This window comes from Propionivibrio sp., assembly GCF_049316945.1.
GTDB lineage: Bacteria > Pseudomonadota > Gammaproteobacteria > Burkholderiales > Rhodocyclaceae > Propionivibrio.
This window is the reverse complement of sequence record NZ_JBMOJE010000004.1, coordinates 1-54,466: the sequence shown is the minus strand read 5'-3', so window position 1 is coordinate 54,466 and position 54,466 is coordinate 1. Positions and strand designations below refer to the sequence as shown.

The window sequence follows — 54,466 nt, the reverse complement described above, 5'->3', positions numbered from 1 at the left end:
AACCACGCCGCGAATGGCACCGCCGGTGTCCTGCGCCAGCATCAGCCGGCGCAAGGGTGCGGTGGAATTGGGCTGTGTCGTCGAAAGGAAAACCGGTGCGCCGAGTGGCACATGGCGCGGGTCGACGGCGATGCTGCGCTCGCTGGTCAGCGGCACCCCGAGGGCGCCCGGCGGACCGTCACTGTCGTTACCCTTGGCCGGCATTTCACGGAAGAAGACGTAACTCGGATTGGCGTTGAGCAATTCGTCCAGCTTGGCCGGGTTGGCACGCGCCCAGGCCTGTATGCCCTGCATCGAAGCCTGTTCAAGCTTGAGTTCGCCGCGTTCGACGAGCAGGCGGCCGACCGACTGATAGGGGTGGCCGTTCTGGTCGGCATAACCGATGCGCACCAGGCGGCCATCGGGCAGTTTGACGCGACCAGAGCCCTGAATCTGCAGGAAAAAGAGTTCGACGGCATCATCCACCCAGAGCAGCACGCGGTCGGCGTAGTTCTTCTCATGCGAAATGATTTCGGCGCGCGAGTAGTACGGTACGACCTTGTTGCCCTGCAGGCGGCCGCGCAAGCGCAGGTTCTTCAACTCGGGCAGCACCTCGCTCAAATCGATGGTCAGCAAATCGCCCGGCACGCCAAGCACCGCTTGCGCGTAGGTCGCGCTACGACTGCGCGAGCCACGCAGGAGCGGCTCGTAATAGCCGGTAATCATGCCGCTCGTCGTGCCATCCGGATTGGTCAGCAGATACGGCTCGAAACGGGATTCGAAGAAGCGGCGCAAGGTCGGCGAGTTACTGGCGGCCAGCCCCTTCGCCTCTTCGCAGGCGGCTCGCCAGAGCAGCCATTGCGGCTTGCTGGCCAATGCCCGGCAGGAGTGCAGGAAGGCCGGCCAGGCGGCCGTGAGATCGTCCTCTGCCCAGCCCGGCAGATCGCTCCAGCGCGCCGCCTGCATCGGCTTGGCCGGCGGTTGAGCCGCAGGAAGTGCGGTTGGTGCCGGGCATTGCTGGCAAACGGCACAGGCCGGGCAGGCCGCAATCGGCGGCTCCTTGACCGTGGCACAGGCGGCAAGCAGCGCGCCGAAAAGAATGGCAGCAATCAGGGAAAGTCGTCTTGTTTGGCTTTTGGGCATGGTTTGGCTACAGTGCAGGGGTTTTGAATTTTGCGAAGTATACCGTCCGATGAACGACCCAGCCCTGCAACTTGCCCGTTTTCTTGTCCGCGCCGAAAAGTTGCTCGAACGTATCGAGCCGCTGTTACCGCCCGCCTCCCCCGCGCCGGACTGGAACGCCGCCATTGCCTTTCGCTGGCGCAAGCGCGGAAATGTGGGGTACCTGCAGCCGATTACCCGGCCGTCGATGATCCGCCTCAAGGATTTGCACGACATCGACGATCAGAAAGCGCGCATCGACGCCAACACGCGGCAGTTTGTCTCCGCACAGCCGGCCAACAACGCCCTGCTCACCGGCACTCGCGGCTCGGGCAAGTCGTCCTTGATCAAGGCGCTGCTCAACGAATATGCGCCCAAGGGCTTGCGTGTCATCGAGGTAGAGAAAGGCGACCTGATCGACCTGCCCGACATCGTCGAACTGATCGATGACAGACCGGAGCGTTTCATCATCTTTTGCGACGACCTTTCATTCGACGCCGGGGATGCCACCTTCAAGGCGCTGAAGGTGGTTCTGGACGGCTCGATTTCCTCGGCGCCGGACAATGTGCTGATCTACGCCACCTCGAACCGCCGCCACCTGATGCCCGAGTATTTCGAGGAAAACCTCGAAGGCAAGCGCGTCGGAGAGGAAATCCATCCCGGCGAAGCGGTCGAGGAAAAAATCTCGCTTTCCGAGCGCTTCGGCCTCTGGCTTTCCTTCTACCCCTTCGACCAGGAGGCCTACCTCAACATCGTTGCGCATTGGCTGAAATCCTTCGGCTGTGGGGCGACGGAAATCGCCGGAGCCGAACGCGATGCGCTCAACTGGGCGCTGATGCGCGGCTCGCGTAGCGGGCGCGTGGCCTGGCAGTTCGCCAAGGACTGGGCCGGGACGCACCATCGGCCTGTGACAAAGGCAAAGCGCGGCAGATGACTAAAGTGGTCGATGTGGTCGATGTGGTCGATGTGGTCGATGTGGTCGATGTAGTCGATGTCTCCGCCGCAGTTTTATTGCGCGATGGTGAAGAAGGCGTTGAATTCCTGCTCGCCCAGCGCCCTGAGGGCAAGGTCTATTCCGGCTACTGGGAGTTTCCCGGCGGCAAGGTGGAGCCGGGCGAAACCCTGCGCGAGGCACTGGTGCGCGAGTTGCAGGAAGAACTTGGCATCACCGTCGACCGCGCCTGGCCGTGGTTGTCCCGCCGATTCATCTACCCGCACGCCACCGTCCGCCTGAAGTTCTTTCGCGTTGCTTCATGGCACGGCGATATCTCGCCGATCGAGCACAGCGGACTGGTGTGGACGAAGATCGGCGATCCGGCTTCTGTATCGCCCATCCTGCCAGCCAACGGCCCGATCCTGCGCGCCCTCGAACTGCCTTCGCTCTACGCACTGACCAACGCCGCCGGCAACGGCATCGTTGCTGAATTGGCGAAACTGGAAAAAGCGCTGGCCGGCGGACTGCGACTGATCCAGATTCGCGACAAGACGCTGGCGCCTGCTGAACGGCTGCGCTTTGCCCGTGGTGTGATGGCGCTGGCCAAAGCCCATGCCGACGCTCGCGTGCTGGTTAATGATGATGAACAATTGGCGCACAAAGTGGGCGCCCACGGCCTGCATCTTTCCTCTGGCCGGATCAAGGAGCTCACTCAACGTCCAGCATTTGACCGGGTTGCCGTCTCGTGCCACAACGCCGGGGAACTCTCGCGGGCAGCCACGCTTGGTCTTGACTTTGCCCTGCTCAGCCCGGTTTTGCCGACGCTGACTCACCCTGAAGCCAAAGGCATCGGCTGGGATGAGTTTGAGCGCTTGATCGAGCAATCTCCGTTGCCGGTCTTTGCTCTCGGCGGAATGCAGCCGGAGATGTTCGAAACTGCCTGGAAAAGAGGCGCACACGGGATTGCCCTGATGCGCGGGTGGGGCTAACGGGCATGGCTTTGAAAGTCGCCCAATATTATGAAAGCGCTGCCCGTTTCCCTCACCCCCGGCCCTCCCAGAGGGCGAGGGGAGGTTCAAGCGTCGCTAGCGCGACATTCACGTTAAAAGCCACGAACCGCTATTCTTCTGTCGGAAGTTCGGAGAGCGGATCTTTCGTTTCCTGTACCGGCACCCGGTACGATTCGGACGCCCAGGCACCCAGATCGATCAGCTTGCAGCGCTCGCAACAGAAGGGACGGAATTTGTTGGCGGCATTCCACTCTGATTCGCCGCCGCATTGCGGGCAGCGTACCTTCGCAAGCGGCTTGGGCATCAGAGGTTGCAGAAGATCATGTCAAACTCGACATTGCTCTCGGCACTGCGTGGTCGATGATCATAGTCGGGACAGGTAAAACGGATATTCAGCGCGTACTTGTTGGCGCTGATTTCCGGGACATAGGCCACTTGTGGCTTGAGCGAGACTCGCACCATCTGGGCACCGCTACCGCCCAGCATCAACTGGAAAGTGCCGCCTTCTGCCACCTGATGCTCTGCACGTCCGCTGGCACGCAACAGCCGGAGCACTATATTCAGCCCGCCACGCAGCGGCATCAGGGGCCGGAGCCAGGTGAGCAGCGCCTCGCGGCGCGCATCGGCCGTCTGGTGCTGCCAGTAGTGATAGGAGGGCAAATCAAATTCGCAAACACCACCCGGAATGACCGCCCGACTCTTGATGCCCATCAACCAATCGTTCTCGCGCAAATATTGGCCGATCTTGCCGGTCATGCCGAGCAGTGCGGCAGACGATTGTTCAATTTCGTAGAGCGCGCCGGAAAGCGCCTCTTCTGAAATGTCCGGATTGTTACGGAAGGAGAGCAGGGACTGGCGTTGACGTTCGAGTTCCTGAATCAGATCCATTTTGAGGTCGGCACGACTCGCCACCTCAAGAATCTCGAACAGCGTCAACAGTACAACGTGATGTTCCCGGTGCCCCTGCTGCTCGACAAAGTAGGCCGCCTTGTCGAATAAATCCTCCAGGCGCAACAGTGTGCGTATGCGCTCATTGAAGGGATATTCGTATGTGATCACATCGCCGCCAGATCAAAAAACGGAAAATATGTTTTATTCTGAGGCATTTGCATCAAAACCTCAACAGTTTGCATTAACTGTATCTGCATTTGTTATTGCAGACGCCAGTTCAAGATAACGCTGATTCAGGGCAGCAACCCGGGCACTCAATCCCTCTCGCCCTTCAGCATTCGAAACTACGTCGTCAGCCACCGCCAGCCGTTCGGCACGCGAAGCCTGAGTCGCCATGATAGCCCGAATCTCTCCAGCGGCGAGGCCGCTGCGGGCCATGACGCGGGAAATCTGCACGGCCTCGTCACAATCGACGACCAGGATCCGGTCCACCAGTTCGCGATAAGCCCCGGACTCAAGGAGCAGCGGTACCACCAGCAGCACATAAGGCGCACCACTCGTACCACTCGCAGAGCGGCAGCGAGCCACGCTCTCACGGCGGATCATGGAATGCAGAATGGCTTCCAGCCGGCTCTTGACCGAGGGATCAGAAAAAACAAGGTGACGCATCGCCACACGATCCAGACCGCCCTCGGCGAGCAGTACGGATGAGCCAAACGCCGCCGCGATTTCCGGCATGGCGGCACCCTGCGGCCCGGTGAGTTCATGCGCGATGGCGTCGGTATCGACGACCGCAGCACCGAGAGACGCAAAAAGATCGGCGACCGTGCTCTTGCCGCTGCCAATGCCGCCGGTCAGGCCAACGACAAAACTCACTGTGCCGCCACCGGTGGCTTGCAGACTTCCGGCTTGATCTCCGGCATCGCCTCGGCAACGGTCTGGCGCAGCAAATCGGCCTGCGCTTCCGGCCCGTAAATCTCAAGCGAGGCCGATATCGTTTTGAACGCGCGCTCGGCAACCTTGGCCGTCTTGACGCCTTTGGTCCGCAGCATGTCGAGACGCGCGTTGGCGGCTTCCTTGCTCGAGAACAAGCCCAGCGAAATGGTCAGGTTGTTCGGGCCGGTCTCCTGCACGACAAAAAACTCGGGAACGCCGAGCTTTTTCAACTCGGCGGCTTTACTGTCGGCCTCCTGCTTGTTAGCCAGTGGCGGCATGAAGACCCAATAGCTCGCGCTGCCGGCGATCATCGTGCGCTCGGCCTTGAAAGCCGCCAGCTTCTTCTCGGCCAGCAGGCTTTCAACCCGTACAAGCTCTGCGTTAGGCAAATCGCGCAACAGGATGCAGATGTCCACGGCCTTCTTTTCTGCCACCACTCCGGCTTTATCCGTCTTGATCAATTCCGTTGGCGGATCGTCGCGCGATATCACCTTCACCTGATCGGCCAACAGTTGTTGCTGCACACGCAGCGCATCGGGATCGGACGACGAGCCAAAGTAGCCATGCGTCCACGCCAGAAACAGCAGGTTGGCCAGTATCAACAGGAAAACAAAGGCGCGCATCGGATCGTTATTCCCCGGCCTCAGAGGCTGTGAATTAATTGGTACAAGAATCCAAGACCGTCATTCCGGCGAAGGCCGGAATCTGACCGAAGGAAATGTGCCCCGCAGGAAATACCCTTGGGGTGCAGAGCCAGTGCGTACCTCTGATATTCATGAAAACAATCAGATAGACGAACTGGACCCCGGCCTTCGCCGGGGTGACGGGTGAGGAGATTAGGCTGAAATGAATTCTTCACTGGCCTCAGCCGACCTTCGGCAGATGCTTCAAGGATTCCCTGATCGCCTCTTCCGGGTAGTCGAAGTCTTCCAGTTCGCCGGCGAAATAACGGTCATAGGAAGCCATGTCGAAGTGGCCGTGGCCGGTCAGGTTGAAGAGGATGGTCTTGGCCTCGCCGGTTTCCTTGCAGCGCAACGCTTCGTCGATGGCGCCACGGATGGCATGGTTCGATTCCGGCGCCGGAATGATCCCCTCGGCGTGGGCAAACATCACGCCAGCATCAAAGGTCGCCAGTTGCGGCACGGCAATCGCTTCGATCAGACCTTCGTGATAAAGCTGCGAGACGAGCGGCGAAGCGCCGTGATAGCGCAATCCGCCGGCATGAATGCCCGGTGGCATGAAATCGTGACCCAGCGTATACATCTTCATCAGCGGTGTGAAGCCGGAGGCATCCCCGAAGTCGTAGGCGTAATCGCCCTTGGTCAGCGATGGACAGGACGACGGCTCAACAGCCACCAGTCGCACCGGTTTGCCGTTGCGCCCGCCGGCCGCATTGTCGGCAATGAACGGGAAGGCAATACCGGCGAACGAGGAGCCGCCGCCACAGGGGGCGAATATGACGTCCGGCCAGTCACCGGCCAGTTCGAACTGCTTCCTGGCTTCCAGCCCGATGATGGTCTGATGCAGGGCGACGTGATTGAGCACCGAGCCGAGCGCGTAGTTGGTATCGGCACGCGAGGCCGCCTCTTCGACCGCTTCGGAAATAGCCAGACCGAGCGAACCCAAGTTTTCCGGGTCTTTGGCCAGCGCCTCGCGGCCGGTCTGCGTCATGTTCGACGGGCTGGCGAACACCTCGGCGCCCCAGGTCTGCATCATCGAACGGCGGTAAGGCTTCTGGCCGTAGCTGACCTTGACCATGTAAACACGGACCTCAAGCCCGAACATCTGGCCAGCCAGCGCCATCGAACAGCCCCACTGACCGGCACCGGTTTCGGTGGTGATGCGCTTGATTCCGGCCTGCTTGTTGTAATAAGCCTGCGCCACGGCAGTGTTCGGCTTGTGCGAACCGACCGGCGAAACGCTTTCATTCTTGTAGTAAATCCTGGCCGGGGTACCGAGCATTTCTTCGAGCCGCGCGGCACGCACCAGCGGCGACGGGCGCCACAAGCGATAAATTTCACGCACCGGCTGCGGAATCGGAATCCAGCGCTCGCTCGACATTTCCTGCTCAAGAATGGCCATCGGGAAAATGGCGCCCATCTGCTCCGGCGTCGCCGGCTGGCCATCCGGCCCGAGCGGCGGCAGCGGCGGATTGGGCATGTCGGCCGCCACGTTGTACCAGTGCGTCGGAATTTCTGATTGGGGCAACACGAAGCGAAGCGATTCCATTAAAGCTCCCTGAAACTGGTTATTGGTCGAAAGGGTGCAAGTATAACTGTGGGCGCGAAGTCGTGCAGCAGGCGGTGAGGGTGGTGGGTGCTGTTGAAAGAGTTTGAAGTTCCACTCCCGACCGGCCTGCAAGGCAATAAATACAACGACCTTCGAAATCAGTTCCAACACAAGCCTGTGTTTATTCGGGTCTCGCGACATGAAGTGACACGCAGGCCTCGTAGGTAGGCTGACTGGCAGTTTTGTACGCGCTAGAGTTGTAAAAAATATGCTGCGGTTGCCATCGAAATAGCACCGATTTTCATCGGTTAACCTTTGCACTTTATATTAGAAGCATGGAACGTAAGCAACCCCGTTTGGTAGAAATCTCACTGTCAAAAAACTCTCGAAAACTGATCACATTTGACTTGCCAGCGTAACAGGCTTCTTTTGAATTCTTGAGCGATTCTGGAACTACGAGTTGAATGCCTTGTTTATTCATATCTGAAATAGCTTCGTCTGAAACGCGATCATCAACAGTGGCAAAAAACAGAGCGCAGTTGAATTTTTCCATTACCAGTTGTTTCCATCGTTCTCGAAGCGTCGTCTTTGCTGAAAGAATTAGAGCCTCGTTAAAGGTGCGTTTGTTAGATTTCAGCGTTATCAGGTTTGGAAGAACAAAATCGGGACGTCTGCCGCCCATTACTGCTTGCTCCTGAAAGGAAATGCATCCATCTCGAAAGAGCCTCGCTATGTGTTGTTCGAACGAACGCCCTGCGCGAGATTTTCGCTGCTGGCTGGCACTCAGGAATGTGGCATCAAGTTCGGGATATCCTAGAACTACCGAAGTAACAAGATCGGAACCTCTATTATTGATGATTCTGATCACCTCGGCTGCCCTATAGCGCCTTTCGGCTCGTTTATAGAGTGCATACTCAATATCTCTGCTTATCGTCATCAGCGCGTCACCTGGGCAAGTTATCGCGTATGGGTCGAGCAACTCTAGGCCGTTTAGACAAAGAAACCTCCTTTGTGCTTCAAGTGCAAAATACTCAGGGGTGGGCATCCGAGATAGCAAAGCAACAAACCTTTCAAGTATTCCAGTTCTTATAGCTTCGTTGAGTTCATTGATGAGTTCCTCGGTTTCATCTATCTGGATTTTAAAGACCTCTTTCGGTTCGAACAGGGCGCAATGGAATTCAACGCCCAAATCGAACTGAGTCTCTAATAGTTCTGCCTCCTCTGAAGCGGAGTCAATGGTCATAAACCAATACTTGCTGTCGCCAATTGGCTCCTGAAGCAACCCACCTACCAATAGCGATGCAGGGGTAAGTCCGGCAAACTCATCCTTTGGCACTACGGTGAAGTGCATCTCTGTGCCTTTATTTGAGAAATGCCTCAAACACGACTCCTTGATTTCTCCTGTTGCCGGCCAGAAAGTTTTAATTTTGGATATGTAAATGTGCGGTTTTTTCGGATTTTCATTTCTCAGCGTGGGGAAAAATCCTGCCTCCCTGATTTCTCGTGGAATATACACACCGTTCTGGTGACCGTTGAGTCGGTCATCAGCCCAACTGCAATCATTCCGTGAAAGCTTTTTTATGAGCAATCGAGAGCTTTTCGTTATCCATTCATGAATACCAAGCCACGGGGTAGAAACCATAATCAATTGCCCTCGATAATATCCAGATAAAGGGACTGTAGCCGCGAGTCGTTATGTCGCAATTCACACTCCCACACTACCAGTACTTTCCAGTTCATCTCTTGAAGTACTGCAATTTGATACTGATCCCGAGCTACGTTTTCTGAAAGCTTGTTTTCCCAAAATTCCACACGACTAGCTGGCATAGTTGCGTACTTGCAACCGTCGTGACGGTGCCAAAAACAACCATGAATGAATACAACTTTGCGATATCTTGGAAAAACAATATCTGGCTTACCAGGAAGTGATTGCACATGTAGGCGGTAGCGCAGACCACGCTGATGCAAATATCGACGGACAATTAATTCGGGCTTTGTGTTTTTCCCCCTAATACTGGCCATCATCCTGCTACGGGTTGCTTTGTCGACTACGTCTGCCATTAAGCGTCTAGGTGCATTCCGACGGCACGCATGAAAAAAGGGTAGGCAGCTTCAACGAAAATTTCATGCCCCAAACCACTATCGAGTTCTTCCAGCAGAAAGCGAAGTTCAACAGCCTCCGATGAAGAAAATACGACATTGCCGTCAGCGATGGAAATAATTTCACCAGGATCATCTTCGGGATGGAAAAGCAGCCCTTTGGTTTGTAATTCAGAAAACCAAAGCAATGCACCATCAAAGGAAACTTCTTGCAGTTTTGGAATGCGGGAAATGGTTTGCATGGTTTCTCCTTAAGCATTTGCATAACGAAATGGCAATTCAGGTTCCAGGATATCAGCATCCAGACAAGGATGCATCAATTTTGCGACATGTCGCATAACATCGACCACGACCGAATTTCCGAACTGTCTGTAGGCCCGCATATCCGAAACCGGAATCCTGAACGAGTCCGGGAAACCCATCAGCCGTGCGCATTCGCGCGGTGTCAGCCGGCGTGGATTCACACCTTCGCCTTGGTAAACGAGGATTTCCGAACCGTCCTTGTAGTAGCGTGCCGAGAGGGTGCGCGTCACGCTGTCCGGGTAGGCCAGCCCGAAGCCGAAACCGTTGCCGGCGGCGCGGTGCTTGGCAGCGTAGGCTTGCAGGTAGGCCCAGAGCTTGTCGGTCAGGGTGTATTTCTGATCGATACGGTTCGCGGTGTGGTTGAAGAAACGTTCGCCGTCCCATGGCAGTTGCGGCTCGCTGCCATCCGTTTTATGCAGTATCTCCGCCAGTTTGCGCTGGCCTTTGGCGGGCAACGGCAGGGCGTCGAAGTCGAAGTCGACCGCTTCGCGAAAGCCGACGATGAGAATGCGCTCACGGTGCTGCGGTACGAAGTGGGCGCCGTCGATGACGCGATAGTGGATGTGGTAGCCGAGTTCGTCGCGCAGGGTGCGGCAGATGACGTCGAAGGTGCGGCCTTTATCGTGCGAGACGAGGTTTTTGACGTTTTCCAGCAGGAAGGCGCGCGGGCGCTTGGTCTGGATGATGCGGGCGACGTCGAAAAAGAGCGTGCCTTGCGTTTCGCAGGCAAAGCCGTGGGCGCGGCCAAGCGCGTTTTTCTTGGAGACGCCGGCAATCGAGAAGGGCTGGCAGGGAAAGCCGGCGAGCAACAGGTCGTGATCGGGAATTTCGGCGGCGTCGATCTGCGTAATGTCGCCATTGATGGCGTGACCGCCGGGGAAATTTTCGGCATAGGTCTTCTGCGCGTAGCTATCCCACTCGCTGGTGAACACGCAACGCCCGCCCAGCCCCTCGAATGCCATTCGTATACCACCGATGCCGGCGAAGAGGTCAATATAGTTGAAGCCGGCTTCGCCTTCGAAGGGCGTATCCAGCGGCAGCAGGCGTTGCAGGCCAAAAATGTAGTGCTGGGGCACCGATTGGTTGATTACCCAGCGGCGAACGGTACGCGCGTCAATGCCGAGGTGGCGGGCGATATCCGCCTGTTTGTGATGTTTAAGCGCTGCCGTGAGGTAACTTGTGGCGAGATCGCGATCGGGGCCGGTATGGAGAACAGTTACCATGACATTTTCTTTCTCTGGGAGCAAATGCGGACATTACGCCCGTTTATAACCCGGAGCAAGCTCGATTTTTCGCCCGCACCGATTCCGCCTGATCCAACCGGATAGCCGATTTTTCTGGTTCCGGGTGAGACATCGCAGTGCCAGGAATTCGGTGACGGATCGCCGTTAAAAAATGCGTCGGACAGAGAGGCTCGTCGAATGGTCATCTACGAGCCACATACCTGAAGATCGTTTATTTACGCCACTCTTCAGGCATTGGCGGTGCAGAACGCCTATCCATGCGGCTTGCAGCTTACTGATCAGGTTTACGACCGAGGTGTTCGTTGATCAGCCCCCACGCTCGACTTCGCGCATTTCCACCTTCACCGGCGCGAAGGCGGCGATCAGCCGGTCGCAGGCCGCACGGGCGGCGGCGCGGTTGTCCTGACTGAAGTTGCAGACGTAGAGGTCGAGCGTGACGGCATTGAGTTCCGGCCAGGTATGCACGGCCAGATGCGATTCGGCGAGGATCACTGCGCCGGTGGCGCCGGCCGGTTCGCTGTCGTTGCCGAACTGGTGAAAGACCTGCCCGACGGGTGTCAGGCCGGGCGAGGTGCAGACGGCCAGACATAATTCACGCAGCGCGTCGACGCTGAGCAGCAGGCGCGGCTGGCATCGGCAGTCGTGGAGTTCGGCGATGAGGTGCAGTCCATTCATCCTAAAAACCTCAGTTGACCGCGACTAATTGACCGCAACGCCAGATTTGACGGGGGTTTAGCCCTCACCCCAACCCTCTCCCGCGGGGAGAGGGGGTTTGCACCCTTCTCCCCGCGGGAGAAGGGCCGGGGATGAGGGCTTGCGACATTGGCATTACATCCAACTGCGGTTTTATGGTTCATGAGCAGTGCTTTCAACTGAGCGAAGTAGTAAAACGCTTGCCAAGACGGTGCAGCGTTCGTTCTGCCGCCAGAACGCCGCGGTACTGCGCCTCCTCGAACAGCGAGAAGCCGCTGACGTCGGCATGGGCGAAGCGCAAATGGGTGCCATCGGCGGCAAACAGGCGGCGTGCTTCGCCCCCGATCAGACCCGGCAACGGGCGCGCCATGGCGTGGCCATTGCGGAAGATATCGAGGCGCGTCGTTACCTGCCGGATATCCGGATGCGGCCGTTCCAGTTCGGCGAGTATCTGTTCGGCCCAGTCCTCGCGCGAGGTGTCCTGCAAGGCCGTTCGTCCCTGCTGCGGCATCATGCCGGACAGCGCACGGTAGTAGGTGAACACGGTGGCGCCCGGACGCATGCGCATCTGCTGGTGCGTCGATACCACGTAGCCCAGACCGGGACTGTCGTAAAGTACATTGTCCCAGGCCGGAGCCATGCCGGCGCGTTCCTCGGGGTGGCGCGCAAGCGTCAGGTTGGCGACCAGCCACGGTGCATGGGAATAAGTTCGGGCCGCCGACTTCAGTGACTCGTGGCCGGCAAAGACATGGGGAACGAGGAACAGCGGTGCAGCCCAGATCAGTTGCCCGGCGACCAGCCGCAGCGTGCGTTTTTCCGCCGGCAGCCACAGATCGACGCTCATCTTCCCGTCAACTTCGGCAACGCGGAAGGCCAGCGCCCCGCTCAGCAGGCGATCTCCGGCACGCGTCTTGATACTTTTCGCCATGCCTTCGGCCAGCCAGCCATTGCCGCCCGGCGTGGTGAGCACGGTTTCGCTCGCCGCATCCTGCGCTTCGCCATTGCGGCAGGCAAAGTAATGAATGCCGGCCCAGGCGGAAACTTCGGCGCTGCTCGTGCCGTAATCGTCGCGGCAGGCGTAATCGACGTACCAGTGCAGATGCGGCGAATCGAGTCCCTGCGCCAGCAGCCAGTCGCGCATGGTCAGCTTGTCGAGCGTCAGCAGGTCGGGGGACTGGCTGGAGAAGGCCATGGGCAGGGCAAAGGCGCGGCGACCGACGTCGCGCCGCTGCTTGAAGGCGTCCATCAGGGCAGAAAATCGCCGGTATTGTTCATGCTCGGCGGAACTTACGCCAAGCTGCGGCAGCACACCATCCTGCCACCAGCCATTGCGGTACAGCCGTTCCTGCGGTGTCGCGCAGAGATAGCGTTCGTCGAAGCGCGGGCGGGCGGCGCGCGGGTCGCCCTGCAATACGCCGAGTTCTGCCAGTAGTTCGCGCACCGCTGTTGCCTCGCGCGTCGGCAACGGCAGGTAGTGCGCGGCCAGAGGATAGGCGCTGACTTCGTTCTGCCCGGCACGTGAATTTCCTCCGGCTTCGGCTTCCAGTTCGACCATCAGGAAGTCGTTGAAGCCGGACTTTGCCAGTTTCCATCCGGCCGACAGTCCGCCGATGCCGGCGCCGACGATAAGCACCGGAACGTGCTGCGTCTCGGTCGCTGCGGGCAGGCTGTTTTCGCGCAGCAGATGCCCGGGATCGATTGCGGTGCCGAGCAGCGCACCGGGCGGCAGGGCGGGCTTGGCCGGGCTGCTGCAGCCGGGAAGGGAAGCCAGACCGGCTGCGGCCATTGAGGCGAGGAAATCGCGGCGACGCATGCGCTTAACGAACTACCTGCCGCCACTCGTTCTCGAAGTAGCGCACCAGCACCTGATTGTTGAGCCGGTTCACCTCGGCGTCGACGCGCGCCATGTCCTTGGGAAACTGGAACAGCGCCGGAGTTGTTTCGGGTGTCAGGAAGCGCGTCTCGACGGCATAGCTGGCCGGCGGCTGATAGGCGCGACGACCGGCCAACACGAAACCCCATTCGCCAAACGACGGCACCAGCGCGTGATAGGGCGTCACGACCAGACCGACATCTTCCAGCGTGGTCACCACGCACCAGAACGATTGGCGGGCGTAGAGCGGCGAAGTGGACTGGATGACGGCCAGCGCACCTGCCGAAAGGTGCTTCTCCAGCAGGCGATAGAAGGCGGCGCTGTAGAGTTTGCCGATGGCGAAATTTGACGGATCGGGAAAATCCACCACCACAAAGTCAAAAAGCGCGTCGTTGTCTTCCAGCCATTTCAGCGCGTCGGCGTTGACTACTTTGACCTTGGGCGAATGCAGCGCGTCGGCGTTGAGCTTGCGTAGCGGGGCGGCCGTCGAGAAAAGTTGCGTCATCGCCGGATCGAGGTCGACCAGCGTTACCGTCTCGACCTGCGGGTACTTGAGAATCTCGCGCACCGCCAGACCGTCGCCGCCGCCGAGCACCAGCACGCGCCGCGCGCCGGGCAGGGTAGACAATGCGGGATGCACCAGCGCCTCGTGGTAGCGGTATTCGTCGCGCGAACTGAACTGCAGATTGTTGTTGAGAAACAGGCGCAGATCATCCTTCCAGCGCGTAATCACGATGTGCTGGTAGGGCGAGTTCTCGCTGTAAACGATCTCGTCGGCGTAAAGGTGCGCCTCGGCCAGCGAGGTAAATTGCCCGGCTGCCGCGAAACCGAGCGCCAGCATGATCAGCGAGACAAAAGCCTGCGTTCTCAGCCAGAAGGCGTTGCGCAGTTGCTCGCGGAACAGCCACAGCGCCCACAGCGCGACCAGCACGTTGAGCAGGCCGAAGAGCAGGCCGCTGCGCACCAGCCCGAGATGGGGCACCAGCAACAACGGAAAAAGAATGGAGACGGCCAGCGCGCCGAGATAGTCGAAGGTGAGCACCTGCGAGACGAGATCCTTGAAGCTCAGGTCGCGCTTGAGGATGCGCATGATCAGCGGAATTTCCAGACCGACCAGCACGCCGATACCAAACACCGCGAGGTACAGCGCCAGTTGGAAAGGCGTCGAGAACCAGACAAAAATGAAAAACAGCCCAGCGGCCGAGAACCCGCCGAGCACGCCGACCATCAGCTCGATCTGTACAAAACGAGCTACCAGATTGCGTTCAACGAAGCGCGACAGCCACGAACCGATGCCCATGGCAAACAGATAGGTGCCGATGACCGTCGAAAATTGGGTTATCGAATCGCCAAGCAGATAGCTCGACAGCGCGCCGGCAATCAGCTCGTAGGCCAGGCCGCAGGATGCGATAACGAAGACGGAAAAGAGGAGGGCCTGATTCATTGAATAGGGAATCTGTTCGAGTCCGATCTATTCTATTCTGAAAAGTGGATTAACCTTACTCTGGTAGTTTGCGAATATTTCAACAATCCACCGCAGAGACGCAAAGACGCAGAGGAAACGCAGAGGACCCGGACCCCAATTGTTTTTAAAGGTTTTCTCTGCGAAACCTTTGCGACTTTGCGGCTCTGCGGTGGGTGTTCCGGCATTTTTTCACAACCTATGAGTCCACAGTCGGGTTGCCGGCATGACCGCGACCGAAAAAGCCATGGTCGGATGCAGAAAATCAATGACGCTATACAATTTGGGCATCGCCTCGATAGATATCGAGTTCATCACGTGTTCAGCGAATTGCCCACCACTACCCCAGAGGGATATCCATGATCGCCAGCATTAAAGGATTCTTCAGCCAGTTCATCGAACCAGGAACAAGTCAAAGCGCGGCTGGCAGTGAAAAAGCGCTACAGATCGCTACTGCTGCCTTGCTGCTGGAGATGATGCGCATGGATGACCACATCGCCGTTGAAGAGCGTAACTCCATCGTCGCAACATTACGCCAGCAGTTCGGGCTTGATGCTGAGCAACTGGAAACCTTGCTCGGCCTGGCAGAGCAGGAGGCGGGTCAAGCCAGCGGCTACTACCAATTCACTTCCCTGATCAACAAGGCCTGCAACGCCGAGCAGAAAATCCGCATCATCGAAAACATGTGGCAGGTGGCGATGGCCGATGGGCACCTTGATGCGCACGAACTGCATCTGATGCGCAAGATCGCCGACTTGCTTTATGTAGGTCATGCGGATTATGTCGCCGCCAAACAGAGAGCGCGTCAATCGGCCAACTTGCCGCCGGCTTAGACGCTCACTAAGCCCGGCTGAACTGCTCGCGCAGGCCCTTGACAGCGTCGCTTTCGCCACGTACGCGAAAAAACGCGCCCTCACCGTCGGCACGCTCCGCCAGCACCTCACAACTTGCGTAGATTGCCCCACGCAGTTGCTGTGCCGACCAAGGCAGAAAAATCTCGTCCTCGACAAGATTCCCCTGGAAAAACCCGACGATTCTCTCGCGTAGCTTGGCAACGTCGTCAGGGCGGCGCGCGCTCATCACGATGCAATCCGGATACTGCGCACGCAGCGCCGCGGCACATTCGCTTTGTGCCGCGGCGTCCCCGACGTGATCGATCTTGTTGAAGATACGAATGAGCGGCACGGCTTTCGCACCAATCTCGTCAAGCACGTCGTCTGTAACCTCAAGCTGGCGTTCAAACCCGGGATCGCTGGCGTCGATGATGTGGAGCAGCAGCGACGCATCAAGCGCCTCTTCGAGTGTGGATTTGAACGACGCGACGAGACCGTGCGGCAGATTCTTGATGAAACCGACCGTGTCGCTGACCAGTATGCGCGGCACGCTCTCGGGGTGGAGCGCGCGCACGGTGGTGTCGAGGGTGGCGAAGAGTTTGTTGGCGACCAGCACCTCGCTGCCGGTGAGTGCTCGCATCAGGGTGGACTTGCCGGCGTTGGTGTAGCCGACCAGCGCAACCCCAGCCAGCCCCTGGCGCTCTTGCCGCCGGGCACGTTGCGTCTTGCGCTCGACATCCATGGCGGTGATTTCCAACTGCAGTTCGGCAATCCGGTCACGGATCTTGCGGCGATCCATCTCGGTGTGCGACTCGCCAGCCCCGCGGCCACCGAGGCCGCTGCGCTGCCGCCCTTGCGGCCCGGCGAGCTTCGCCGCCTCGCGCAGGCGCGGTGCCATGTAACCGAGGCGCGCGATCTCAACCTGCGCACGGGCGGCGCGAGAGCGGGCGTTGCGGTGAAAGATTTCGAGGATGACCATGGTCCGGTCCATCACCTGGCAGCCGACCTCCTTTTCGAGGTTACGCGCCTGCGATGGAGATATCTCGTGGTCGACGAAGATGACGTCGATTTCACCGCTGCAAGGGTCAGCGGCGCTCTGCCGCGTTTCATTCAACTCGGCAAACTCGGGTTCGTTGTTCACGAAGCAGCGTATTTCTTCCCGCTTTCCGACGCCCAGATAGGCCGTCTTGTCGAAGCCGGAGCGCTTCTGCATGAACTTGTGTACGACCTCGAACCCCAGTGTTTTTGCCAATTCGCGCAGTTCGGTCAACGACGCCTCGAACTCGACGTCGCTCACGCTCGGCAGTTGAACAGCCGCCACGACGGCGAACCTGGACTTCTCTTGGACTTCTCTTTGCATGCGGAAATTGCTTCTCTTGAGTGGGCAAAGACAGATAGTACCCGCCAAGGTCATTGAACGACTATCGACCATTCTGCTGAAGGCGTTTCCGGACATGGAGGAGATGCTTGAGTACACCCGTCTTTAGACGATCTACAGGAAGTGTGTGCCAGCGGCCGCATAAAACCATGTCCTGCGGGGCATGCCTTGAAGATGCCCGTGTTTATTGGCTCTCAGCCCTGCTTCTTGTTGGCTATTGAGCAATGGACAGGCAGAGAAAAACCCGCTTCCTACTTGTGATAGGCGCGGCTTCCGCTGCCCGCAAGACGCGCAGTTTGCGCGCTGGCACTGCGCTCGAAGAGGTTCCAGCCCTGATACTGGGCATGGGAAAAGAAAGCCAGCGCGAGCAGCCCGATGACGAGGTTGGTCTTGATCATCTCATTCGTCCTCGTCGTTCCCGCTGTCGCTTTCCTCACCGCCGCCGAGGTCGCTTTCGTTCCAGCGCTTCGCCTCGAAGGCACTGCGCCGCCAGCGCGAATAAAGCGGGAAAAGAACCAGGAAGATCATCACGAACACGTAGTTCGACCAGGTCACCGGGTTGCGAACGACTGCAACTGTGTCGGCCACGGCGTCAACCCGATCTTTGCCAAGCTCATACTCGATGGTCAGGTAATAGGTTCCGGGCGGGATGTCCTTGAAGGCGATGGCGTCGTCCTTGTTCCCTTCCGACCAGCTTTCGCCGTCATCGACGCCACGGTAGTAGCTGACTTCCTGCGCGCCCTGATAGGCCTCGCCGGTTTTCTTCTCGACCAGCGTGGTGGTGATGTCCACCCAGTTGTTTTCAACGTCGGTGCTGTGCCGGACGCGCAGCGATTTGGCCCGGCTGGGCAGGGTGAATTCCTGCGTGGTCAGCGTCGCTTCTTCATTGAACGGCGAAAGGACCAGTTGCTGTTTGAGAACGAGATGCGATGCGAAGATGAAAACGAAGGCCAGTTGCACCACGGTCGCCGCCAGCGCCAGCTTCCAGAACAGGCTGAATACGCCGCGATGGCGCTCGATCAGCGGGTTGGGCTGGTTGGCAAAAACGCCGATCCGCGCCGGCGCCGTTGCCTTGATCTTGAACGCCGCGCACAAGGCTTCCGGCTCCAGATAGTCGCTCTCCGACCAGCTGGCTTCCTTGTCCGTCACCTCGCGCGAGAGCATCAGCGGCGGGCAGATGTAGTCTTCGACGAGACACGATTCGCCGACCGCGACGCGCCAGTAGAATTCGCCGACGACGTAGGTGACTTCCGCTTTTCCCGAGCTGAACAGCTTGAACTCACTATCCTTGCGCTTGAATGAAGCCTGTCCGCGACTGACCGCAGGCGGGCTGGACAGCGTACGCGCGTAGTTCCAGTGGCCCTGATATTCGGTCAGCCAGGCAAAACCCTGCTCGGCGTTGAACAGCAGGTATTCGGACCAGGCGTAATCGACGCCGCCCGAGCGCGTGCTGCGCCGCATGAAGCCGATGGCTTCCCATTCAACGTCGTGCAAGTTGCCCTTGCTGCCGAGCGGCAGCCACGGCACGACGCGCATCGACTGCGCGGCGCTGGCCAGCAAGCGCACGTTCTCGTTTTCGACGCCGATGATCGAGCCGCAACTGTCGCAGGCGACGCTCTCGATGGCGCCGGAGTGCACGCTGAGCGGCGAGGCGCAGTGCGGGCAGTTGAAGGCCCTGGCCTTGATCGTTGGCACACCGCCAGCCGAAAGCGTGCGCTCATCCTTGAGATTGGCCAGCTTGAGTTCGTCGAAAGTGGCCTGATAGCCGACAAAAACCAGCGGCGGCGTTTCACTGTAGTCGATGGTGACAAAGCGGTCGCTGCTTCTCAGGTCGGCGGCGTTAACGTCGTAGCCGGCTTCAACCTTGAATGGCAGTTCGCCCTGCCCGGAGATGCAGCGCGCCGATTCGAGGTCGGTGACGGTGAAACTGCGTCCGGCGATGCTGACGGGCATTTCCGGCTTCAGCGACTCGAAGGCTGGCAATGTTTCGCTGACCGGCACCAGCGTACTGACCACGAATTCGCCGCCAGCCTCCGATAGCCAGGCGCTGCGCGCATCGTCGAAAATGATGTGCCATTCGTTCCACAGCCCGGCCTCGTGCTTGAGCTGGATGCGCCCGATAACGCCAAAGTGCAGCCCGCGGAACGTCCCCTCGCTGCCGATCTGGATAAGGGTCGGGTCGTCCAGCAAGTCGGCCATGCGGCCGAGGTTCTTCAGGTCCTCGCCGTCACGCAGCAAGGTGCTGCGACAGAATTCGCAGACGGCATAGACCGAAGCCGCCGAGCGGAAGCTGACCGGCGCGCCGCAGGATGGGCAGTTAGCGGTTTTCACTGCACATTCTGAAAAGCGGCACGTCCACCGCGAAGGCGCAAAGGGGCAAAGATAACGCAAAGGTTAACCCTGGGAACGCAATGCATTTCTTTGCGTGCCCTTGGCACCTTTGCGCCTTCGCGGTTGGTGTTGGTCTTTTCACGAGCCATCCGACCGGGCTGAATTCAGCTCAGTTTGCCCAGCAACTCGGCTTTCTTGGCGTCAAACTCGGCTTGCGACAGGATGCCCTTGGCCACCAGTCCATGCAGTTTTTCGAGCGTGGCAACGATATCGTCGGCATTGACCGCCGCCGGCGCCGCTACGGCGGCGGCAACTGCCGGCTGTGATGCGCCCGGCTGCATGGCTTGCGTCATGGCCTGCGCCATGCCTTGCCCGATGCTCATTCCGGCCCCCAGACCAGCGCCGATGCCGGCCATCCCGCCCTCGTTCTGCGCTGCCAGCGGAATGCTGTTGGCCACCTGGTACTGGGTGAAGCGGCCCATGTCACCGATCATGTTCATGCTGATCTTGGTGTCGAGGATCTTCTGCAGTTCTTCCGGCAGCGAGACGTTCTGCACGACAAAGCTGTCGAGGGCCAGGCCGTAACGGTCGAACACCGGTTCCAGCTTGGTCTTCAGCGCGGTGCTGAATTCGGACTGATTGGCCGCCATGTCGATGAAGGGAACGCCCGATTCGCCGAACAAATCAGTCATCGAGCTGATTACCAGGCTGCGCAACTGGCCATCAAGATCATCGACGACGTACTGCTCGCGCGTGCCGGAAATTTCCTTGTAGAACTTTCCCGGATCGGTGAGTTTGTACGAATAGATGCCGAATGCGCGCATCCGCACCATGCCGAAATCCTTGTCGCGGATGGTGATCGGATTCGGTGTTCCCCACTTGCGGTCGAGTTGCAGGCGCGTCGAGAAGAAATAGACATCGGACTTGAAGGGCGAGGCAAACAGCTTGTCCCAGTTCTTCAGGTTGGTCAGGACCGGCAGCGTCTGGGTGGTCAGCGTGTGCAGGCCGGGGCCGAAGATGTCGGCGACCTGCCCCTCATTGACGAAAACCGCCATCTGTGAATCGCGCACGGTCAGCTTGGCGCCGTTCTGGATTTCGAAATCCTGCATCGGGTAGCGGTAGGCCAGCACCCCATCGCCTTCTTCAGTCCAGTGAATAACGTCGATGAATTGTTTTTTGATGAAATCCATGAGTGCCATGTCGATCTCCTAGAGTATTAACGTGAAAGTCGCGCGAGCGACTCTCGAACCTCCCCTCGCCCTCTGGGAGGGGTCGGGGGTGAGGGAAACGGGCATGACTTTCATAATTTGGAGCGCCTTTCAAAGCCATGCCCGTTAGTGCCGGATTAATAGGCCATGCAGGCGGCGTTGGTCAGCCCGACCGTCAGCGAAAGTGAGGCGAGGAAAATTGCCGGCGCCAGTTTTCCGGCTGAAATATCTTCGATCAGATGCGGCAGCGTGAAGCGCGCCACCAAATAGGCCAGCAACTGGATCACGCCGGCAATTGCCCCCCAGGCGGCGAGGTCGGCCAGCGTGTCGCTGTGGGCGATCACATTGGCAATCGGCATGGCAAACCCGAACAGGGCGCCGGAAAGGCTCACGGCGGCGGCGGTGTTGCCCTGCCGGATCAGGCCGATTTCGTCATAAGGCGTGACGTTGACGTAGATGAGAAAAAATACCGCAATCAACGCCACGGCTACGGCAAAATAGGCAAGAAAGGCAGGCAGCATGGCCAGCATTTTAGGCAACATGAGGTTTCTCCAATTCGCAAACTACGCCTTGCCGGATTGATCCGGCCGACACACCCGCAAGATTACTGCGAAGCGCCGTAGCGCACCAGTCCATCGAGAATAAGATTTTCGGACATTTTGAACGGGATGTTCAAATACGGCGCAATGCAGGGCGCGGCTCCACCCGTCAGCAGACAGATCGCTCCCGGCTTGCCTGACAATCCCGAGAACATGCGTTCGATGGCGCCGATCTGGGCCTGCAGACAACCGCTGGCGATGGCATCCATGGTATTGCGCGGCTCGGAACGGAACTCGCCTTCAGCCAGCGGCAGCTGGGCGGTGTTGCCGGCCAGCGAGGCGCGCATCAGCTCAATGCCCGGCAGGATCAGCCCGCCGCGGAATACCCCAGTCGCATCGAGGCAATCGACCGTGGTCGCCGTACCGGCGCAAACCACAAGGCAGTCGGTGGCGACCTGAGCATGGGCGCCGATCAGCGCCGCCCAGCGGTCGGCGCCAAGGCGCTCGGGCTGCTCATAACCATTGCGTACGCCACAAACCCCGGCGCTGGAGCGCAGCCAAAGCAGTGCGGGGAAGCGTTGCGCCAGCGCAGCGTTTATCGCCTGTTCAACCGCCTCGCCGGCCACGTTGCAGGCGACGACTCGCGCCGCATCGGGCCAGGCGGCAGACACCTCGGCCAGGCGTGCGGCTTCGCCGGTAGGCAGTACGCCTTGAGCGACCCATGCCGCGCCATCATGCACACCCCACTTGAGGCGCGTATTGCCGGCGTCGATGGCGATCATCATGAAAGGGCACGCAGTGAAAGGTCGCCGGACAGGCAGCGCTCGATACCAGCCGCCGTGAGCACCAGCAACGCACCGTCGACATCGGCGCCACGGCAGATGCCTTCTTTCTCGACCCGGCCGTCGCGCAGCAGACACACCGGACGATCCTGCCAGGCATGCAGCGCCTGCCACTGATTACGCAGTTCGGCAAATCCGCCGCTTGAGAAGCGGTCAAAAACATGCGCCAGTTCAATCAGCAGTTGTGCAAACAAGGCATGCCGTTCCGGCAGGGGAAAGAGTATTTCGTCCAGTGCGGCTGGCGGCAGCGTGAAGTCGTCGCGCTCGCCGATGCTTTCCGGCAGGCTCAGATTCAGGCCGATGCCGATTACTGCCAAGGCACAGCCCGGTTCGCTCTGTAGCTCGACGAGAATGCCGCCCAGCTTTGCATTGCCGAGCAGGATGTCGTTCGGCCATTTGAGCCGGATGCCCGAAGCGCCGCAGGCTTCAAGGGCCTGCACCACGGCGACGCCAACAGCCAGCGAGAGCCCGGCCAGTCGATCAAGGCCGCCATCAAAACGCCAGAGTACGGAAAAGGTGAGACTCGATTCCGGTGATGCGAACCAGCGGCGCCCACGACTGCCGCGCCCGTCCGTTTGCCGGTCTGTCACGATGACGCTGCCAGCCGGAGCGCCCTGTGCAGCACGCACCAGCAGCACCGTGTTGGTCGATTCGCACTCGACCAGCGAATCGACGTCGAAGCGTCCACGTGCCTCCCCGAGCAGGGTTTGCAAACGCACGGGATCGATCAGCAGGGAGGCAGGATTATCAAACATTGCGGCGGCATCGATTGAAGGCCGCCATTATCGCTGATTATCTGGCGGCTTGCCCCGCATCATCGGCCCGCCCGCCATCAAGACCCAGATCCTGAATCTTGCGCGTGATGGTGTTGCGACCTATGCCGAGTGCCAGCGCCGCCTCGATCCGGCGTCCTCCGGTGTGGGTCAGCGCACGGGCTATCAGGACGCGCTCAAAGATATTGGTCAGTTTTTCGTGAACCTGACCATCCCTGCCGGCCAGCAAACGATCAACCTCCATCGCCAGCCCACCCTCCCAATCATAGGCCGTGGACAGCGGAGACGTTTCACGCAGTTCCGGCGGCAGATCGGCGAAATCAACCTGCTGGCCCGGGGCCATGACGGTAAGCCAATGACAGATGTTTTCCAGTTGCCGCACGTTGCCCGGAAAATCCAGCGTGGCCAGATGCCTGAGCGCCGCATCGGAAAAACGCTTGGCCTCGACCCCCAGATCCTGCGCGCTCTTCTGCAGGAAATGGCGGGCCAGAATCGGGATGTCCTCACGCCGCTCGCGCAAGCTCGGCAAGCGCACGCGAATCACGTTGAGACGGTGGAACAGATCCTCACGAAACAAGCCTTCCTTGACCCGAGCTTCCAGATTCTGGTGCGTGGCGGCGATGATGCGCACGTTGGCCTTGATCGGCGAATGCCCGCCGACGCGGTAGTAGTTGCCATCCGAAAGCACACGCAGCAGACGTGTCTGCAATTCGGAAGGCATGTCACCGATCTCGTCGAGGAACAGCGTGCCGCCTTCGGCCTGCTCAAAACGGCCACGCCGCTGCGCTGCCGCACCGGTAAAGGCACCGCGCTCATGGCCAAAGAGCTCGGATTCGAGCAGATCCTTGGGAATCGCTGCGGTATTGATGGCGATGAACGGCTTGTCGGAACGCAGGCTGTGTCGATGCACGGCGCGCGCCACCAACTCCTTGCCCGAGCCCGATTCGCCAGTGATCATCACCGTCGCCGTCGATTGACTCAGGCGGCCAATGGCACGAAAAACTTCCTGCATGGCCGGCGCCTGGCCGAGAATCTCCGGCACCAGGCCAACCTCAGTGGACGCACCAACCTGGTGCAAGCTCTCGTCAATGGCTCGGCGAATCAACTCCAGTGCCTGATCGACATCAAACGGCTTGGGCAGATATTCGAAAGCTCCGCCCTGGAAAGCCGCGACCGCGCTGTCCAGATCCGAGTAGGCGGTCATGATGATCACCGGCAACGAAGGAAAACGCTCCTTGACCTGTTTGAGCAGTTCAAGCCCCGACTCGCCGGGCATGCGGATGTCCGACACCAGCACCTGCGGGGGCTCGACGCCCAGATCAAGTTGCGAAAGCGCTTCGCTGGCCGAGGCAAAGCTCCTGAATGGCACCTGCTCGCGGGACAGGGTTTTTTCCAGCACCCAGCGAATTGACTTGTCGTCGTCGACGATCCAAACAGGTTTCATTGATTTTCCAGACATCTTGAATAGTATGAGGAAGCTATAGCAAATAGCTTGCCATCACCCCGTGATCAAGGGCATCCGGATCGTAAAACAGGTGTATCCGGGGCGACTTACGCACTCGATCGTCCCCTGGTGTTGCTGAACGAAGCTCTGCGCCAGGGTCAGGCCGAGACCGCTGCCTCCCGGGCGACCGGAAACCAGCGGGTAAAACATGCGCTCGCGAATGTCGTCCGGAATGCCCGGGCCGTTGTCGATTACCTGTAACTCTAGCGCCAGCCGATGGCGCCGCTTGGCCAGCGTGACCTGCCGGTCGACACGGGTACGCAGCGTGATCTGCCCTGAAGCCGGAACGTCACCTGACTGCCCTTTGATGGCCTGCGCTGCATTGCGCGCGATATTGAGCACGGCCTGGATCAGTTGCTCGCGATCACCCACCAGTTCGGGCAAACTGGTGTCGTAATCGCGGTGGACGGTGAGAGTCTGCGGGAATTCCGCGGTCAGCAGACTGCGCACCCGTTCAAGAATTTCGTGAATGTTGACCGGCCCCGGCTGCATCGGCCGATGCGGCGAAAGCAAGCGCCGCATCAGATCCTGCAAGCGGTCCGCTTCCTTGATGATGACCTGTGTGTACTCGCGCAAGTCAGGGTTGTTGAGCTCATGTTCGAGCAACTGTGCCGCCCCGCGAATGCCGCCGAGCGGGTTCTTGATTTCATGCGCCAGATTACGGATCAGTTCACGGCTGGCGATTTGCTGCTCAAGCAGGCGCTCTTCGCGCGTCGCTTTCAATTGCTGATCGATCGGCCACAGTTCGACCAGAAGCCCAGCGCCCTGCGTATCGATCGTACTGACTGTACAGTTGAGATGCAGGACTACACCGTCATTTCGGACAAGTTTTATGCTCTGACCGGTATAGCTCCAGCCTGACGAGAATGTATTGTCCAGCGTTTCCTGAAGTGCGCTGGGACAATCCACGACATTTTCCAGGTGGCATCCGGTCACGGCTTTGCTGCTGAGCGCCAGCAGATTCTCCGCAGCGGAGTTCATGTAATGGATGGCAAAATTCTTGTCGAGCAAAATCACCGACGAGGAAAGCAGATCGAGCCCGCCGAACTGGTTGCTCAAGGGATCAGGCATGGGCGTCAGACAGCATCAAGCGCACCATTTTCGGATCAGCGCAGCTTTGAAATTTCTTTCTGGATGGCCTCGATATTGCGCTCATGCAAAGCCACCTTGTCCCTGAACGGCTGCACTCGCTCCTCGACCTTGCCGCCACTGATGCCACCGCCGCCTTTGTACTGCATGCGTTCATTGGGTAGCACGGTGGCTTCCTGTTCGGCGAGATCCTTCTTCGCCTGCTCAAGATTCTTCTGCTCGGCGGTCAATTCGCTTTCGAGAATACGCCGGCGATCCGTATCGCGTGACTTTTGCGCGTTGTCGTCAACCTTGGGAAATGTGGCCGGCGTCGGGGTTTTCGTTGCGGCCTTGGTCGCCGGACTACTAACCGGGGAGCCCATATCCATTGCCGAGCACTTGGCGCCCTTTGCTGAAGACTTTATGTTTGAAAACGATTTGTGCCCGCTTTCATCGGTGCACTGATACATGACATCCGCCTGGACAGGGATGGCGGCCAGGAAGAGCAATGCAGCGAGCGGGAAATAAAACTTTCGGGAATTCATCGCGTTCCTATCCGTTGTTGATAGCCAGCATTCTGAGGCCAACTACACATATCAGTGTATGGGATACCCCGATTAAATACAAACGCAGCAAGCCCGCAGGCGGTGGACAAAAAAAAGGACGGGCATGCCCGTCCTTTTTTACTGCCAGGCTACTAAATGGATCAGCAGCTATAGTACAAATCGAATTCAACCGGGTGGGTCGTCATGCGAACCTTGTTGACTTCTTCCATCTTCAGTTCGAGGTAGGCATCGATCCAGTCGCTGGAGAAGACACCGCCACGGGTCAGGAATTCACGATCAATATCGAGTGCGGCCAGAGCTTCTTCGAGGCTGGCGCAAACGGTCGGGATCTTTGCATCCTCTTCCGGCGGCAGATCGTAGAGGTTCTTGTCGGCTGCATCGCCAGGGTGGATCTTGTTCTGGATGCCGTCCAGACCGGCCATCAGCAACGCCGTGAAGCACAGGTACGGGTTGGCGATCGGGTCCGGGAAACGCGTTTCGATACGGCGCGCCTTGTCGGACGCAACGTGCGGAATGCGGATCGAAGCGGAACGGTTCTTGGCCGAGTAAGCCAGCTTGACCGGTGCTTCATAGTGCGGAACCAGACGTTTGTACGAGTTGGTGCCCGGATTGGTGATAGCGTTCAGCGCCTTGGCGTGCTTGATGATGCCACCGATGTAGAAAAGCGCCATTTCCGACAGACCGGCGTAGCCGTTGCCGGCGAACAGGTTCTTGCCATCCTTCCAGATCGATTGATGCACGTGCATGCCCGAGCCGTTGTCGCCAACGATCGGTTTCGGCATGAAGGTAGCGGTCTTGCCGTATTGATGGGCAACGTTATGCACCACGTACTTGAGAATCTGCGTCCAGTCGGCGCGCTTGACCAGCGTGCTGAACAGGGTGCCGATTTCGCATTGACCGGCGGTTGCCACTTCGTGATGATGGACTTCAACCGGCACGCCAAGCGATTCCAGCGTCAGGCACATGGCCGAACGGATGTCGTGCAGGCTGTCGACCGGGGGAACCGGGAAGTAGCCGCCCTTGACCGTCGGGCGATGACCCGTGCCGCCGCCAGATTCACTCTTCTCGCCCGAGGTCCATGCGGCTTCGGCCGAGTAGATCTTCAGGTTGCAGCCGGACATGTCGACGCCCCATTCGACGGAGTCGAAGATGAAGAATTCGGGTTCCGGACCAAAATAGGCGGTATCGCCGATGCCGGTGGACTTCAGGTAGGCTTCAGCGCGCTTGGCGATCGAGCGCGGATCGCGGTCATAGCCACGGCCATCGGCTGGGTCAACGACGTCGCAGGTCAGAACCAGCGTCGTTTCGTCGAAGAAGGGGTCGATATAGGCGGTTGAGGGATCCGGCATCAACTGCATGTCGGAGGCTTGAATGCCTTTCCAGCCAGCAATCGAGGAGCCGTCGAAAGCGTGGCCATTCTCGAACTTGTCTTCGTCGAAGGCGCTGACCGGAACTGTAACGTGCTGCTCCTTGCCACGGGTGTCAGTAAAACGGAAGTCGACGAACTTGACGTCGTTTTCCTTGACCATATCGATTACATCTTGCGGGGTTGCCATATGCAAAGTCTCCTCAGCGGATACCGGTAATTCCGGCGACAGTAGAATTAAAAATAAGGTGCCTTGGGTAATAGCAGAAACCATGCCAATCCGTTCGCTGCTAACGGGCATGGCTTTGCAAGGCGCCCCAAATTATGAAAGTCATGCCCGTTTCCCTCACCCCCGACCCCTCTCCCGGAGGGCGAGGGGAGATTCGAGAGTCACTGGGGCGACTTTCACGCTAACGCGGCATTGTGCCATAAGGCAATATTGCTTACTCAAGGGTTTTAAATGCACTGGCGTGGTGCGTTTTTTTACAACAACGCACCACGCCAGTGCCATTGATGCCTTTTTCATAAACGGCACAGGCAGAGCAAGTGATTTATACTTTACATCCTTCTTTTTGATACTGATAACTCTCATGGGAAAACTGACCGATCTCCTGAAACTGGCCCATACACGCGCCAGCGAACTCGGACTGCCTTATGCCGGCGCACTGACGCCCAAGGAAGCCTGTGAAATCTGGCAACTGGCACCCGGAGCCAAACTCGTCGACGTCCGCACCCGCGCCGAGTGGGATTGGGTCGGCCGCATTCCCGGCGCCGAAGAAATCGAATGGTTAAGCTACCCGTCAAATCAGCCCAACAGCCATTTCCTCGCGCAATTGAAGAAACAGGTCGACCCGGAAGCGCTGGTCATGTTCATCTGCCGCAGCGGCATTCGCTCGCACCACGCCGCCTGCCTTGCCAGCCAGGCCGGATACAACGAGTGTTACAACGTGCTTGAGGGCTTTGAAGGCGACAAGGACGCCAACGGACAACGCGGCAAGACCGGCGGCTGGCGCCATGCCGGGCTACAGTGGAAAAGCTGAAGTCAAACACCTGAGAGCATGAGAATAGATCAAGAATCCACCGCAGAGGCGCAAAGACGCAGAGAAAACGCAGAGGAACCCCCATTGTTTTTAAAGGTTTTCTCTGCGAAACCTCTGCGTCTTTGCGGCTCTGCGGTGGGTGTTAAGGCTTTTTTTCACGGCCTCTGAGACAATTCCCTTCTGCTACCGCCCGTTTATCCATCCACGGCAACGATTTGAGAATATGCAATGCAAACCGCGACCATCGCCTTTGACCGATTCAACCAACTGCAGGACGACGCCTGCCACGAACGTATTCGTGTTGCCCGGGCAAAGCTCGGCAAGAAGGCCGTTCTGCTCTGCCACCACTATCAGCGTGCCGATGTTTATCAATACGCCGACCTGACCGGCGACTCGCTCAAACTCTCCCGCCTCGCCGCCCAAGCCGATGCCGAATATATCGTTTTCTGCGGCGTCCATTTCATGGCCGAGGTTGCCGACATCATGTCCAAACCTCACCAGAAAGCCATCCTGCCCGACCTGGCGGCTGGCTGCTCGATGGCCGACATGGCCAATCTGGCCAAGGTCGAACGCTGCTGGCGCGAGTTGAGTTCGGTACTGAACGCCGAAGAATCAGTCACACCGGTGACCTACATCAATTCTGCGGCCGACCTCAAGGCTTTCTGCGGCGAGCATGGCGGCATCGTATGCACTTCGTCGAATGCCGGAACAATTGCCGGGTGGGCATTCGGGCAACGCGAGAAGATACTGTTCTTCCCCGACCAGCATCTTGGCCGCTGGACAGGTTACAAAATGGGCATCCCGCTCGACGAGATGATGGTCTGGGACCCCGATCTCGAACTCGGAGGCCTGACGCCTGAACAGATTCACAAGGCCCGGCTGCTGCTCTGGAAAGGCCACTGTGCGGTGCACCAGATGTTCCAGCCGGCGCACATCCTGAAGTTCCGCAACCAGTATCCGGACGGGCTGGTCATCGCCCACCCGGAGTGCAGCTTCGAGGTGTGCAAGCAGTCGGACTACGTCGGCTCGACCGAGCTGATCGTCAAGACCATCAGGGAAGCCCCGCCAAACACGCGCTGGCTGGTCGGCACCGAGTTGAATCTGGTTAATCGACTGGCCGAGGAAATGAAACCCGAAGGCAAGATCGTCCACTTCATGTCGCCGACCGTCTGCATGTGCTCGACGATGCAGCGCATCGATCCGCAGCATCTGGCATGGACGCTGGAAAATCTGGCCGAAGGCCAGGTTGTCAACCAGATCAAGGTACCGGAGCACGAATTGGTTCTCGCCAGGCTGGCACTGGAAAGGATGCTTGCGGTTTCGTGAGTGCCATGAACACCTCGCAATTAAAGGTTCTTACCTACAACATCCACAAGGGTTTCTCCCAATTCAATCAGCACATGATGGTGCATGAACTGCGCGAACAACTGCGCGAGGTGGGGGCCGACATCGTTTTCCTGCAGGAAGTCCAGGGCATGCACAGCAAGCATGCCGAGAAAATTGACAATTGGCCGGACGGGTCGCAACAAGACTTCCTTGCTGCAGACGTCTGGCAATCGACCTCCTACGGCAGCAACGTGATCTACGACCACGGACACCACGGCAATGCGATTCTTGCCCGCTTCCCGATCGAGCATTCGCACAATCAGGACGTCACCCACCATCGCTTCGAGCGGCGCGGCCTGTTGCATTGCGCCATCAACGTGCCGGGGCTGGAAAAGGCGCTGCATTGTGTCTGCGCCCACCTCTCGCTGTTCGCCCGTTCTCGGCGCCGGCAACTGGATGCCCTGGCCGGGTATCTTGAGAATATCGCCGACCCTGACTCGCCACTGATCATTGCCGGTGACTTCAACGACTGGCGCAACGAGGCTGACGAATTACTGGCGCAGCGTCTCGGCCTGTGCGAGGTTTTTGGCGGCGCCTATGGCAGCCCCGGATCGCCGGGACGCAGCTTCCCGGCCAAACGGCCAGTCCTGCGACTGGACCGCATCTACGTGCGCGGCTTCTCGGTCACTCATGCCGAGATGCATTTCGGCGATCCGTGGTCGAAAATTTCCGACCACGCCGCGCTCTCCGCTAATCTGCTGCACGACAACTGCGGCGATGTCCGCTGAATTCCTGCCCGGCAACCGACTGACATTGCTTGACAGCGGAGCCGAATTCTTTCCGGCGCTGCTCACCGCGATCAACGAAGCCCGGCATGAAGTGCATCTTGAAAGCTATATTTTTGAGGATGACAGCACCGGCCGGGCTGTTTCCGACGCCTTGATGGCAGCAGCTCGGCGCGGCGTCGAGGTGCGCGTTCTGGTCGACGGATTTGGCGCCCCCGCCTTTTCACGCACGCTGATGCCCGCGCTGACCGACGCCGGCGTCATGGCGCTGGCCTATCGACCCGACCTCTCGCGCTTTAAGTTGCGCCGCCACCGGCTACGCCGCCTGCATCGCAAACTGGCGGTCATCGATGGGGAAATTGCCTTCGTTGGCGGCATCAATATCATCGACGACCTCAACAATCCGGATCAGTCACCTCCGCGTTACGACTACGCCGTACGGCTTGAAGGCCCGTTGCTCATGCCGATCCAGCGCAGCATGCAACGGCTCTGGGAAATCGTCATCTGGGTCAAAATGAAACGGCGCTTCCGGATCGTGCGTGGCCCGGAGCCGAACCCTTCGCCACGCGGAGATCAGGCAGCGGCCTTTCTGGTACGCGACAACATCAGGCATCGCCGGGATATCGAAGAGGCCTATCTGGCGGCGATCGCCGACGCCCGCGAAAACATCCTGATCGCCAACGCCTACTTCCTGCCCGGTCGGCGCTTTCGGCGCGCACTGAGCGATGCCGTACAGCGCGGAGTGCAGGTAACCATCCTGCTCCAGGGCCGCATTGAGTACCGCCTGTTCCATTACGCCACGCAAGCGCTTTACAGCAAGCTGCTGAACGCCGGCATTCACATCTTCGAATACCACCACAGCTTCCTGCACGCCAAGGTGGCGGTCATTGATGAGCAGTGGGCAACCGTCGGTTCGTCCAACATCGACCCCTTCAGCCTGTTGCTGGCCAAGGAAGCCAACCTCGTCGTACTGGACGCTAAATTTGCGGCTGAATTGCGCTGCAGCCTGGGGAAAGCCATGCAGGAAGGCGCGCAAGAACTGCCGCCGCAGCGCTGGCAACAACTGCCTTGGCACTCGCGCCTGTTACGCTGGGCGAGCTACAACCTGGTTCGCTTCGCTATCGGCATCTCGGGTTACGGCGGCAAACACTGACCGGGAAAGATGCAATATGGCGCAGCATTAATCGCTGGAAGCCGCGCCAATTGGCGATCTACAAGCATTAAAGCTGTAAAGACAGCAAATACGCCACTCTACAGCAACATGGCCTGTAGATCGCCTATCCATGCGGACTTCAGCGATAGGCCAAGTAATAAGCTCTGCGTGTGAATCAGCTCTTGCGGCTGAACATGAAGTTCGAGAATGCTATGTCATTCGTATGTACTACAAGCTAGTGGTAGCACTGGTTACAGCGGATTATGCGATATTGTTATCTCCTGTTTTCGCTTCCATGTAACCAGTTTGTAAGCAGTTTTCCTCAATACCAAGCAACACGCACCAGAGAAGAACCGGCAATGAACACAGACAAACAGAAGAAACTCAACCAGGACTACGCGGATTTCTTAGTCGAGCATGCAGACGCGAAGGAGCAAGGCAAAGTTCTGGGCAACTTTCTTGAGTGGATACACGCCACAGGCCGGGTGGGAATAAAAATCAAGGAACGCGGCGGAAAGTAGCGCTTCCCCAATTCCGTGCAATCTGTAAGGTATGGGTCTTAGAAGTCTCTGGCAAAGTGTCAATGTGAATCAATATCAATTCATATCTGACGCTAAAAGTGTCAGGCTGGAGCGTAAGGCTAGGCTGTTGTCAAAACTGACATGCTCACCCGAAAAGCTCGCTGTGTGAGCCAAGCCGCGCCAGTCTGAGCTTGTCTGCCCCCGATTTGCGATAGATCAGCAGCAGGTCGGGTTTGACGTGGCATTCACGGTAGCCTGCCCAATCGCCGCTCAAGTCATGGTCGCGGTATTTGGCATCAAGCGGCTGGTCAGTTACCAGATCAACGAGGACGGGCTTTAAGTCGCCATCGAGCGTTGCCCGGTGCTGGCCCTTGGCTTCGCGCTTGTAATCACGTTTGAAGGCAGAAGCCCGGTCAATCGCCCGCATGCAGGTCTGCCATCAAGTCGTCAACGCTGGCGAACCGCTTACCCTTCCCTTTTTCAAGTTCTGCAATGGCCTTGCGCGTTGTGGCGTTTGGAACCTTCACATCGAAGGGCAAACGCCGCTCATCTGCTACCCGCAGCATCAGTAAGCGGATAGCGTCCGAAATGGACAAGCCCATTGCTTCGAGCGCTTCGGCAGCACGTTCCTTGGTGTTGGTGTCAATTCGGGCACGGACATAGGTATCAGCGGTGCTCATGGCGGCTTCCTTTGAAGCGGTTTCAGAGCTTCCATTGTAGTCGCGCTGTGACTACACATCAAGGACGAGGATGTAAGCCCGAACCGCCGAAAATTTCGTTTGAAAATATTGAGGGCTATGTGTAGCGGCTTGCTGGAACCAAACGAAGAAAAACCCCATCGTGTCGACGATGGGGTTTTGGGATAACTCAGGGGCGATCAGGAAACCGTGGTCTGACCCCTATTATTTTTTAACCCCTATTATTTTTTATGGGAGCCCCCTATTATTTCCATGATTAATATGAGTCCCCTGTTGTTCATTTTGCCAGCGCGACCGGGTAATTGGGATGCTGCGGATTTACAATCAATGCTTGCTGGCGAGGGTCAACGACAAGATCCATCGCCTCCAGCGGAATAACGCCGAGTAGCGGCTCGTTTCCCAGAACCACCGCCTCGGTTACATAGCTGCGATTTTCAAAGACGATCTCAATGGGCGCAATTTTAGGAACTTTACGTTGATGCCCATCGGCCAGAGTAACCGTTTGTTGGCGAACCTCGGTAATATCAAACCCCAGTTGCAAAGCAATCTCCTCCGTGACACACATGAAGGTCGCCCCCGTATCAACCAGCGCATTGACCTGCACCTGCTGATTAGTAAAGAGATTGGTGAGTTTCAGTGCCGCATAGGTCAGCCCCATCTTGCTCTCCTTGATCGTGTAAGGGAAAAGAATATTATGCGCCAAACTTTTTGTCAAAGGCTCTGAACCGTTTGATTTCGATCGACAATTACGGAATTGCGCTGTTGCCGGAAGCAAGCGAAGAAAAGCCCCGTCGTGTTGGCGACGGGGCTTTGGGGTAACTCAGGGGCGATCAGGAAACCGTGGTCTGTCCCCTATTATTTGCCCTATTATTTGCTGTCCTATTATTTGCTCGGCATCAAACCTGCTAACTGTGGATAGCGCAACTGTAGCACCGCCCAACTTTCTCGAACTTCGCTGCAGCGTTGGGGTGAGTGAATTTTGCAAATGCGTGCCAGCGTTTCTCGCGCCACTTCGGGCTGGTCATTAAGGCCGGCTGCCAGTGCATAGCGCAGCATCACCGACGAGAACCCATAGCGCTCAGACAGCTTGCGCATCGAGTCCACTTGATCCAAAGTCATGCCGGGCGTAGCCTCGGTGTGGGAAAACTGCAGGAAGGCTCCGAGTTGCGTGAGCAGGTACAACTGGGCCGCAGGTGTCTCGATACGGGTCACGCCGATATGCGCCGACTCAAAGCGCAGGGTACGGTAGTTCTCTTCGGCTTTGAAGTACTCCACGGCCACCCCCACAAACAGAGCACCGAGCAACCCAGTTAAAGACAACAGCGCCCAACGTGGCACCCGTAGTGGCGCTCTGCCTGCTGGAGAAAATTCTTCGACAGCACCCATCGCCAGCCCAGCGGGGATCAGAAAGTAGGCGTACTCCAACGGATACTCCAGCATGCCGTGCGTGACTATGCCTGCCAGCGCCGCCAGCAACCACACTCCCCGTCCATCATGGCAAGCGCGAATATGGGCAATGAACCACCAGGCAAATGCCGCTACGATGAGGCCGCCGATCGGCACGCCGTTCCACAACAACAAATCCAGCACTACGTTATGGCTGTGGTCGAAATACGCCCCGATTGCCGGATGATCGAGCGCCACGCGTTGCTGGGCCACACCCACCTGCTGCCAACCATAGCCCCATAACGGCTCGCGCCCGATCGCATCCAACATTGAGCGCCAATAGGGTAGTCGCACTCCGGCCTGCATCTGGTCATCCAGCGAACGACCGGCAGAGAGCGTCAACAGGTCGTTAATCCATGTCCACAGAAGTACGCCCACCGAAAAAGCCGCGCCCAGCATCAGCAATTGCGCCCGCGTGATGCGTAAGCCGGCCCGCCCACGCAAGGCCAGCCCCAAGAGTACCAGTAGCCCGATTTGCAGCCACCCGGTGCGCGACTGCGACGCCACCATGCCCAGAAGCAAGAAACCTGCTCCCAGCGAAAAGATTGCGCCATTCACCCTTTGCTGCTGATGCAACCAAAGCAGCCCGCACAGACCAAGCAAGCAAAGCGTGCAAAAGTTGTTGGGCTGGGCCACGTTGCCGAATGGCCGTGCACCGGGTGGCAGGTCGGCCGCATAAATATTCAGGCTCAAGGCGCCCGTCCACTGCACCAGCGCGATGCCGACCGAGAACAGCGCCACAAAAAACCAGGCGGTCATTAGCACACTCAGCGCGCCGCTGCGTCCGGCGGAAGCGCCCATCAAGCTGCCGGTCAGCACTGCCGCGAGCCATAGACCGATATACAAAACTCCCATGACAGCATCGCCAGCGAACATCAGCTTGCCGGCAACGAGTTGCCCCAAAATCACAGCTATGCAAACGGCTGCGATGACCGGAAGTCGCCATGAAACACACGCGCCGGCCACGGCATTGGCGGCCATGGATGGAAGCAGCAGCAACAGCCCCATGATTGCCAAGCCATCACTCCAGGTATTGAGCCACGGAGGGTAATGGTTTGGCACCAGCCAAGCTGCTGCCGTCATGACTGTGAAGGATAGGATCGGAATTTTCATGGGCTAGCTGTATTGATCTGCTTGAGCTAAAAAAAACCGCCCTAAGGCGGCTTTCGTTACAGGTGGAATAAGGAGTCTGACCACTATTGACCCTGTTCCCTGTTTGTTCGTTTCGATTTTTTGCTTAGGCGGATCTGCACGAACCCGGAAGATACTTAGCTGGCATGGTGCCTGGGCCGCATATCCACATTTTCACTGTGCCGCCTGCGGTAGGCGCAGTACATGTGGCGAATGTTGTAGCTGTGTCAACAGAACAAGGTGCCAACTTGACCGAACCATTTCCCGCACCCAAGTTTTGACCAGTAACAGTAATAAGGCCTGTATTTGCTGCGGTACTAACTGACGCAACGAATTTGCTAGACGACGAAGCTGACTCGCCACAGCCCCATGAATCAGCTGCTGCAGGCAAGGTAGTTGCAGTCTGAATTGTCTCGGTAATCGTTGTGCGACAAGTGCTGGCTGCCAAAAGCACCTCCGTCACCTTGGCACGCACGGTGTAATCCTGATAAGCCGGCAACGCCACCGCCGCCAAAATACCGATAATCGCCACAACGATCATCAGTTCGATCAGTGTGAAGCCCTTTTGCGTCTGTTGTTTGATCTGAGCAAATTTCATATAACCTCCAAAAGTTTAGTGAGAAACGAGTAGCGAGGCTGAACCAGCTTTGCTGTTTTTTATAGAGCAAATTTTAGGCCATGGCGTATTTGACCCATATTGAGAAGATTAGGACTGCCATTTCTCGATTGGCACTGCTAAGTGGCAGTGCCAATGGCAAAATGGCACTCTTGGCACTGTTAAGTGCAGCGCCAATGGCCATTTTGGCACTGTTGGCACTGTTAAGTGCCAACTCATCAAGGAGAAACCAATCATGCAACTCATCAGCCTTCCCGCCGCAATCACACTGACCGAGTGGAGCGAGCGTACTTTTTGGCGCAAGTTTGCAGATGGTTCTATGGCACGCAAGATCGTGAATGGAAAAACGATGATCCCTCTTGATTTGATCAAACCACACTTATGCCTACCGTTTGAACCCGAAGATTTTCTTGTGCTTAAAAGCGCAGACTCAGGGGATGCTGAGGCTCAAAATGAGATGGCCTTGATTTTCCTGTCTAGCGACAAGCCTAAATGCGCGATTTACTGGCTGGAACAAGCCGCCAAGCAAGGCTATGCTGACGCCATGAACTTGCTTAGCCAATGTTATATGCGTGGTAACGGGGTTCCGAAGGACGAGAACACGGGCGTGATTTGGCTTGCCAAGGCCGCCGCGCATGGTCATTTGATTTCGCAACGCCAGATGGATGGCTTGCGCACTAAGCTGCCACCGACTGAAATAATTGCCTTTAAGCGCGGTAGTTAACTATTTTCAGATAGTGGTTTGCTCTACAGCCAGTATTTTCATTCGCTTTTGCAAGTCCCTTCGGAGATTGATCCGAATGCGCGACAAATACCGTCCAAGTGATCTGGCTGCGAAGCCGGGGTTTAGGGAGCAATGGAACGGTTATGGAAAGCTCGCATACCAGGGGTTATGGAAAGTCTTCGATCTGGGCTTACAACCCAGCTTGGCGACATGCACCACTGCAGCATGGTTTCAAGTCGGGCCGGCCCACTGTCTATCTGGGCGGATATCGCCTCGCGGCCTTTAATGGTGACTGTCAGTTTCATAGCGTGCCTTCAAACGCCTTCAGGTAGGGGAGCCGCGCCAGCCGGGTGAAGGCGCCCGGTTTTCTCTCCGTCGAGATAGGCGCGGCTTTAATCGGTCAGACGACGGTGTTCTACTGCATCCCGATAACCAGACGCTTGCCGCAAGCCATCGCGTACTTCCGCAGGGTTTCGAGCGAAGGCGCATGTTTCCTGCTGCCAAGGCTGGATTCGATGCGTGCCAGTACCGGCTGGCTGACGCCCATCTTGGCGGCTACTTCAGCTTGTGTCATGCCTGCATCTTTTCTGGCTTGTAACAGAACGGCCAGGGCGGCGAATTCATCGTCTAACGCATCGTAGGCTTCACGAAACAGGGCGCTAGTCGTGCGTTTGTTGGCGGCGTGCGCCTTGGGGTCGAAAGCGACGGGATTGAACTTATCCATTCTGTACCTCCTTTAATCTCTGTCGGGCGGTTTTCAATTCCTTGACCGGGGCCTGCTCGGACTTTTTGATGAAGCCATGCAGAATGACAACACGACGGCCAGCAAGTGTGCAGAAGAAAGCCCGCCCAATTCCTTCACGCCCTTTGGCGCGAATTTCAAACAAGCCATCACCAAAAGGTCGTGTGTAGGGCAGCCCAAGGTTAGAACCATGCACCATACCATCATCATTTCGGTTATCCGCGTAAAGCTGGCTTGTATCCCATCCGGCCAGGCAAGAATCTCGTTCTGTACGGAATCGTTGTAAAACTCAAGGGTGTATTCCATGATCGAATATAGCTTATGTGCTATTAAATGGCAAAGCTAAGGCTCGTCCGGTGCTTCTGACAACTTCTAGCCCGATTGCCTGAAACCGTCAGGCGCGGTTCATAACTTCAATTCCTTCACTTGCCGCTTTGCAGCCTTGAAAGCATCTTCCAGAGTAGGGCGGCTTCCATCGTCGCTATCGACACACGGAAGGCTTCGCCACACTTCCAGCCGCTTCCGATGCTGCGGCCATCGACCTGGACGCGCCAATCCAGAATGCGTGGCTTGGGTTGGACAAATTCGATTCGCGGCACGGGTGTCTACTTGCAGTCAGGCGGCTTCTTTATGCAATTCTTCTCGAATGACCTTGCGTATCGTTTCTTCAATATCGGCGTGATGAAATGCGGATTTAAGCGTTTCGTTTATCAGCGTTTGATACCCGCGCTCACCCGCCTGTTGCTTGAAGCGTTCGACGACATCAGCATCAAGATACAAGGTGACGCGCTTCTTCGGCCTCACCACGCGGCCAGCTTCGCGCTTTACCAGCACCAGTTTTCCGGCGTCAATGTCGGTCTGGGTGATAGGCGCATCATCATCAAAGATTTTTGAAGTAGATTTCTTGTTCATTTCGTTCGGCCTTTCACATCGAAATCACGCGGATTTTTTCGTCAGTCTCGGCGGTGACGATAACCACCACCTCATCGTGCAGCATCCCCAACGTAATGAAACGATGTTCACCATAATCGAAGCGCTTGTCTTCAAATGTTATGGCGGCAACACCCTCAATAACCGCTGGCGCATCATCGAAGTCGTACCCGTGTTTCTTGAGGTTGGCGGCTCGCTTCACTTTGTCGCAGAGGTAGCGCATGGTTATAGCGTATGTATGTTTGTGTGCATAGTCAAGAAGCGCTGCTCTGCACCACTCGCAAACCGGCCTTCTCTGGTATGAATTCAATCCCGGCCTGTTCGAGAATCCAAGCTTCAATCTGGCAATGCCACATGCGCAGCAAGTCCAATGGGCGTCGGATGTAGTTCTGTTCTCTCACGCCTTGGGGCGCATGGCCTTGGATTTGCGCGGAAATACCAGCCGGGCACTCAACCCACTCGCACAGACTGGCGAACGACCGGCGCAAGCCATGCAGGGTCAGTTCCAGCCCTGCAACAGCGCAGGCTTGCGCGTGCGACGGGCGCGGGTCAGTAATGCGCCCTTCGGCGGCTTTGGTGCTTGAGAATACGTACTGATTCCGGCGTGGCAATGCGAACAGCAGCGAGGCAACATAGGGCGTCAGCGGCATTCATCTTTCAGAGTAGGGTGAATGGCAAGCCTGTACGCCTGACCATACTCGCTGTGTACTCGTTGCGTACTAACATTTGCAGTAAATCTATCAACACAAAGCAATACAAGGGGAAAGGGTATTTCAGAAGAAACTAGTACTGGCAAGGGTTTTAAGGCTTTTTGATAATATCAATCAACCCTGTTAAATGCCCCTATGCGCAAACATGAAGTTCGAGAAAGAACCTTCCGCGACACGGAACCATGAGTTCTGTTCGTCGGTGAACTTCTTGTAGTCGTCATAGACCTTCTTGAACTCGGGGTTCTTGGCCGAGATTTCGGCATAAAGCTCGATGGCGGCCTTGTAACAGACCTCCAGGACATCCTTTGGAAGAGGCTTCAGTTGCGTCCCGGAAGCGATCAATTGCCTGAGCGCGAGCGGATTCTTGGCGTCGTACCTGGCCAGCATTTCAATATGCGCATCGGCACACGCCGCGGCGACGATCGCCTGGTACTCCTTCGGCAATTCGGCCCACTTCCTGGCATTGATGTAAACCGAAATCTGCGGGCCACCTTCCCACCAACCCGGGTAGTAGTAGTACTTGGCAACCTTGTTGAAGCCGAGCTTCTGGTCGTCGTAGGGCCCGACCCACTCAGCCGCATCGATGGTGCCCTTTTCCAGAGAGGGATAGATGTCGGTGCCCGAAATCTGTTGCGGCACCACGCCGACCTTGGCCAGCACGGCCCCGGCCAGACCGGCAATGCGCATTTTCAGGCCCTTCAAGTCTGCGGCCGTCTTGATTTCCTTGCGGAACCAGCCACCCATTTGAACGCCGGTGTTGCCACAGGGGAAAGATACAATATTGGACTTGGCGAAGAACTCGCTCATCAGTTTCGTGCCGTTCCCGTGGCGGTACCAGGCGTCGGTCTGGCGGTTGTTCATGCCGAAGGGAATGGCCGTATCAATGCAATAGGTGGGATCCTTGCCTAATAGTAATACGAGCAGGTCTGCCCCATTTCCACCGTATTGTCCTTGACTGCATCGTGGACGCCCGGACCGGGAACGATTTCCCCTGCGGCGAATAACTGGATCTGGAATTTTCCGCCAGTCATCTCGGCGATGCGCTTGACCAGAAACTCCCCCGTCCCGTAAAGCGTATCCAGACTCTTCGGGAAACTTGACGCCATGCGCCACTTGATGGTCGGGGCAGTCTGGGCGATGGCGGGCAAAGCCACGGCGCCGGCAGCCAGCCCGACTCCGGCCTTCTTCAGAAATGAACGTCTTTCCATGACTTATTCTCCGAACAGGGTGAACCGCGCTACTCGAAAGCTGATGATCAACTCCCCGCTACCTTCATTTGCTCGATCAGGATCGAACCGACCTGCTTGGAGCCGCGCACCAGCACGTCGTTACCGACGGCCGCTACGTTGCGGAACATGTCGCGCAGATTGCCGGCGATCGTCACTTCTTCAACCGCATGCACGATCTTTCCGCCCTCCACCCAATAACCCGCCGCACCACGCGAATAATCGCCATTCACGTAATTGACGCCCTGACCAAGCAACTCGGTCACCAGCAGGCCGCGCCCCATCTTCTTGAGCAGGCCACGAAAGTCGCGCTTGCCCGGATGCACGATCAGGTTGTGGCAACCACCCGCGTTGCCGGTCGTCTGCAACCCCAGTTTGCGTGCCGTATACGCACTCAGGAAGTAGCCTTGCAAAACGCCGTTGACCACCACTTCACGGTCATGTGTGCGCACTCCGTCGTTGTCGAATGCGCTGCTCGCCATACCGCCGGGCAGATGCGGACGTTCACTGATCTGCATCTTCTTTGAGAAAACGCGCTTGCCAAGACTATCGACGAGAAATGAGGTCTTGCGGTACAGGCTGCCACCACTGACGGCATGAACGAAGCTTCCGACCAGCGACGCCGCAAGCGGCGCTTCAAACAGCACGGGCACCTTGCAGGTCTTGATCTTGCGCGCCCCCAGTCGCGCCAGCGCCCGCCGTGCGGCGTAATCGCCAATCGCCTCCGGCGAGGCAATGCCCAGGGAATCGCGCGACGACGAATACCAGTCGTCGCGCTGCATGTTCTCTTCCTTGCCGGCGATGACCGAGCAGGACAGGTAATGCCGCGAGGTCGGGTAGCCGCCCATGAAGCCGAGGCTGTTGGCGGAAATGAACTGGCCTTCCTGAATCGAGACTGTCGCCCCTTCCGAATTGGTTACCTGCGGACTGACCGCAAAAGCCGCCTGCTCGCAGCGCCGCGCCAGATCGATGGCACTCTCGACCGAAAGCAGCCACGGATGGTAAAGGTCGAGATCGGAAAATCCTTCCTGGCGCGTGGCCAGAAGCGCCGCGTCCGGCAAACCGGCACTGGGGTCGGCCGCCGTGAAGCGGGCGATGTTGAGCGCCGCCTCGACCGTTTCGCGCAATGCCGCCGATGAAAAGTCGGAGGTGCTGGCGTGCCCCTTGTGCTGACCAAGATAGATGGTGACGCCGATTCCCTTGTCGCGGTTGTATTCGATGGTTTCGACTTCGTTGCAGCGAACGGTGACCGATTGCCCAAAGCCTTCCGAAACATCGACCTCGCAATCGCTGGCCCCCGACTTCTTGGCATACGTGAGAACATCCTGCGCGAATTGCTGCAAGGTCTCCAGCGGGTGACTGAAACGTGATTCTGGCGATGCGGAAGCGGTAGTTAGCGACATGGTTTGACGATGCTGGCGTTGAAAGCCGCTATCATAGCAGTTCCCTGCCGGGCTTCTGTTCCGGCATGTCCGCCTGACCGACACGCAGCTTCCGAATAGAAACCGATGATTACCCACGAAGAAGAAGAACCAGTACCGCTCTCGAAAACACGACGCAAGCAGGCGATGGAGGAATTACAGGCGCTCGGTGAAGAACTGGTCGCGCTATCCAAAGATCGCATCAAGAAAATTGACATCTCCGAGGAGTTGCGCGAAGCCGTTGTCGAAGCACAGCGCATGATGCGACCCGATGAAGCCAAGCGTCGGCAGATGCAGTACATCGGCAAAATCATGCGCAATGTGGAAGTGGAGCCGATTCGTGCCGCGCTGGCGCTGGTTCGCGGTGATTCGGCGAGTGAAACGGCCAAGCTGCATCGCCTTGAGCGACTGCGCACGGAATTGCTGGCTGATGAAAAAGTGCTGCACGAAATCGCCACGCTGTACCCGTCGGTCGATCTGCAACACCTGCGCTCACTGCGCCGGGCGGCACTCAAGGAGCATGAGCTGAACAAGCCGCCGCGCAGTTACCGCGCGATCTATCAGCTACTCAAGGAACTTGAACAAGACGCAAATAACGAGACCGAAGACAGCGAGCCAACCAGTAACGGCGAGTAGTCAGTCATGGTGAAATCTATGGATAACCCCGTCATTCCGGGCTTGACCAGGAATCTGACCGAAGGGAATGCAGAGCCAGATTTGTCAATCTGATCAAGATGTTAAAAAATCGACTTGATAAACGAACTGGATTCCGGGTCAAGCCCGGAATGACGAATTTATTTTCAGCACATTTCCCCATGACTGACTGCTAGTCCGACACGCTTTCCCGATAATGGCCGATCTCGAAATTGCTACCTATATCTTCGCGTTCAACCGGAGTCAGCAGGTAGCGCCGCCCATCGTGCGCAAACTCCAGGCTCTCGCGCAAGTCGAAACTCGCAGGCGGCAAGACCATCCGTGTAGCGCCCGGCGCATTGCCCTCACGTAACCAGATGCCGGGGATGGCTCCGGTTGCCGAAAAGCCCGACGTCCGTGGCCGCAGCTCGACGCTCTGCGCCTGCCTGGACAGCGTCTGGATACCGACACTGGCATGGACATCAGAATCCTTCTTGTAGCGCCTGACCACCCCCAGCACCCAGTTCTCTCCGCCCTCGGGCTGCATGCTGATCAAGGCTCCAATCTTCAGCCAGTCGCCGCCAAGATCATCGATACCAGCGCCAAAGCCGCCGCGACTTACGTTCTCGACGACCCAACTCTCGGCCGTGTGTTCCTTGCCAAAACGCGCCACATCACCAGCGAATACGGTAAAGCAGTCGTCAAAACCCTGCAGCACGGCCATGCGCGTTTTTACAGCATGGCGGGCATGCTCGCGTTGCGGCGGCTTGGGAGCCCAGTACATGGCCAGATGGCGCAATACAGGGAGCAAGACCTTGGCCAGGTATTCACCACCCAGATTCAGATCAGCGGGAACTTCGCCACGTTCAACGCTGCGCATCAACTCGTTCAAAGCCTGCGGCGCTGTTCCCGGCGAGAAAAAGCGCAGGGTCGGCAAAAGACTGTCGGGCTGACGCGCCATCCGTATCGGTGGCAAACCACTCGCGGCATCGACCCAATACACACTGTCGCGCAAACAATCTTTCGAGAAAACAAAGCCTGGCTGAAAGTTGGCGCTCAGCCTGTCCGCCAGCTCGATTTCGAGCGGCATCAGGCTATCCATCGAGGAGGAGTGAAAAATCAGCGCCTGCAAGTACTGCTGGGCCACGCTGGTCAACCCCGGCTGCCCCGGATACAGCGGCACCGGCTTTTGCGCATACCCCGCCGCTTCGGCCGCCAGATAGGGCTGTCCGAGGCCACGCCACAAGTCCTCGCCAATCGGCCCATAACGGTATACAACCCATTTCAACTGGGTGGCTCGCGCCGCCAGCAGACGCGTTGCAGCGAGCGGCAACGACGACTTGAGCGCTTCGCTGCCTTTGTCCTTCGGGTTCTGCATCGCGCGCTCGAGGCAGCGCGCATAGAGGCTGGATACTTCCCCCCAGTAGTTGTAGCACAAGGTCCACATGCGACGCTCTTCACTCTTCGATAGCCGCGCAGAGTGCAGGTAGTCTCGTGTCAGGCGACGAACGTGCGGCTGTGCCGCCTCGTCGAGTTGCCGGACCACATCAAAAAAACGGTCAAGGCGGAAATCGTCTGCCTGCTGCAAGGATTCGAACCAGCCATACACCTCGTCAACCGCCTTGAAAGCATTATCCAGAGGCAATTCAACGAGAACCCGCTTGAACTCCCGGGGATCACCCAGCGGATGATCCGGACGTGACGAAAAAAGATTCATGATCATGGCGACCAGACCTTCATCCCGGCCAGCGGGAAAAATAAGAAAAAATATATTCTGGGATTATAGGGCGACTGAGAAAAGCTGCAAGTCATGGGACAATGCCGTCAATCGAACGATAACAACCTTAAAGATTGACGTTTGAGAAAACCGGCGTGGTAGAAGCTGATCCATTACAATCCAAATGATCATAACCACCCGCGCAAAAGCATGAAGCCATATCTCGACCTGATGCGCCATGTCCTCGACCATGGCACCCCCAAGGCAGACCGCACCGGCACCGGCACCCGTTCGGTATTCGGCTGGCAAATGCGCTTCGACCTCAGTGCCGGCTTCCCGATGCTGACGACCAAGAAACTGCACCTGCGCTCGATCATTCACGAACTGCTGTGGTTCCTGCAGGGCGACACCAACATCCGCTACCTGAAGGAAAACGGCGTCCGCATCTGGGACGACTGGGCTGACGAAAACGGCGATCTCGGCCCGGTTTACGGCCACCAGTGGCGCCACTGGAAAACGCCGGACGGACGCGAAATCGACCAGATCGTCCAACTCGTCGAAGGCCTGAAAAACAATCCCGACTCGCGACGGCACATGGTCACCGCATGGAATCCGGGCGATGTCGATCGCATGGCCCTGCCGCCCTGTCACGCCATCTTCCAGCTTTATGTTGCTCCGGCCGCACCCGGCGACGCCGATCAGCGGTCGAAACTATCCTGCCAGCTTTACCAGCGCAGCGCCGACATTTTCCTTGGTGTTCCTTTCAACATCGCTTCGTACGCCCTGCTCACGCTGATGCTGGCGCAGGTGTGCAACTATCGCCCCGGCGATTTCGTGCATACCTTCGGCGATGCACATTTATACAGCAATCATTTCGAGCAGGTGCAGTTGCAACTGGCACGCGACATCCGCCCATTGCCGTTAATGCGACTGAATCCCGAGGTCAAGGACATCTTCTCCTTCCGCTTCGAAGACTTCACGCTCGAAGGCTACGACCCGCACCCGCACATCGCTGCGCCGGTTGCTGTCTAGTCGGGCATGCGCTCTGAACCCATGATTTCACTGATTGCTGCCGTTGCCAGAAACCGTGTCATCGGCAAGGACAACCAGTTGCTTTGGCATCTACCGGAAGACATGCGGCACTTCCGCGAAACCACGCGCGGCAAGCCCGTCATCATGGGACGCAAAACCTGGGAGTCGCTGCCCGACTCCTTCCGCCCTTTGCCCGGAAGGCACAACATCGTCGTCAGCCGGAATCCGGGATATGAAGTACCCGGTGCCACACTCGTCGGATCGCTTGAAGAAGCGATTGGCAAGGCGGGCAGCGCTAATGAAGTTTTCGTTATCGGCGGTGCCGAACTTTACCGGCAGGCGCTAGCGCTGGCTGATCGCCTCTATCTGACGGAAATCGCCCAGGACTTTACCGGCGACGCCTTTTTTCCGGAAGTTTTGGATGCGGAATGGGCGATAATCTCATCTCGCCCCGGCCAGCCCAGCCACTCGGCCATCGCTGCGAAAAGCGCCAATAACCCCGCTTTCGATTTCGTCATTTATCAACGCATTTCAGAAAAAAACAACCATATCCTCTGAAAGCCGCATCAATAGGCGTTCTTCCGGAATCAATCTCTGCAACCCAATGAATACGCCACTCTTCAGGCCTGTGCCATGAAGATCGTTTATCCATGCTGGTTACAGCGGAATCAGGATGAAGCCGTACCGACAAGGACGCTCAGCGCACGCAATCAACGTAATAAAGCGGCCTGCCGTCGACCACTTCCTTGACCAGACCATGGATGTCGGTTTCAAAACCCGGAAATTTCTCGTTGAAATCACGGGCAAACTTCAGGTATCGAACAATCGTGCCATTGAAACGCTCACCGGGGATCAGCAGCGGGATGCCCGGCGGATAAGGCGTCAGCAGGATGCTGGTGATGCGGCCCTCAAGATCGTCGATCGGCACCCGGTCGATCTCGCGGTGCGCCATTTTGGCGAAGGCATCCGTTGGCTTCATCGCCGGTTCCATGTTCGACAGGTACATCTCGGTGGTCAGGCGTGCGACGTCGCTGGCGGCGTAAATACCGTGGATCTGGTTGCATAGATCCTTGAGGCCGATGCGCTCGTAGCGCGGATGCTTGATGACGAACTCGGGCAATACCTTCCACAGCGGCTGGTTCTTGTCGTAGTCGTCCTTGAACTGCTGCAGTTCGGTCACCATGGTGTTCCAGCGGCCCTTGGTGATGCCGATGGTGAACATGATGAAGAACGAGTACAGACCACACTTTTCAACGATGACGCCGTGTTCGGCCAGATACTTGGTGACGATCGCTGCCGGGATGCCCGAGTCGGCAAAGTCGCCATCCACATCAAGGCCCGGCGTGATGACGGTAGCCTTGATCGGATCGAGCATGTTGAAGCCTTCGGCGAGCATGCCGAAGCCATGCCAACGCTCACCCGGCTTGAGCATCCAGGCCTCGCGTTCTTCGATGCCTTCTTCCGAAAGATCGTCCGGCCCCCAGACCTTGAACCACCAATCGACTCCCCACTCCTCATCGACCTTGCGCATGGCGCGGCGGAAGTCGAGCGCTTCGGCAATCGATTCCTCGACCAGCGCCGTTCCGGCAGGCGCTTCCATCATCGCCGCCGCCACGTCGCACGAGGCGATGATGGCGTATTGCGGCGAGGTCGAGGTATGCATCAGGTAGGCTTCGTTGAAGATATCGCGGTCGAGTTGCCGGTCTTCGGAGTTCTGCACCAGAATCTGCGACGCCTGCGACAGGCCGGCGAGCAGTTTGTGTGTCGACTGCGTCGAGAAAATCATCGACTCCTTGCAGCGCGGACGATCGGCGCCAATGGCGTGGTAATCGCCGTAGAAATCGTGGAATGCGGCGTGCGGCAACCAGGCCTCATCGAAGTGCAGCGTGTCGATCTTGCCGTCGAGCATCTCCTTGATTTCCTCGACGTTGTAGAGAATGCCGTCGTAGGTGCTCTGGGTAATGGTCAACACGCGCGGCTTTGATTTCACGTCACGGGCGAAAGGATGGGCGGCGATCTTCTTCTGGATGTTCTCCCAGAGGAATTCCTCTTTCGGAATCGGGCCGATGATGCCGTAGTGGTTGCGCGTCGGCATCAGAAACACCGGTATGGCGCCGGTCATGATGATCGAGTGCAGTACCGACTTGTGGCAGTTGCGGTCGACAACCACCACATCGCCCGGCGCCACGGTCGAGTGCCAGACGATCTTGTTCGAGGTCGACGTGCCGTTGGTCACGAAATACAGGTGGTCGGCGTTGAAGATGCGCGCCGCATTGCGCTCGGAGGCGGCGACCGGGCCGGTGTGGTCGAGCAGTTGCCCGAGTTCTTCGACGGCGTTGCAGACGTCGGCACGCAGCATGTTTTCACCGAAAAACTGGTGGAACATCTGGCCCACCGGGCTTTTCAGAAACGCAACGCCACCCGAGTGGCCGGGGCAGTGCCAGGAGTAGGATCCGTCCGAGGCGTAATGCGTCAGCGCACGGAAGAACGGGGGCGGCACGCTTTTCAAATAGGTTTTGGCTTCGCGCACGACGTAGCGTCCGATGAACTCCGGCGTATCCTCGAACATGTGGATGAAGCCATGCAACTCGCGCAACACGTCGTTCGGAATATGCCGCGAGGTGCGCGTTTCACCGTACAGGAAGATCGGGATGTCCTCATTGCGGCAGCGGATTTCCTTGACGAAGGCGCGCAACTCGGCAATGGTTTTATCCGCTTCACCGGGGGCGAACTCCTCATCGTCAATCGACAGGATGAAGGCCGAAGCACGGCTTTGCTGCTGGGCAAACGAAGTCAGGTCGCCGTATCCGGTAACGCCGAGCACTTCAAAACCCTCATTCTCGATCGCCTTGGTAAGCGCGCGAATACCCAGGCCTGAGGCGTTTTCAGAGCGGAAATCTTCATCGATGATGATGACGGGAAAATGAAAATGCATGTTTGAACCTGCTTCAGAGGTGAACCACTTCTAACACAGAGAACACGAAGGCACAGAGATCACGGAGAAAAGCATTTGTTTCGATCCTCTGTGTACTCTGTGCCTCTGTGCTCTCCGTGTGGAAAGCGGTTAAATTTTTGGAAGAGTAACGCCGACCTGGCCTTGGTACTTGCCGCCGCGATCCTTGTATGAGGTTTCGCATTCTTCATCGGCTTCGAAGAAAAGTACTTGAGCGATGCCCTCGTTGGCGTAAATCTTGGCCGGCAACGGCGTCGTATTGGAGAATTCGAGCGTCACATAACCTTCCCATTCGGGCTCGAACGGCGTGACATTGACGATGATGCCGCAACGCGCATAGGTGCTCTTGCCGAGGCAAACCGTCAGCACGCTGCGCGGGATGCGGAAGTATTCGACGGTGCGCGCCAGAGCGAAGGAGTTGGGCGGGATGATGCAGAAGTCATTGGTCACTTCAACGAAGGAATTCGGGTCGAAGTTCTTCGGATCGACGATGGTCGAATTGATGTTGGTGAACAGTTTGAACTCGTTCGAGCAGCGAATATCGTAGCCGTAGCTCGAGGTACCGTAGGACACAACTTTCCGACCGTCGATCTCGCGCACCTGGTTCGCTTCGAAAGGCTCGATCATGCCGTGCTGCTCCGCCATGCGGCGGATCCACTTATCGCATTTGATGGTCATCGCTGATTACCCGGTGGCGTGAAATAAAGCCGGGTATTTTACGGTTTCCGGAGGAAGAATGGGAATTGGTTTTCCCACCAGCACCGGAGAAGCCTGTGAGCTTCGCAAGGCGCACAAAGGGAAGCGCGTTGCGCCGATATTCTACGAAATTGGCGATGCCGCTTATATCAAATGCAAGCTCTTCGCGCCGTCGCGCACGGCGACTGTCACCAGACGGCGGTCGAAGGTTGCCAGTTGTCCGCCATGCGCAGACGCCAAAGCCAGCAGATAAACTATCGGCAACCTGTCCGGAACTCAATAGCCGAGCCACATCAAACCGTTCACTATCGAGCAGACTGATATCGTCAGGCCAGAAAATATGGCCTGGCAGAGCACGCAAACCAGCCATCAACGGCGCAACCGCCGCTGGCGTGCCCGGCGAGTTTGGATAACGGGTGTGCCCGACGATGCGCAGCACGCCATTTTCGGTCAATGGGCAGGTAGCCCAAGCGTGCCGATGAGTAGCAAACCATTCATGCGCTGCATCGTGCTGGATATGCGCCGGATCAATCAAGGCGATCAGCACATTAACATCGAGCAGAAATGTCATCAAGGCAACTCGTCGCGTAATTGATTGATCAACGCTGACGTGACGGGTGCCGCTCCGGCTCTGGGGGTCAGCAAGGGCACCCCGTTGCGTACGGCACCACTCGGCGCAACAGGCCGCAACGCCTGTCGTGCCAGCGACGACAGAACTTCTCCAACGCTCCGGTGCTGAGTCTGAGCCAGCCCTTTGACGGCATTGAGAACATCATCATCGATAGACAAAGTGGTTCGCATGTCGAATCTCCTATAACGCCGCATCAATCATCATGCATCACACATCACACATCACACATCACACATCACACATCACACATCACACATCACACATCAAACGGTTTTCGATTTTCATGAGGACGGACGTCTTCAGGGTAAAGCCTGCAGATGCCCTGTTAACGGGCGTTGCAGGGACAGCGACAGGCATCAAAAAAGAACTCGATGCTGACCCCGATAGTTGGAGAGGCTACAATCGGCAAGCGATTCGCTTCCTCGCTAATTCGATGACTCGACAATTCGCCGCCATTTACAGCTTTTTACAGCTATTTTCAAATTCCCCACCAGGATCATTCGATGAAAACCATGCTTTTTGTTGCCTCACTGGCCGCTGCGCTTATCGCCCTACCGGCACTGGCACAACAAGGCCCGGCGGGCGTTCCCGGCGCTCCCGGACTGTTTGAAACCGACCCAAGCGTAAAACCTGCGCCACCCGCACCGCCGATTCCGCCTGCGCCACCCGCACCGGCGCGCAAACGTGCCCCAATCGACTGCAGCACGGCGCGCAATCCACAACAATGCGCAGCCCGCAAACAGGCAAACGCCGCCTGCCAGGATCTGCGTGGCCCGCAATTCAAGCAATGCGTACAACAGAAGATGCGACTTGCCGATTGCAGTAAATCGCCCGACCCGGCGCGTTGCGAGCAACATCAAAAAGCGCGCGAATTATGCAAAGATAAAGCAGGCCCGGAGCACCGCCAGTGCCTGCGTAACAACCTGTCCCCAAAAAAGTAGCCGCATACGAACATTCAACGAACGATCGGCTCGCTCAGCAAAATGTCCGCGCGCGATTTTGTAGGGTGTGAAACGCGAAGCGTTGCGCACCACCCGACAGATCAAGCACGCCGATGCGAGGGGGAATCCGCGTGAAAAAAAGAAAGGAATTTGCGCACGCTACCAGGCTGCCGGGCCAGGATCAAAGAACAGCTTCCAGGCCTTTGCGATCCAGCAGATTGAGCAACTTGAGCGAAGGACCGCTGGGATGCTTATCACCCACTTCCCATTTACGAACTGTCGACAGGCTGGTATTCAGAACTGCGGCAAGGACGGCCTGGCTAAGTTGCAGATGGTCTCGTAAAGCACGGATTTGTTGGCTATCGTAATCTGGCACCGGTTTAAGGCACAGTGCATCAAACTTGCTCATATTGCGCTTGTCGATGAAGCCAAGACGATGAAGGTCGCTGGCTGTTTCATGCACAGCTTCAAAGATACTGCTCTTGGCTTTAGCTTTAGCCTTCGTTTTTGTCATCATCACAAACCTCCTCTAGCGAACCGTCCTTCACTGCCTCGTCCAATTGCCGTCCGGTTCTGGCCAGTAATTGCGTGGCGATATCCTGCAAAGCATCCAACTCGTCGTCAGCGATACTGGCTCGCTCATTCTCCCGAACCCGAATACGAAGAACCATCGGTCACCCTTGTTGGTCGCGACCAGCGTTCTCGCACCGCCGCGTTTACCGCGACCCGCAAGCCCAACGCGTTTTTTAACGACGCCACCGCCGGGATCGGCATCAACCAGACCCTGAGCCATTTCTGCGACAGCAAGGCAAAGTGCATGGTTGGTCAGTTCAGTCTTGCGCATCCAACGGCTGAAATGCCGGGTCTTAAATACACGCCCCATGGTTCTATTGTGCCACTTAGTGGCTTAGTTTGTCTGCTTCAATAGCACCGACACCACTGACTTGGTGTGCTTAATCGCCTCAAATGGTGTGACCAAGTTCCAAACAGAAAATCAATGGGTTCAGACTCCATCGGTTTGAAGAATTGAAAACGGATCAATGGATTCTGACCCTATTGATTCCCTATTGATTCCTTGTGCATTGATTCAATTAGAAATTCTTTGAAAAAAAGGCGGGGAACGGTTTGATAGAGATCAGGTCATCTGACTCTGGTGAGGTGGCTGGGCGATGAACAGGATTCGATGCATCTGTTGAATGCAACCGCACAGAATTGCTTTTCGGATTGGCGATTGGCGGTAAGCAAACCAGAAAGAAGGTGATGCGCCACCCCTATCGTGCTTTCCTGGTCGAACACTAGAGCGAAATGCGCTAGCTAAATACGGCCTGCATTTCCTTTGTGTCGGCCTCGATGTCTGGCAGGAGGTCGACAAAATTCTGAAGTACGACGCCCATTTCGCCTGCATTTGGGTCGAAGTCCTGATATAGCCATTCGAAATGCGTGCCGGCAAGAACATTGCCAACATAGACAATGTCAGTCAGCGTACGTACCGTTTCCGGCGCAACGCGAGGTTGATCGTGATCGATAGTGGCTTCGACGATATGCTCTGGCATGCCGAGAGCGCTAAGCAGCGTCACACCTATGCTTTGGTGCCATTGCATGATGAGATACTTGACGGTATCCGGTCGGTCACGTAATTCCGGGTACTTGGCTGCGCGGTACAACATGTAAAAGGCACCAAGATCGTGCACCAGGCCAGCCAGAAGAGCTTCGTCGGGATTGATAAGTGTATAAGTTCTGGCCAGGATTCGGGTAGCCGCTGCGGTTTTCAGGGAATGTATCCAAAGTGCCTTAGTGATGTCGATGAAGATCGCCATGTCCTTGGAACGTATTAGCTGGCGTATGGCGATGCCTAAAGCAGTGGTGCGAACCAGTTCGACCCCTAGGCGGTTGATGGCGGCGCTAAGATCGCGGACCGCAGTTCCGTCGGTTCTGTAGAGGGCGGAATTAGCCAATTGCATTAATTTTGTGGCAAGTAAAGGCTCGATACCAACGATGCTGGCAATCCGCGAAATGGACAGGTCAGGATTGCTTAATTCCTTGCGTATGCGCAAAGAAGTATCAAAGTAGGTAGGAAAGACTACGTCGCCGGCCAGTTCCTTAGCGATATCCTCAAGCATCTGGAAGCGCTGGGTGTTTAGAGTTTCGCCGTTCTTGTCGGTGGTCGATTCCTGGCTGTCATTCATGATGGGCTTGTCTCGCCTGTCAGTAATATCAATCGGTCAGTTGAGCATTCCAGTTCATGCGGGGATTCTCCGTACCAAATGCAGCTTGTTCTACAGCCACCGTCCGAACTTCATAAAGTTTGCACGTTTAAGGGAAGTGGTATTCCTGCTTTGGAATGTATAGGTTTGTACTTAACCAATGACAACTTTATCATTTAAATAATGCATTGCTCCATCGGAATTCAGAAAGTATTGTGGTCAATTTAACCGAAGTTTAACAAGCGCCAAAAAACTTCTATACAAATCATGCAATTAGCGCGCAGATCAAAGGGGTCACGATCAATGGCGATCAATGGGGTCAGACTCCATCGATTCGCAACAAGCTGTTACGTTGAAATTGATCCGACTTCCTATCCCCACCTCTTGCCGCAGGATCAACGCGCCGCGTCAATTGTTGTTGAATCTGCTGTTTAAACCGATCACGCCCTAACACCCAGGCTTTGTTGGTGGCTTCTCTAATCTCATTCACTTCGGTGTCAGCAATGTGGTTCTCAAAAAGTTGTCGATAAGCCGCTTGTCTCTCCGTGTCATTTAAGCCCAACTGCGTGTATTCAAGAGACGGTGTAACCAAAACATCCGCCTTGCCTAAAGCGTTGCAGGGGTAACTTGACCAAGGATACTCGGTTGGAAGCGACACTATCGCCGCACGCACCGGGTTCAACTCTATGTAGCGCATACAGGTTAACAAATACGCTTCCGAATCGATCAAAGTCGCCTTATAACGCCCCTCCCAAAGCGTACCCGTGCGCCGATAGCAATAATTGAAGTACTGCACGTAGTAACGCCCAAGCATTTGCAAGGTTTTACTCAGACTCTGCTCGGCATGGGGTGTCATGAGCAAATGTACATGATTGGTCATCAACACATAAGCATGGATTTCGCAACCATGCCGCTTGCAAGCAAGTTGAAGTTTTTCAAGATAAAACCGGTAATCTTCATCGGCGCAAAAGATTTCCGAGCGATTATTTCCCCGCACAATCACATGCTGAGGTTGGCCAGGGACGACAAAGCGGGGCAAACGTGCCATTGATCAATAACCCAAACTGAAATTCACGCGGCCTCCCAATCTTCCAACTTTAAACCGGCAATCCGTGAGAACTCATTCGTATTATGAGTAACCAGTGTGCAATTATTAGCCAGCGCAATGGCAGCGATTTGCAAGTCGTATGGGCCAATTGGCGTGCCTTTTCGAGCCAGTTCAGCGCGAAGGTCACCAAAAATATAGGCGGCCTCACCGTCAAAAGGAAAGCTGCCAAAGCCAGAAAAAAGAACTTCCAGCAGCGCCAGATTCGACTCGCGGCGCACACTCTTGAAGGCACCGTAATACAACTCTGCTTTCACAACATCACATAACGAGATTTGTGATGGCGGGAAAGCGGCAAGTCGCGGTTTTACAATAGAGGGCGCTGAGTTGAGGTGGCGAATCCAGACGTTGGTGTCGGGCAGAAACAGCATTATTCCAACGCCAGGCGCTGCTCAGGCTCGCTCTGAAGATCACGAACCAAATCGCCGCCTTGCCATGCACCGGCTGTCTTTTGCCAGATACTCTCCGGCATGAACTGATTTGCCTCTTCGCCCGAAGCCGTCTCATCCAGCAGAATCAATACTCGGACTAGCTGCCCCTCCAGCAAATGGAAAGCCGACGGGACGGCAATTTGCCCATGTTCGAGTTGCGATTTGAATTCTATGGCATGCATGGAAATCTCCTGACGCTAATGAAGCCGCTTAGAAAACATGAACTGGCGAATACAGCCTCTTCTCAAGTTGGCTGTTGGATTAGTCCAGACTATATCAAGGAATTGAAAGGTGATCAATGGACTCTGACCCCATTGATATGTTGATATGTTGGCTTCCAGGCTTGCGGTTTGGTTGGGTGTGAAACGCGTTGCGTTGCGCCCTGAAGGATGGCAGCGCCAGCCTGAAGAAGTACTCTTGGGGTGCGCCCT

60 protein-coding genes and 2 pseudogenes (1 of these 62 cut by a window edge) are annotated in these 54,466 nt (G+C 57.2%); 13 read left to right on the top strand and 49 right to left on the bottom strand.

Annotated elements, in window-relative coordinates:
• Positions 1-1,122, bottom strand: the 5' portion of a protein-coding gene (locus ACOYNV_RS01795) for a murein transglycosylase A (RefSeq protein ID WP_422898017.1). The gene continues 111 nt to the left of window position 1, outside the view; 1,122 of the gene's 1,233 nt are visible here — the first part of the coding sequence; the start codon lies at positions 1,120-1,122; its stop codon lies off the left edge, out of view.
• Between the two features lie 49 nt (positions 1,123-1,171).
• Here ACOYNV_RS01795 and ACOYNV_RS01790 point away from each other — a divergent pair, with 49 nt between their 5' ends.
• Positions 1,172-2,074 carry an ATP-binding protein gene (locus tag ACOYNV_RS01790; RefSeq protein WP_422898016.1) on the top strand — a complete coding sequence of 301 codons (903 nt, stop codon included), beginning with the start codon at positions 1,172-1,174 and terminating at the stop codon, positions 2,072-2,074.
• Positions 2,071-3,063, top strand: a complete 993-nt coding sequence (locus ACOYNV_RS01785; RefSeq protein WP_422898015.1) for a Nudix family hydrolase — start codon at positions 2,071-2,073, stop codon at positions 3,061-3,063. Before ACOYNV_RS01790 ends, ACOYNV_RS01785 begins: the two co-directional genes overlap by 4 nt.
• A gap of 130 nt (positions 3,064-3,193) precedes the next feature.
• On the opposite strand, the gene ACOYNV_RS01780 is transcribed toward ACOYNV_RS01785, so the two are convergent.
• From ACOYNV_RS01780 to ACOYNV_RS01725, 12 genes are all read right to left on the bottom strand, one after another.
• Positions 3,194-3,388: a DNA gyrase inhibitor YacG gene (locus ACOYNV_RS01780; protein WP_422898014.1), complete on the bottom strand. Its 195-nt coding sequence runs from the start codon at positions 3,386-3,388 to the stop codon at positions 3,194-3,196.
• On the bottom strand, positions 3,388-4,143 hold the full coding sequence (zapD, locus tag ACOYNV_RS01775; RefSeq protein ID WP_422898013.1) for a cell division protein ZapD: 756 nt from the start codon (positions 4,141-4,143) through the stop codon (positions 3,388-3,390). The genes ACOYNV_RS01780 and zapD overlap by 1 nt, the downstream gene beginning before the upstream one ends.
• Before the next feature lie 60 nt (positions 4,144-4,203).
• Positions 4,204-4,851, bottom strand: a complete 648-nt coding sequence (gene coaE / locus ACOYNV_RS01770; RefSeq protein ID WP_422898012.1) for a dephospho-CoA kinase — start codon at positions 4,849-4,851, stop codon at positions 4,204-4,206.
• Positions 4,848-5,534, bottom strand: coding sequence for an SPOR domain-containing protein (locus ACOYNV_RS01765; protein WP_422898011.1), 687 nt, complete (start codon positions 5,532-5,534; stop codon positions 4,848-4,850). Before ACOYNV_RS01765 ends, coaE begins: the two co-directional genes overlap by 4 nt.
• Before the next feature lie 241 nt (positions 5,535-5,775).
• Positions 5,776-7,140 (bottom strand): TrpB-like pyridoxal phosphate-dependent enzyme, encoded by a 1,365-nt coding sequence (locus ACOYNV_RS01760; RefSeq protein ID WP_422898010.1) that lies wholly within the window; start codon positions 7,138-7,140, stop codon positions 5,776-5,778.
• 322 nt (positions 7,141-7,462) lie between these two features.
• On the bottom strand, positions 7,463-8,782 hold the full coding sequence (locus ACOYNV_RS01755) for a type II restriction endonuclease (protein ID WP_422898051.1): 1,320 nt from the start codon (positions 8,780-8,782) through the stop codon (positions 7,463-7,465).
• A 2-nt stretch (positions 8,783-8,784) separates the two neighbouring features.
• The gene (locus ACOYNV_RS01750) at positions 8,785-9,201 is read right to left on the bottom strand and encodes a very short patch repair endonuclease (protein WP_422898009.1); all 417 of its coding nucleotides are present in this window, start codon (positions 9,199-9,201) and stop codon (positions 8,785-8,787) included.
• The gene (locus ACOYNV_RS01745; RefSeq protein WP_422898008.1) at positions 9,201-9,482 is read right to left on the bottom strand and encodes a hypothetical protein; all 282 of its coding nucleotides are present in this window, start codon (positions 9,480-9,482) and stop codon (positions 9,201-9,203) included. Before ACOYNV_RS01745 ends, ACOYNV_RS01750 begins: the two co-directional genes overlap by 1 nt.
• Before the next feature lie 9 nt (positions 9,483-9,491).
• Positions 9,492-10,766 (bottom strand): DNA (cytosine-5-)-methyltransferase, encoded by a 1,275-nt coding sequence (gene dcm, locus ACOYNV_RS01740; RefSeq protein ID WP_422898007.1) that lies wholly within the window; start codon positions 10,764-10,766, stop codon positions 9,492-9,494.
• 327 nt (positions 10,767-11,093) lie between these two features.
• Positions 11,094-11,462, bottom strand: a complete 369-nt coding sequence (gene speD, locus ACOYNV_RS01735) for an adenosylmethionine decarboxylase (RefSeq protein WP_422898006.1) — start codon at positions 11,460-11,462, stop codon at positions 11,094-11,096.
• A gap of 193 nt (positions 11,463-11,655) precedes the next feature.
• On the bottom strand, positions 11,656-13,293 hold the full coding sequence (locus tag ACOYNV_RS01730; RefSeq protein ID WP_422898005.1) for an NAD(P)-binding protein: 1,638 nt from the start codon (positions 13,291-13,293) through the stop codon (positions 11,656-11,658).
• 4 nt (positions 13,294-13,297) lie between these two features.
• Positions 13,298-14,797 carry a polyamine aminopropyltransferase gene (locus ACOYNV_RS01725; RefSeq protein WP_422898004.1) on the bottom strand — a complete coding sequence of 500 codons (1,500 nt, stop codon included), beginning with the start codon at positions 14,795-14,797 and terminating at the stop codon, positions 13,298-13,300.
• A gap of 377 nt (positions 14,798-15,174) precedes the next feature.
• On the opposite strand from ACOYNV_RS01725, the gene ACOYNV_RS01720 reads away from it, so the two are divergent.
• Complete coding sequence (locus ACOYNV_RS01720; RefSeq protein WP_422898003.1) at positions 15,175-15,648, top strand: TerB family tellurite resistance protein; 474 nt, start codon at positions 15,175-15,177, stop codon at positions 15,646-15,648.
• 7 nt (positions 15,649-15,655) lie between these two features.
• On the opposite strand, the gene hflX is transcribed toward ACOYNV_RS01720, so the two are convergent.
• The 11 genes from hflX to glnA form a co-directional block, all read right to left on the bottom strand.
• A complete protein-coding gene (hflX, locus tag ACOYNV_RS01715) occupies positions 15,656-17,008 on the bottom strand; it encodes a GTPase HflX (protein WP_422898002.1) in 1,353 nt (450 codons plus the stop codon).
• A gap of 269 nt (positions 17,009-17,277) precedes the next feature.
• Entirely contained in the window at positions 17,278-17,424 is a 147-nt protein-coding gene (locus tag ACOYNV_RS01710; protein WP_422898001.1) for a hypothetical protein, read from the bottom strand.
• A 1-nt stretch (position 17,425) separates the two neighbouring features.
• On the bottom strand, positions 17,426-19,357 hold the full coding sequence (locus ACOYNV_RS01705) for a DUF4178 domain-containing protein (RefSeq protein ID WP_422898000.1): 1,932 nt from the start codon (positions 19,355-19,357) through the stop codon (positions 17,426-17,428).
• A 164-nt stretch (positions 19,358-19,521) separates the two neighbouring features.
• The gene (locus ACOYNV_RS01700; RefSeq protein WP_422897999.1) at positions 19,522-20,556 is read right to left on the bottom strand and encodes an SPFH domain-containing protein; all 1,035 of its coding nucleotides are present in this window, start codon (positions 20,554-20,556) and stop codon (positions 19,522-19,524) included.
• Between the two features lie 146 nt (positions 20,557-20,702).
• The gene (locus tag ACOYNV_RS01695; protein WP_422897998.1) at positions 20,703-21,107 is read right to left on the bottom strand and encodes a DUF350 domain-containing protein; all 405 of its coding nucleotides are present in this window, start codon (positions 21,105-21,107) and stop codon (positions 20,703-20,705) included.
• Between the two features lie 62 nt (positions 21,108-21,169).
• Positions 21,170-21,889 carry a type III pantothenate kinase gene (locus ACOYNV_RS01690; protein WP_422897997.1) on the bottom strand — a complete coding sequence of 240 codons (720 nt, stop codon included), beginning with the start codon at positions 21,887-21,889 and terminating at the stop codon, positions 21,170-21,172.
• Entirely contained in the window at positions 21,886-22,701 is an 816-nt protein-coding gene (locus tag ACOYNV_RS01685; RefSeq protein ID WP_422897996.1) for a biotin--[acetyl-CoA-carboxylase] ligase, read from the bottom strand. Before ACOYNV_RS01685 ends, ACOYNV_RS01690 begins: the two co-directional genes overlap by 4 nt.
• A 37-nt stretch (positions 22,702-22,738) precedes the next feature.
• Positions 22,739-24,163, bottom strand: coding sequence for a nitrogen regulation protein NR(I) (gene ntrC / locus ACOYNV_RS01680; RefSeq protein WP_422897995.1), 1,425 nt, complete (start codon positions 24,161-24,163; stop codon positions 22,739-22,741).
• A 54-nt stretch (positions 24,164-24,217) separates the two neighbouring features.
• Positions 24,218-25,294 carry a nitrogen regulation protein NR(II) gene (gene glnL / locus ACOYNV_RS01675; RefSeq protein ID WP_422897994.1) on the bottom strand — a complete coding sequence of 359 codons (1,077 nt, stop codon included), beginning with the start codon at positions 25,292-25,294 and terminating at the stop codon, positions 24,218-24,220.
• Positions 25,295-25,329: 35 nt separating this feature from the next.
• Complete coding sequence (locus tag ACOYNV_RS01670) at positions 25,330-25,836, bottom strand: DUF4124 domain-containing protein (protein WP_422897993.1); 507 nt, start codon at positions 25,834-25,836, stop codon at positions 25,330-25,332.
• Between the two features lie 161 nt (positions 25,837-25,997).
• Entirely contained in the window at positions 25,998-27,413 is a 1,416-nt protein-coding gene (glnA, locus tag ACOYNV_RS01665; RefSeq protein WP_422897992.1) for a type I glutamate--ammonia ligase, read from the bottom strand.
• Between the two features lie 400 nt (positions 27,414-27,813).
• Between glnA and ACOYNV_RS01660 the strand changes: the two genes are divergently transcribed.
• The 5 genes from ACOYNV_RS01660 (at position 27,814) to ACOYNV_RS01640 (ending at position 32,048) form a co-directional block, all read left to right on the top strand.
• Positions 27,814-28,263 (top strand): rhodanese-like domain-containing protein, encoded by a 450-nt coding sequence (locus ACOYNV_RS01660; RefSeq protein WP_422897991.1) that lies wholly within the window; start codon positions 27,814-27,816, stop codon positions 28,261-28,263.
• Positions 28,264-28,491: 228 nt separating this feature from the next.
• The gene (nadA, locus tag ACOYNV_RS01655; protein ID WP_422897990.1) at positions 28,492-29,589 is read left to right on the top strand and encodes a quinolinate synthase NadA; all 1,098 of its coding nucleotides are present in this window, start codon (positions 28,492-28,494) and stop codon (positions 29,587-29,589) included.
• Positions 29,590-29,594: 5 nt separating this feature from the next.
• Positions 29,595-30,377: an endonuclease/exonuclease/phosphatase family protein gene (locus ACOYNV_RS01650; protein ID WP_422898050.1), complete on the top strand. Its 783-nt coding sequence runs from the start codon at positions 29,595-29,597 to the stop codon at positions 30,375-30,377.
• The gene (gene clsB / locus ACOYNV_RS01645; RefSeq protein ID WP_422897989.1) at positions 30,367-31,527 is read left to right on the top strand and encodes a cardiolipin synthase ClsB; all 1,161 of its coding nucleotides are present in this window, start codon (positions 30,367-30,369) and stop codon (positions 31,525-31,527) included. The genes ACOYNV_RS01650 and clsB overlap by 11 nt, the downstream gene beginning before the upstream one ends.
• 359 nt (positions 31,528-31,886) lie before the next feature.
• The gene (locus ACOYNV_RS01640) at positions 31,887-32,048 is read left to right on the top strand and encodes a hypothetical protein (RefSeq protein ID WP_422897988.1); all 162 of its coding nucleotides are present in this window, start codon (positions 31,887-31,889) and stop codon (positions 32,046-32,048) included.
• A 145-nt stretch (positions 32,049-32,193) separates the two neighbouring features.
• Here the strand turns inward: ACOYNV_RS01640 and ACOYNV_RS01635 are convergent, their stop codons facing one another.
• The 5 genes from ACOYNV_RS01635 to ACOYNV_RS01615 form a co-directional block, all read right to left on the bottom strand.
• Entirely contained in the window at positions 32,194-32,475 is a 282-nt protein-coding gene (locus ACOYNV_RS01635) for a type II toxin-antitoxin system YafQ family toxin (protein WP_422897987.1), read from the bottom strand.
• Positions 32,462-32,728 carry a type II toxin-antitoxin system RelB/DinJ family antitoxin gene (locus ACOYNV_RS01630; protein WP_422897986.1) on the bottom strand — a complete coding sequence of 89 codons (267 nt, stop codon included), beginning with the start codon at positions 32,726-32,728 and terminating at the stop codon, positions 32,462-32,464. Before ACOYNV_RS01630 ends, ACOYNV_RS01635 begins: the two co-directional genes overlap by 14 nt.
• A 295-nt stretch (positions 32,729-33,023) precedes the next feature.
• The gene (locus ACOYNV_RS01625; RefSeq protein WP_422897985.1) at positions 33,024-33,404 is read right to left on the bottom strand and encodes a clan AA aspartic protease; all 381 of its coding nucleotides are present in this window, start codon (positions 33,402-33,404) and stop codon (positions 33,024-33,026) included.
• A gap of 224 nt (positions 33,405-33,628) precedes the next feature.
• A complete protein-coding gene (locus ACOYNV_RS01620) occupies positions 33,629-35,305 on the bottom strand; it encodes a Wzy polymerase domain-containing protein (protein ID WP_422897984.1) in 1,677 nt (558 codons plus the stop codon).
• A gap of 124 nt (positions 35,306-35,429) precedes the next feature.
• A complete protein-coding gene (locus ACOYNV_RS01615) occupies positions 35,430-35,921 on the bottom strand; it encodes a pilin (protein WP_422897983.1) in 492 nt (163 codons plus the stop codon).
• Between the two features lie 253 nt (positions 35,922-36,174).
• Here ACOYNV_RS01615 and ACOYNV_RS01610 point away from each other — a divergent pair, with 253 nt between their 5' ends.
• Complete coding sequence (locus tag ACOYNV_RS01610) at positions 36,175-36,663, top strand: tetratricopeptide repeat protein (RefSeq protein WP_422897982.1); 489 nt, start codon at positions 36,175-36,177, stop codon at positions 36,661-36,663.
• Between the two features lie 415 nt (positions 36,664-37,078).
• Here the strand turns inward: ACOYNV_RS01610 and ACOYNV_RS01605 are convergent, their stop codons facing one another.
• From ACOYNV_RS01605 to pmbA, 8 genes and pseudogenes are all read right to left on the bottom strand, one after another.
• The gene (locus ACOYNV_RS01605; protein WP_422897981.1) at positions 37,079-37,387 is read right to left on the bottom strand and encodes a helix-turn-helix domain-containing protein; all 309 of its coding nucleotides are present in this window, start codon (positions 37,385-37,387) and stop codon (positions 37,079-37,081) included.
• Positions 37,380-37,550: a type II toxin-antitoxin system RelE/ParE family toxin gene (locus ACOYNV_RS01600; RefSeq protein WP_422897980.1), complete on the bottom strand. Its 171-nt coding sequence runs from the start codon at positions 37,548-37,550 to the stop codon at positions 37,380-37,382. Before ACOYNV_RS01600 ends, ACOYNV_RS01605 begins: the two co-directional genes overlap by 8 nt.
• Before the next feature lie 277 nt (positions 37,551-37,827).
• Positions 37,828-38,004, bottom strand: coding sequence for a hypothetical protein (locus ACOYNV_RS01595; RefSeq protein ID WP_422897979.1), 177 nt, complete (start codon positions 38,002-38,004; stop codon positions 37,828-37,830).
• 16 nt (positions 38,005-38,020) lie between these two features.
• Positions 38,021-38,317: a BrnA antitoxin family protein gene (locus tag ACOYNV_RS01590; protein WP_422897978.1), complete on the bottom strand. Its 297-nt coding sequence runs from the start codon at positions 38,315-38,317 to the stop codon at positions 38,021-38,023.
• Between the two features lie 13 nt (positions 38,318-38,330).
• Positions 38,331-38,558, bottom strand: coding sequence for a BrnT family toxin (locus ACOYNV_RS01585; protein ID WP_422897977.1), 228 nt, complete (start codon positions 38,556-38,558; stop codon positions 38,331-38,333).
• Positions 38,559-38,589: 31 nt separating this feature from the next.
• On the bottom strand, positions 38,590-38,985 hold the full coding sequence (locus ACOYNV_RS01580; RefSeq protein ID WP_422897976.1) for a hypothetical protein: 396 nt from the start codon (positions 38,983-38,985) through the stop codon (positions 38,590-38,592).
• A gap of 183 nt (positions 38,986-39,168) precedes the next feature.
• Positions 39,169-40,253 (bottom strand): annotated as a pseudogene (locus tag ACOYNV_RS01575) (TRAP transporter substrate-binding protein).
• Between the two features lie 47 nt (positions 40,254-40,300).
• Positions 40,301-41,674, bottom strand: a complete 1,374-nt coding sequence (gene pmbA / locus ACOYNV_RS01570) for a metalloprotease PmbA (RefSeq protein ID WP_422897975.1) — start codon at positions 41,672-41,674, stop codon at positions 40,301-40,303.
• Positions 41,675-41,779: 105 nt separating this feature from the next.
• Between pmbA and yjgA the strand changes: the two genes are divergently transcribed.
• Positions 41,780-42,328: a ribosome biogenesis factor YjgA gene (gene yjgA, locus ACOYNV_RS01565; RefSeq protein ID WP_422897974.1), complete on the top strand. Its 549-nt coding sequence runs from the start codon at positions 41,780-41,782 to the stop codon at positions 42,326-42,328.
• A gap of 190 nt (positions 42,329-42,518) precedes the next feature.
• Here the strand turns inward: yjgA and ACOYNV_RS01560 are convergent, their stop codons facing one another.
• Positions 42,519-44,048: a hypothetical protein gene (locus tag ACOYNV_RS01560; RefSeq protein ID WP_422897973.1), complete on the bottom strand. Its 1,530-nt coding sequence runs from the start codon at positions 44,046-44,048 to the stop codon at positions 42,519-42,521.
• 204 nt (positions 44,049-44,252) lie between these two features.
• Between ACOYNV_RS01560 and ACOYNV_RS01555 the strand changes: the two genes are divergently transcribed.
• Both ACOYNV_RS01555 and ACOYNV_RS01550 read left to right on the top strand, forming a co-directional pair.
• Positions 44,253-45,074 (top strand): thymidylate synthase, encoded by an 822-nt coding sequence (locus tag ACOYNV_RS01555; protein WP_422897972.1) that lies wholly within the window; start codon positions 44,253-44,255, stop codon positions 45,072-45,074.
• Positions 45,075-45,095: 21 nt separating this feature from the next.
• Positions 45,096-45,632: a dihydrofolate reductase gene (locus ACOYNV_RS01550; RefSeq protein ID WP_422897971.1), complete on the top strand. Its 537-nt coding sequence runs from the start codon at positions 45,096-45,098 to the stop codon at positions 45,630-45,632.
• A 139-nt stretch (positions 45,633-45,771) separates the two neighbouring features.
• Here the strand turns inward: ACOYNV_RS01550 and ACOYNV_RS01545 are convergent, their stop codons facing one another.
• The 4 genes from ACOYNV_RS01545 to ACOYNV_RS01530 all read right to left on the bottom strand — a co-directional run bounded on the left by ACOYNV_RS01545 (position 45,772) and on the right by ACOYNV_RS01530 (position 49,524).
• On the bottom strand, positions 45,772-48,009 hold the full coding sequence (locus ACOYNV_RS01545; protein ID WP_422897970.1) for an Orn/Lys/Arg decarboxylase N-terminal domain-containing protein: 2,238 nt from the start codon (positions 48,007-48,009) through the stop codon (positions 45,772-45,774).
• A 129-nt stretch (positions 48,010-48,138) separates the two neighbouring features.
• A complete protein-coding gene (gene dcd, locus ACOYNV_RS01540) occupies positions 48,139-48,705 on the bottom strand; it encodes a dCTP deaminase (RefSeq protein ID WP_422897969.1) in 567 nt (188 codons plus the stop codon).
• Positions 48,686-49,294, bottom strand: coding sequence for a TA system VapC family ribonuclease toxin (locus tag ACOYNV_RS01535; protein WP_422897968.1), 609 nt, complete (start codon positions 49,292-49,294; stop codon positions 48,686-48,688). Before ACOYNV_RS01535 ends, dcd begins: the two co-directional genes overlap by 20 nt.
• A complete protein-coding gene (locus ACOYNV_RS01530; protein ID WP_422897967.1) occupies positions 49,294-49,524 on the bottom strand; it encodes a hypothetical protein in 231 nt (76 codons plus the stop codon). Before ACOYNV_RS01530 ends, ACOYNV_RS01535 begins: the two co-directional genes overlap by 1 nt.
• A gap of 333 nt (positions 49,525-49,857) precedes the next feature.
• Between ACOYNV_RS01530 and ACOYNV_RS01525 the strand changes: the two genes are divergently transcribed.
• Positions 49,858-50,295, top strand: a complete 438-nt coding sequence (locus ACOYNV_RS01525) for a hypothetical protein (protein ID WP_422897966.1) — start codon at positions 49,858-49,860, stop codon at positions 50,293-50,295.
• A gap of 181 nt (positions 50,296-50,476) precedes the next feature.
• On the opposite strand, the gene ACOYNV_RS01520 is transcribed toward ACOYNV_RS01525, so the two are convergent.
• From ACOYNV_RS01520 to ACOYNV_RS01490, 7 genes and pseudogenes are all read right to left on the bottom strand, one after another.
• The gene (locus ACOYNV_RS01520) at positions 50,477-50,812 is read right to left on the bottom strand and encodes a helix-turn-helix domain-containing protein (protein ID WP_422897965.1); all 336 of its coding nucleotides are present in this window, start codon (positions 50,810-50,812) and stop codon (positions 50,477-50,479) included.
• Entirely contained in the window at positions 50,790-50,966 is a 177-nt protein-coding gene (locus ACOYNV_RS01515; RefSeq protein WP_422898052.1) for a hypothetical protein, read from the bottom strand. Before ACOYNV_RS01515 ends, ACOYNV_RS01520 begins: the two co-directional genes overlap by 23 nt.
• 32 nt (positions 50,967-50,998) lie before the next feature.
• Positions 50,999-51,139: pseudogene (locus ACOYNV_RS01510) on the bottom strand (type II toxin-antitoxin system RelE/ParE family toxin); the annotation flags it as partial.
• A 466-nt stretch (positions 51,140-51,605) separates the two neighbouring features.
• Positions 51,606-52,481 carry an HDOD domain-containing protein gene (locus ACOYNV_RS01505; protein WP_422897964.1) on the bottom strand — a complete coding sequence of 292 codons (876 nt, stop codon included), beginning with the start codon at positions 52,479-52,481 and terminating at the stop codon, positions 51,606-51,608.
• 337 nt (positions 52,482-52,818) lie between these two features.
• A complete protein-coding gene (locus ACOYNV_RS01500; protein WP_422897963.1) occupies positions 52,819-53,547 on the bottom strand; it encodes an REP-associated tyrosine transposase in 729 nt (242 codons plus the stop codon).
• Positions 53,548-53,570: 23 nt separating this feature from the next.
• On the bottom strand, positions 53,571-53,975 hold the full coding sequence (locus ACOYNV_RS01495) for a type II toxin-antitoxin system VapC family toxin (RefSeq protein WP_422897962.1): 405 nt from the start codon (positions 53,973-53,975) through the stop codon (positions 53,571-53,573).
• Positions 53,975-54,217, bottom strand: a complete 243-nt coding sequence (locus ACOYNV_RS01490) for a hypothetical protein (protein ID WP_422897961.1) — start codon at positions 54,215-54,217, stop codon at positions 53,975-53,977. The genes ACOYNV_RS01495 and ACOYNV_RS01490 overlap by 1 nt, the downstream gene beginning before the upstream one ends.
• Positions 54,218-54,466 lie beyond the last annotated feature (249 nt).

Excerpts from the sequence above, each read along its gene's own strand:
- ACOYNV_RS01790 (WP_422898016.1), top strand. The coding sequence starts at position 1,172 with ATGAACGACCCAGCCCTGCAACTTGCCCGTTTTCTTGTCCGCGCCGAA.
- ACOYNV_RS01785 (WP_422898015.1), top strand. The coding sequence starts at position 2,071 with ATGACTAAAGTGGTCGATGTGGTCGATGTGGTCGATGTGGTCGATGTG.
- ACOYNV_RS01780 (WP_422898014.1), bottom strand. The coding sequence starts at position 3,388 with ATGCCCAAGCCGCTTGCGAAGGTACGCTGCCCGCAATGCGGCGGCGAA.
- ACOYNV_RS01765 (WP_422898011.1), bottom strand. The coding sequence starts at position 5,534 with ATGCGCGCCTTTGTTTTCCTGTTGATACTGGCCAACCTGCTGTTTCTG.
- ACOYNV_RS01760 (WP_422898010.1), bottom strand. The coding sequence starts at position 7,140 with ATGGAATCGCTTCGCTTCGTGTTGCCCCAATCAGAAATTCCGACGCAC.
- ACOYNV_RS01755 (WP_422898051.1), bottom strand. The coding sequence starts at position 8,782 with ATGGTTTCTACCCCGTGGCTTGGTATTCATGAATGGATAACGAAAAGC.
- ACOYNV_RS01750 (WP_422898009.1), bottom strand. The coding sequence starts at position 9,201 with ATGGCAGACGTAGTCGACAAAGCAACCCGTAGCAGGATGATGGCCAGT.
- ACOYNV_RS01745 (WP_422898008.1), bottom strand. The coding sequence starts at position 9,482 with ATGCAAACCATTTCCCGCATTCCAAAACTGCAAGAAGTTTCCTTTGAT.
- dcm (WP_422898007.1), bottom strand. The coding sequence starts at position 10,766 with ATGGTAACTGTTCTCCATACCGGCCCCGATCGCGATCTCGCCACAAGT.
- speD (WP_422898006.1), bottom strand. The coding sequence starts at position 11,462 with ATGAATGGACTGCACCTCATCGCCGAACTCCACGACTGCCGATGCCAG.
- ACOYNV_RS01730 (WP_422898005.1), bottom strand. The coding sequence starts at position 13,293 with ATGCGTCGCCGCGATTTCCTCGCCTCAATGGCCGCAGCCGGTCTGGCT.
- ACOYNV_RS01725 (WP_422898004.1), bottom strand. The coding sequence starts at position 14,797 with ATGAATCAGGCCCTCCTCTTTTCCGTCTTCGTTATCGCATCCTGCGGC.
- ACOYNV_RS01720 (WP_422898003.1), top strand. The coding sequence starts at position 15,175 with ATGATCGCCAGCATTAAAGGATTCTTCAGCCAGTTCATCGAACCAGGA.
- hflX (WP_422898002.1), bottom strand. The coding sequence starts at position 17,008 with ATGCAAAGAGAAGTCCAAGAGAAGTCCAGGTTCGCCGTCGTGGCGGCT.
- ACOYNV_RS01710 (WP_422898001.1), bottom strand. The coding sequence starts at position 17,424 with ATGATCAAGACCAACCTCGTCATCGGGCTGCTCGCGCTGGCTTTCTTT.
- ACOYNV_RS01700 (WP_422897999.1), bottom strand. The coding sequence starts at position 20,556 with ATGGCACTCATGGATTTCATCAAAAAACAATTCATCGACGTTATTCAC.
- ACOYNV_RS01695 (WP_422897998.1), bottom strand. The coding sequence starts at position 21,107 with ATGTTGCCTAAAATGCTGGCCATGCTGCCTGCCTTTCTTGCCTATTTT.
- ACOYNV_RS01690 (WP_422897997.1), bottom strand. The coding sequence starts at position 21,889 with ATGATGATCGCCATCGACGCCGGCAATACGCGCCTCAAGTGGGGTGTG.
- ACOYNV_RS01685 (WP_422897996.1), bottom strand. The coding sequence starts at position 22,701 with ATGTTTGATAATCCTGCCTCCCTGCTGATCGATCCCGTGCGTTTGCAA.
- ntrC (WP_422897995.1), bottom strand. The coding sequence starts at position 24,163 with ATGAAACCTGTTTGGATCGTCGACGACGACAAGTCAATTCGCTGGGTG.
- glnL (WP_422897994.1), bottom strand. The coding sequence starts at position 25,294 with ATGCCTGATCCCTTGAGCAACCAGTTCGGCGGGCTCGATCTGCTTTCC.
- ACOYNV_RS01670 (WP_422897993.1), bottom strand. The coding sequence starts at position 25,836 with ATGAATTCCCGAAAGTTTTATTTCCCGCTCGCTGCATTGCTCTTCCTG.
- glnA (WP_422897992.1), bottom strand. The coding sequence starts at position 27,413 with ATGGCAACCCCGCAAGATGTAATCGATATGGTCAAGGAAAACGACGTC.
- ACOYNV_RS01660 (WP_422897991.1), top strand. The coding sequence starts at position 27,814 with ATGGGAAAACTGACCGATCTCCTGAAACTGGCCCATACACGCGCCAGC.
- nadA (WP_422897990.1), top strand. The coding sequence starts at position 28,492 with ATGCAAACCGCGACCATCGCCTTTGACCGATTCAACCAACTGCAGGAC.
- ACOYNV_RS01650 (WP_422898050.1), top strand. The coding sequence starts at position 29,595 with ATGAACACCTCGCAATTAAAGGTTCTTACCTACAACATCCACAAGGGT.
- clsB (WP_422897989.1), top strand. The coding sequence starts at position 30,367 with ATGTCCGCTGAATTCCTGCCCGGCAACCGACTGACATTGCTTGACAGC.
- ACOYNV_RS01640 (WP_422897988.1), top strand. The coding sequence starts at position 31,887 with ATGAACACAGACAAACAGAAGAAACTCAACCAGGACTACGCGGATTTC.
- ACOYNV_RS01635 (WP_422897987.1), bottom strand. The coding sequence starts at position 32,475 with ATGCGGGCGATTGACCGGGCTTCTGCCTTCAAACGTGATTACAAGCGC.
- ACOYNV_RS01630 (WP_422897986.1), bottom strand. The coding sequence starts at position 32,728 with ATGAGCACCGCTGATACCTATGTCCGTGCCCGAATTGACACCAACACC.
- ACOYNV_RS01625 (WP_422897985.1), bottom strand. The coding sequence starts at position 33,404 with ATGGGGCTGACCTATGCGGCACTGAAACTCACCAATCTCTTTACTAAT.
- ACOYNV_RS01620 (WP_422897984.1), bottom strand. The coding sequence starts at position 35,305 with ATGAAAATTCCGATCCTATCCTTCACAGTCATGACGGCAGCAGCTTGG.
- ACOYNV_RS01615 (WP_422897983.1), bottom strand. The coding sequence starts at position 35,921 with ATGAAATTTGCTCAGATCAAACAACAGACGCAAAAGGGCTTCACACTG.
- ACOYNV_RS01610 (WP_422897982.1), top strand. The coding sequence starts at position 36,175 with ATGCAACTCATCAGCCTTCCCGCCGCAATCACACTGACCGAGTGGAGC.
- ACOYNV_RS01605 (WP_422897981.1), bottom strand. The coding sequence starts at position 37,387 with ATGGATAAGTTCAATCCCGTCGCTTTCGACCCCAAGGCGCACGCCGCC.
- ACOYNV_RS01590 (WP_422897978.1), bottom strand. The coding sequence starts at position 38,317 with ATGAACAAGAAATCTACTTCAAAAATCTTTGATGATGATGCGCCTATC.
- ACOYNV_RS01585 (WP_422897977.1), bottom strand. The coding sequence starts at position 38,558 with ATGCGCTACCTCTGCGACAAAGTGAAGCGAGCCGCCAACCTCAAGAAA.
- ACOYNV_RS01580 (WP_422897976.1), bottom strand. The coding sequence starts at position 38,985 with ATGCCGCTGACGCCCTATGTTGCCTCGCTGCTGTTCGCATTGCCACGC.
- pmbA (WP_422897975.1), bottom strand. The coding sequence starts at position 41,674 with ATGTCGCTAACTACCGCTTCCGCATCGCCAGAATCACGTTTCAGTCAC.
- yjgA (WP_422897974.1), top strand. The coding sequence starts at position 41,780 with ATGATTACCCACGAAGAAGAAGAACCAGTACCGCTCTCGAAAACACGA.
- ACOYNV_RS01560 (WP_422897973.1), bottom strand. The coding sequence starts at position 44,048 with ATGATCATGAATCTTTTTTCGTCACGTCCGGATCATCCGCTGGGTGAT.
- ACOYNV_RS01555 (WP_422897972.1), top strand. The coding sequence starts at position 44,253 with ATGAAGCCATATCTCGACCTGATGCGCCATGTCCTCGACCATGGCACC.
- ACOYNV_RS01550 (WP_422897971.1), top strand. The coding sequence starts at position 45,096 with ATGATTTCACTGATTGCTGCCGTTGCCAGAAACCGTGTCATCGGCAAG.
- ACOYNV_RS01545 (WP_422897970.1), bottom strand. The coding sequence starts at position 48,009 with ATGCATTTTCATTTTCCCGTCATCATCATCGATGAAGATTTCCGCTCT.
- dcd (WP_422897969.1), bottom strand. The coding sequence starts at position 48,705 with ATGACCATCAAATGCGATAAGTGGATCCGCCGCATGGCGGAGCAGCAC.
- ACOYNV_RS01535 (WP_422897968.1), bottom strand. The coding sequence starts at position 49,294 with ATGACATTTCTGCTCGATGTTAATGTGCTGATCGCCTTGATTGATCCG.
- ACOYNV_RS01530 (WP_422897967.1), bottom strand. The coding sequence starts at position 49,524 with ATGCGAACCACTTTGTCTATCGATGATGATGTTCTCAATGCCGTCAAA.
- ACOYNV_RS01525 (WP_422897966.1), top strand. The coding sequence starts at position 49,858 with ATGAAAACCATGCTTTTTGTTGCCTCACTGGCCGCTGCGCTTATCGCC.
- ACOYNV_RS01520 (WP_422897965.1), bottom strand. The coding sequence starts at position 50,812 with ATGATGACAAAAACGAAGGCTAAAGCTAAAGCCAAGAGCAGTATCTTT.
- ACOYNV_RS01515 (WP_422898052.1), bottom strand. The coding sequence starts at position 50,966 with ATGGTTCTTCGTATTCGGGTTCGGGAGAATGAGCGAGCCAGTATCGCT.
- ACOYNV_RS01505 (WP_422897964.1), bottom strand. The coding sequence starts at position 52,481 with ATGAATGACAGCCAGGAATCGACCACCGACAAGAACGGCGAAACTCTA.
- ACOYNV_RS01500 (WP_422897963.1), bottom strand. The coding sequence starts at position 53,547 with ATGGCACGTTTGCCCCGCTTTGTCGTCCCTGGCCAACCTCAGCATGTG.
- ACOYNV_RS01495 (WP_422897962.1), bottom strand. The coding sequence starts at position 53,975 with ATGCTGTTTCTGCCCGACACCAACGTCTGGATTCGCCACCTCAACTCA.
- ACOYNV_RS01490 (WP_422897961.1), bottom strand. The coding sequence starts at position 54,217 with ATGCATGCCATAGAATTCAAATCGCAACTCGAACATGGGCAAATTGCC.